General features: G+C 51.4%; 51 protein-coding genes and 7 pseudogenes. 38 read left to right on the plus strand and 20 right to left on the minus strand.

Features of this window, described 5'->3' with window-relative positions; genetic code table 11:
• Positions 1-21 precede the first annotated feature (21 nt).
• From D9A02_RS01680 to D9A02_RS01690, 3 genes and pseudogenes are all read left to right on the plus strand, one after another.
• Positions 22-732: an IS6 family transposase gene (locus D9A02_RS01680; RefSeq protein WP_120499114.1), complete on the plus strand. Its 711-nt coding sequence runs from the start codon at positions 22-24 to the stop codon at positions 730-732.
• 52 nt (positions 733-784) lie between these two features.
• Positions 785-856 (plus strand): annotated as a pseudogene (locus D9A02_RS19370) (SMC-Scp complex subunit ScpB); the annotation flags it as partial.
• Positions 855-1,121, plus strand: a pseudogene (locus D9A02_RS01690) (DDE-type integrase/transposase/recombinase); the annotation flags it as partial. The pseudogenes D9A02_RS19370 and D9A02_RS01690, both read left to right, overlap by 2 nt.
• An 89-nt stretch (positions 1,122-1,210) precedes the next feature.
• Here the strand turns inward: D9A02_RS01690 and D9A02_RS01695 are convergent.
• Entirely contained in the window at positions 1,211-2,773 is a 1,563-nt protein-coding gene (locus D9A02_RS01695) for an arylsulfatase (RefSeq protein WP_120499258.1), read from the minus strand.
• A 730-nt stretch (positions 2,774-3,503) separates the two neighbouring features.
• Here D9A02_RS01695 and D9A02_RS01700 point away from each other — a divergent pair.
• The 3 genes from D9A02_RS01700 (at position 3,504) to D9A02_RS01725 (ending at position 6,857) form a co-directional block, all read left to right on the plus strand.
• Entirely contained in the window at positions 3,504-3,935 is a 432-nt protein-coding gene (locus D9A02_RS01700; RefSeq protein ID WP_120499259.1) for a proline racemase family protein, read from the plus strand.
• Positions 3,936-4,581: 646 nt separating this feature from the next.
• A complete protein-coding gene (locus tag D9A02_RS01710) occupies positions 4,582-5,556 on the plus strand; it encodes a DoxX family membrane protein (protein ID WP_120499261.1) in 975 nt (324 codons plus the stop codon).
• 1,019 nt (positions 5,557-6,575) lie between these two features.
• Entirely contained in the window at positions 6,576-6,857 is a 282-nt protein-coding gene (locus tag D9A02_RS01725) for a GFA family protein (RefSeq protein ID WP_301951079.1), read from the plus strand.
• 737 nt (positions 6,858-7,594) lie between these two features.
• On the opposite strand, the gene D9A02_RS01730 is transcribed toward D9A02_RS01725, so the two are convergent.
• On the minus strand, positions 7,595-8,539 hold the full coding sequence (locus tag D9A02_RS01730; protein WP_120499264.1) for a DMT family transporter: 945 nt from the start codon (positions 8,537-8,539) through the stop codon (positions 7,595-7,597).
• Positions 8,540-8,636: 97 nt separating this feature from the next.
• Here D9A02_RS01730 and D9A02_RS01735 point away from each other — a divergent pair, with 97 nt between their 5' ends.
• From D9A02_RS01735 to D9A02_RS01745, 3 genes are all read left to right on the plus strand, one after another.
• Positions 8,637-9,536 carry a LysR family transcriptional regulator gene (locus tag D9A02_RS01735; protein ID WP_120499265.1) on the plus strand — a complete coding sequence of 300 codons (900 nt, stop codon included), beginning with the start codon at positions 8,637-8,639 and terminating at the stop codon, positions 9,534-9,536.
• A 93-nt stretch (positions 9,537-9,629) separates the two neighbouring features.
• On the plus strand, positions 9,630-9,800 hold the full coding sequence (locus tag D9A02_RS01740) for a hypothetical protein (RefSeq protein WP_216824932.1): 171 nt from the start codon (positions 9,630-9,632) through the stop codon (positions 9,798-9,800).
• Positions 9,797-10,480, plus strand: a complete 684-nt coding sequence (locus tag D9A02_RS01745) for an IS6 family transposase (RefSeq protein ID WP_120499266.1) — start codon at positions 9,797-9,799, stop codon at positions 10,478-10,480. The genes D9A02_RS01740 and D9A02_RS01745 overlap by 4 nt, the downstream gene beginning before the upstream one ends.
• A gap of 116 nt (positions 10,481-10,596) precedes the next feature.
• On the opposite strand, the gene D9A02_RS01750 is transcribed toward D9A02_RS01745, so the two are convergent.
• Both D9A02_RS01750 and D9A02_RS19105 read right to left on the minus strand, forming a co-directional pair.
• A complete protein-coding gene (locus D9A02_RS01750; protein ID WP_162932924.1) occupies positions 10,597-10,947 on the minus strand; it encodes a hypothetical protein in 351 nt (116 codons plus the stop codon).
• A complete protein-coding gene (locus tag D9A02_RS19105; protein WP_162932925.1) occupies positions 10,917-11,084 on the minus strand; it encodes a hypothetical protein in 168 nt (55 codons plus the stop codon). Before D9A02_RS19105 ends, D9A02_RS01750 begins: the two co-directional genes overlap by 31 nt.
• 314 nt (positions 11,085-11,398) lie before the next feature.
• On the opposite strand from D9A02_RS19105, the gene D9A02_RS01755 reads away from it, so the two are divergent.
• The 4 genes from D9A02_RS01755 (at position 11,399) to D9A02_RS01770 (ending at position 15,878) form a co-directional block, all read left to right on the plus strand.
• Positions 11,399-12,955, plus strand: coding sequence for a HAMP domain-containing sensor histidine kinase (locus tag D9A02_RS01755; RefSeq protein WP_120499268.1), 1,557 nt, complete (start codon positions 11,399-11,401; stop codon positions 12,953-12,955).
• Entirely contained in the window at positions 12,955-13,626 is a 672-nt protein-coding gene (locus D9A02_RS01760) for a response regulator transcription factor (RefSeq protein ID WP_120499269.1), read from the plus strand. Before D9A02_RS01755 ends, D9A02_RS01760 begins: the two co-directional genes overlap by 1 nt.
• 190 nt (positions 13,627-13,816) lie before the next feature.
• Entirely contained in the window at positions 13,817-14,701 is an 885-nt protein-coding gene (locus D9A02_RS01765; RefSeq protein ID WP_162932926.1) for a LysR family transcriptional regulator, read from the plus strand.
• A 772-nt stretch (positions 14,702-15,473) separates the two neighbouring features.
• Positions 15,474-15,878, plus strand: a complete 405-nt coding sequence (locus tag D9A02_RS01770; protein WP_120499271.1) for a hypothetical protein — start codon at positions 15,474-15,476, stop codon at positions 15,876-15,878.
• Positions 15,879-16,378: 500 nt separating this feature from the next.
• On the opposite strand, the gene D9A02_RS01775 is transcribed toward D9A02_RS01770, so the two are convergent.
• Positions 16,379-17,956, minus strand: a complete 1,578-nt coding sequence (locus D9A02_RS01775) for an ATP-binding protein (protein ID WP_120499272.1) — start codon at positions 17,954-17,956, stop codon at positions 16,379-16,381.
• A 146-nt stretch (positions 17,957-18,102) separates the two neighbouring features.
• Between D9A02_RS01775 and D9A02_RS01780 the strand changes: the two genes are divergently transcribed.
• On the plus strand, positions 18,103-18,714 hold the full coding sequence (locus D9A02_RS01780; protein WP_162932927.1) for a DUF6778 family protein: 612 nt from the start codon (positions 18,103-18,105) through the stop codon (positions 18,712-18,714).
• A 559-nt stretch (positions 18,715-19,273) separates the two neighbouring features.
• Here D9A02_RS01780 and D9A02_RS01785 read toward each other — a convergent pair.
• From D9A02_RS01785 to D9A02_RS01805, 5 genes are all read right to left on the minus strand, one after another.
• Positions 19,274-19,957: a response regulator transcription factor gene (locus D9A02_RS01785; RefSeq protein WP_120499274.1), complete on the minus strand. Its 684-nt coding sequence runs from the start codon at positions 19,955-19,957 to the stop codon at positions 19,274-19,276.
• Between the two features lie 72 nt (positions 19,958-20,029).
• Entirely contained in the window at positions 20,030-20,710 is a 681-nt protein-coding gene (locus tag D9A02_RS01790) for a hypothetical protein (protein ID WP_120499275.1), read from the minus strand.
• A gap of 292 nt (positions 20,711-21,002) precedes the next feature.
• The gene (locus D9A02_RS01795) at positions 21,003-21,509 is read right to left on the minus strand and encodes a hypothetical protein (protein ID WP_120499276.1); all 507 of its coding nucleotides are present in this window, start codon (positions 21,507-21,509) and stop codon (positions 21,003-21,005) included.
• 137 nt (positions 21,510-21,646) lie between these two features.
• Entirely contained in the window at positions 21,647-22,780 is a 1,134-nt protein-coding gene (locus tag D9A02_RS01800) for a Hint domain-containing protein (protein ID WP_120499277.1), read from the minus strand.
• Positions 22,781-22,925: 145 nt separating this feature from the next.
• Entirely contained in the window at positions 22,926-23,789 is an 864-nt protein-coding gene (locus D9A02_RS01805; protein ID WP_120499278.1) for a hypothetical protein, read from the minus strand.
• 704 nt (positions 23,790-24,493) lie between these two features.
• Here D9A02_RS01805 and D9A02_RS19375 point away from each other — a divergent pair.
• Positions 24,494-25,768 (plus strand): Hint domain-containing protein, encoded by a 1,275-nt coding sequence (locus tag D9A02_RS19375; RefSeq protein ID WP_254054508.1) that lies wholly within the window; start codon positions 24,494-24,496, stop codon positions 25,766-25,768.
• A 121-nt stretch (positions 25,769-25,889) separates the two neighbouring features.
• On the opposite strand, the gene D9A02_RS01815 is transcribed toward D9A02_RS19375, so the two are convergent.
• Complete coding sequence (locus D9A02_RS01815; protein WP_120499279.1) at positions 25,890-26,927, minus strand: Hint domain-containing protein; 1,038 nt, start codon at positions 26,925-26,927, stop codon at positions 25,890-25,892.
• 610 nt (positions 26,928-27,537) lie between these two features.
• Between D9A02_RS01815 and D9A02_RS01820 the strand changes: the two genes are divergently transcribed.
• The 7 genes and pseudogenes from D9A02_RS01820 (at position 27,538) to D9A02_RS01845 (ending at position 36,972) form a co-directional block, all read left to right on the plus strand.
• Positions 27,538-28,452: a LysR family transcriptional regulator gene (locus D9A02_RS01820; protein ID WP_120499280.1), complete on the plus strand. Its 915-nt coding sequence runs from the start codon at positions 27,538-27,540 to the stop codon at positions 28,450-28,452.
• A gap of 115 nt (positions 28,453-28,567) precedes the next feature.
• Complete coding sequence (locus D9A02_RS01825; protein ID WP_162932928.1) at positions 28,568-28,942, plus strand: putative quinol monooxygenase; 375 nt, start codon at positions 28,568-28,570, stop codon at positions 28,940-28,942.
• Positions 28,943-29,039: 97 nt separating this feature from the next.
• A complete protein-coding gene (locus tag D9A02_RS19110; RefSeq protein WP_162932929.1) occupies positions 29,040-29,306 on the plus strand; it encodes a hypothetical protein in 267 nt (88 codons plus the stop codon).
• Between the two features lie 71 nt (positions 29,307-29,377).
• Positions 29,378-33,676 carry a calcium-binding protein gene (locus D9A02_RS01830; RefSeq protein ID WP_120499282.1) on the plus strand — a complete coding sequence of 1,433 codons (4,299 nt, stop codon included), beginning with the start codon at positions 29,378-29,380 and terminating at the stop codon, positions 33,674-33,676.
• An 88-nt stretch (positions 33,677-33,764) separates the two neighbouring features.
• Positions 33,765-33,842 (plus strand): annotated as a pseudogene (locus tag D9A02_RS19545) (hypothetical protein); the annotation flags it as partial.
• A 74-nt stretch (positions 33,843-33,916) separates the two neighbouring features.
• Positions 33,917-35,656: a type I secretion system permease/ATPase gene (locus D9A02_RS01840; protein WP_254054509.1), complete on the plus strand. Its 1,740-nt coding sequence runs from the start codon at positions 33,917-33,919 to the stop codon at positions 35,654-35,656.
• Positions 35,653-36,972: an HlyD family type I secretion periplasmic adaptor subunit gene (locus tag D9A02_RS01845; protein ID WP_120499283.1), complete on the plus strand. Its 1,320-nt coding sequence runs from the start codon at positions 35,653-35,655 to the stop codon at positions 36,970-36,972. The genes D9A02_RS01840 and D9A02_RS01845 overlap by 4 nt, the downstream gene beginning before the upstream one ends.
• A gap of 113 nt (positions 36,973-37,085) precedes the next feature.
• On the opposite strand, the gene D9A02_RS19380 is transcribed toward D9A02_RS01845, so the two are convergent.
• Entirely contained in the window at positions 37,086-37,340 is a 255-nt protein-coding gene (locus tag D9A02_RS19380) for a hypothetical protein (RefSeq protein ID WP_254054517.1), read from the minus strand.
• Here D9A02_RS19380 and D9A02_RS01850 point away from each other — a divergent pair.
• Positions 37,245-37,890: pseudogene (locus D9A02_RS01850) on the plus strand (IS6 family transposase). The gene D9A02_RS19380 and the pseudogene D9A02_RS01850 sit on opposite strands and share 96 nt — an antisense overlap.
• Positions 37,891-37,913: 23 nt before the next feature.
• Here D9A02_RS01850 and D9A02_RS01855 read toward each other — a convergent pair.
• Positions 37,914-38,621 carry a TetR/AcrR family transcriptional regulator gene (locus D9A02_RS01855; RefSeq protein WP_216824933.1) on the minus strand — a complete coding sequence of 236 codons (708 nt, stop codon included), beginning with the start codon at positions 38,619-38,621 and terminating at the stop codon, positions 37,914-37,916.
• A gap of 46 nt (positions 38,622-38,667) precedes the next feature.
• Here D9A02_RS01855 and D9A02_RS01860 point away from each other — a divergent pair, with 46 nt between their 5' ends.
• From D9A02_RS01860 to D9A02_RS19395, 8 genes and pseudogenes are all read left to right on the plus strand, one after another.
• Positions 38,668-39,519 carry a hypothetical protein gene (locus D9A02_RS01860; protein WP_120499284.1) on the plus strand — a complete coding sequence of 284 codons (852 nt, stop codon included), beginning with the start codon at positions 38,668-38,670 and terminating at the stop codon, positions 39,517-39,519.
• A gap of 477 nt (positions 39,520-39,996) precedes the next feature.
• Positions 39,997-41,106: a DDE-type integrase/transposase/recombinase gene (locus tag D9A02_RS01870; protein ID WP_120499286.1), complete on the plus strand. Its 1,110-nt coding sequence runs from the start codon at positions 39,997-39,999 to the stop codon at positions 41,104-41,106.
• Positions 41,066-41,479 (plus strand): Mu transposase C-terminal domain-containing protein, encoded by a 414-nt coding sequence (locus D9A02_RS01875; protein ID WP_162932930.1) that lies wholly within the window; start codon positions 41,066-41,068, stop codon positions 41,477-41,479. Before D9A02_RS01870 ends, D9A02_RS01875 begins: the two co-directional genes overlap by 41 nt.
• Entirely contained in the window at positions 41,457-42,038 is a 582-nt protein-coding gene (locus tag D9A02_RS01880; protein WP_254054511.1) for a TniB family NTP-binding protein, read from the plus strand. Before D9A02_RS01875 ends, D9A02_RS01880 begins: the two co-directional genes overlap by 23 nt.
• 48 nt (positions 42,039-42,086) lie before the next feature.
• Positions 42,087-42,314, plus strand: coding sequence for a hypothetical protein (locus D9A02_RS19385; protein ID WP_254054512.1), 228 nt, complete (start codon positions 42,087-42,089; stop codon positions 42,312-42,314).
• Positions 42,248-42,658, plus strand: a pseudogene (locus D9A02_RS19550) (TniQ family protein); the annotation flags it as partial. The gene D9A02_RS19385 and the pseudogene D9A02_RS19550, both read left to right, overlap by 67 nt.
• A gap of 168 nt (positions 42,659-42,826) precedes the next feature.
• A complete protein-coding gene (locus D9A02_RS19390; RefSeq protein WP_254054513.1) occupies positions 42,827-43,309 on the plus strand; it encodes a hypothetical protein in 483 nt (160 codons plus the stop codon).
• Between the two features lie 21 nt (positions 43,310-43,330).
• Positions 43,331-43,661, plus strand: a pseudogene (locus D9A02_RS19395) (IS6 family transposase); the annotation flags it as partial.
• 402 nt (positions 43,662-44,063) lie between these two features.
• Here the strand turns inward: D9A02_RS19395 and D9A02_RS01895 are convergent.
• Together D9A02_RS01895 and D9A02_RS01900 are read right to left on the minus strand one after the other, a co-directional pair.
• Positions 44,064-44,348, minus strand: a complete 285-nt coding sequence (locus D9A02_RS01895; protein WP_120499289.1) for a hypothetical protein — start codon at positions 44,346-44,348, stop codon at positions 44,064-44,066.
• Positions 44,349-44,359: 11 nt separating this feature from the next.
• A complete protein-coding gene (locus D9A02_RS01900; protein ID WP_120499304.1) occupies positions 44,360-44,698 on the minus strand; it encodes a type II toxin-antitoxin system Phd/YefM family antitoxin in 339 nt (112 codons plus the stop codon).
• A gap of 246 nt (positions 44,699-44,944) precedes the next feature.
• Between D9A02_RS01900 and D9A02_RS01905 the strand changes: the two genes are divergently transcribed.
• Positions 44,945-46,324, plus strand: coding sequence for an ISNCY family transposase (locus D9A02_RS01905; protein WP_120499290.1), 1,380 nt, complete (start codon positions 44,945-44,947; stop codon positions 46,322-46,324).
• Positions 46,325-46,527: 203 nt separating this feature from the next.
• Here D9A02_RS01905 and D9A02_RS01910 read toward each other — a convergent pair whose 3' ends face one another.
• From D9A02_RS01910 to D9A02_RS01920, 3 genes are all read right to left on the minus strand, one after another.
• Positions 46,528-47,439 carry an NAD(P)-dependent oxidoreductase gene (locus tag D9A02_RS01910; RefSeq protein ID WP_120499291.1) on the minus strand — a complete coding sequence of 304 codons (912 nt, stop codon included), beginning with the start codon at positions 47,437-47,439 and terminating at the stop codon, positions 46,528-46,530.
• Positions 47,440-47,974: 535 nt separating this feature from the next.
• Complete coding sequence (locus tag D9A02_RS01915; RefSeq protein ID WP_120499292.1) at positions 47,975-48,310, minus strand: hypothetical protein; 336 nt, start codon at positions 48,308-48,310, stop codon at positions 47,975-47,977.
• On the minus strand, positions 48,307-49,236 hold the full coding sequence (locus tag D9A02_RS01920) for a LysR family transcriptional regulator (protein WP_120499293.1): 930 nt from the start codon (positions 49,234-49,236) through the stop codon (positions 48,307-48,309). The genes D9A02_RS01915 and D9A02_RS01920 overlap by 4 nt, the downstream gene beginning before the upstream one ends.
• 108 nt (positions 49,237-49,344) lie before the next feature.
• On the opposite strand from D9A02_RS01920, the gene D9A02_RS01925 reads away from it, so the two are divergent.
• From D9A02_RS01925 to D9A02_RS01945, 5 genes and pseudogenes are all read left to right on the plus strand, one after another.
• The gene (locus D9A02_RS01925; protein ID WP_120499294.1) at positions 49,345-50,343 is read left to right on the plus strand and encodes a TRAP transporter substrate-binding protein; all 999 of its coding nucleotides are present in this window, start codon (positions 49,345-49,347) and stop codon (positions 50,341-50,343) included.
• Between the two features lie 89 nt (positions 50,344-50,432).
• A complete protein-coding gene (locus D9A02_RS01930) occupies positions 50,433-50,915 on the plus strand; it encodes a TRAP transporter small permease (RefSeq protein ID WP_120499295.1) in 483 nt (160 codons plus the stop codon).
• A complete protein-coding gene (locus D9A02_RS01935) occupies positions 50,912-52,306 on the plus strand; it encodes a TRAP transporter large permease (RefSeq protein WP_254054514.1) in 1,395 nt (464 codons plus the stop codon). The genes D9A02_RS01930 and D9A02_RS01935 overlap by 4 nt, the downstream gene beginning before the upstream one ends.
• A gap of 30 nt (positions 52,307-52,336) precedes the next feature.
• Positions 52,337-53,941 carry an amidohydrolase family protein gene (locus tag D9A02_RS01940; protein ID WP_120499296.1) on the plus strand — a complete coding sequence of 535 codons (1,605 nt, stop codon included), beginning with the start codon at positions 52,337-52,339 and terminating at the stop codon, positions 53,939-53,941.
• 83 nt (positions 53,942-54,024) lie between these two features.
• Positions 54,025-54,138 (plus strand): annotated as a pseudogene (locus tag D9A02_RS01945) (D-cysteine desulfhydrase); the annotation flags it as partial.
• Positions 54,139-54,297: 159 nt separating this feature from the next.
• Here D9A02_RS01945 and D9A02_RS01950 read toward each other — a convergent pair.
• Positions 54,298-55,386, minus strand: coding sequence for a Hint domain-containing protein (locus D9A02_RS01950; RefSeq protein WP_254054515.1), 1,089 nt, complete (start codon positions 55,384-55,386; stop codon positions 54,298-54,300).
• Positions 55,379-55,960 (minus strand): recombinase family protein, encoded by a 582-nt coding sequence (locus D9A02_RS01955; RefSeq protein ID WP_120499298.1) that lies wholly within the window; start codon positions 55,958-55,960, stop codon positions 55,379-55,381. The genes D9A02_RS01950 and D9A02_RS01955 overlap by 8 nt, the downstream gene beginning before the upstream one ends.
• Before the next feature lie 175 nt (positions 55,961-56,135).
• Here D9A02_RS01955 and D9A02_RS01960 point away from each other — a divergent pair.
• On the plus strand, positions 56,136-56,781 hold a 646-nt coding region (locus D9A02_RS01960; RefSeq protein WP_120499299.1), incomplete at its 3' end, for an IS6 family transposase.

A 56,781-nucleotide genomic window follows, 5' to 3' on the forward strand; every position in this document is an offset into this window, starting at 1 on the left:
ACACATACGTAGCCCACTCCGATGATTTGTACGATCTCCCCATCCCGCCTGAAGGGTCACCGCTTCCCAACTTCTATCATTTCCTACGCGGTCTGGGCCTACCATCGCTTTGCTCTCAGCTTGCAGGATGTTGAGGATCTGCTCGCTGAACGAGGTATTACCGTCAGCTACGAAACGATCCGCGCGTGGGTTAAAAAACTCGGTCCTGGAATCGCGAAACGGATCCGCGCAAGCCGCAATCGGTCCAGCGATAAATGGCATCTCGACGAAGTAGTCATCATGATCCGGGGTGTGAAACACTGGCTTTGGCGTGCAGTGGACAGCAACGGTCAAACCCTTGATATTCTGGTCCAAACTCGGCGCAATACACGGGCTGCTAAACGGTTCATCTCCAGATTAATGGCCCGCTGGGGCGAGCCCCGCGTTATTGTGACAGACAAACTCCGCAGCTACGGTGCGGCTCTACGCAAGCTTGAGTTGGATGTGGAGCATCGGGCGCACAAGGGATTGAACAATCGTATAGAAGGGTCGCACAGACCGACGCGGAAACGAGAAAAGATACAGGGCAGGTTCAAGTCAGCTCGTCAGGCCCAGAGATTCCTCTCCGTCCATGATGAAACCGCTAACCTGTTCCGTCCATACCGCCACAAGATGACTGCCTCAACCTATCGCCAGAAACGGGCCACCGCTTTCGAACATTGGAACGGCTGCGCCAAAGAACTGGCAGCCTGATACTATTTTCATGCATTGGTTGTTCTTCAGAAAATTAACCTGACAATGCCGGCGCGACGGGTTGAAAGACATCTTTGGCAAAGACATCAGCCGCGACCTGATCGGACGTCTGCATGCCCGTGGCCAAGCGCGAGATTGCTCCGGGTGTCGAACACCGATCGCATAAGGGTTTGAACAACCTCGCCGAAAACAGCCACTTGCCATTTCGAAAGCGGGACAGGGCGATGCAGGGTTATCGTTCACGGGGAAGTCTGCAACAGTTTGTATCAATTCACTCAGCCATACGGAATTGCTTCTTTGCGCCCTCCCGCCGTCGCTCTACCTTAACAATCCGCTATCACCGTATCGAGGCATTTGACGCCCGGAATGCCGCCACGCGAGTAGCTTGAAATCCGGGTATCAGGATTCTCTTTGGGCACGCAGTTAATGTGACAACACCTGCCTTATTGAGGAAGGCGTGGGCTTCGCCCCACATTGCTTACTGAGAGATGCCACCTTCGGTTGATGTCTGCTCTTCAACGTGGCCCTTGTTTGCGACCGGTTTGCCACGCGGAGGGAACTTCTCGAAGGTGGCAAGATGTGCCTGTACCAATCGGGCGGCTGGGCCGAAGGCCCACATCTTTTCACCCATCCAACGCACATACATACCACTTTCGTCCGCAGCTTTTTCATATGGGTCACGACGCAGATTGTAGAGCAACGGGGCAACCAATTCTTCCTTAGGGCCCGACCAGCCATGGTTTTGTACGACAAAGTGTGCTTTCCAATCATTGTAGCGCACTGCCTGTAGGTCCGTCCCCTGATAGTAGATCAGCTCGCGGCGACTGCTCTCTTCATCCTCGCCAGTCAGATAAGACAGTTGGTTGTAGCCATCGAGATGTACATTGTAGCCTTCATAGCCCTCTAGCAGTTTCTCCCTCATGTCTGCGGGGCCTCCGGCGGCTGCCACAAAGGTCGGCATCCAGTCCATTCCGCTGAAAATACCATTTAAGACCTGACCTTCCGGAATTTTACCGGGCCAGCGTATGATAGCAGGCACTCTGAAGCCACCTTCCCAGGTCGTACCTTTTTCCCCATGGAACGGTGTGGTTCCGCCATCGGGCCAAGTCAGTGTTTCGGGACCATTATCAGCTGTGAACATTACTATGGTGTTGTCGGCAACTCCAAGGTCTTCGAGGTGGCTGAGAACATCGCCAACGTTGTCGTCCAACTCCTTCATGACCACATCCTGAAGACCGCGACCATTGCCCAGCATTTCCTCGTACTCCGGGCTGAGGTGGGTCCACACATGTGCTCGAGCTGGAGCCATCCAGACGAAGAACGGGGAGTCTGCCTCGACCGCACGCGAAATGAAATCTTTCGTATGAGCCGTTACTTCGTTGTCCAACGTCTTTTGACGTTCCGGCGGAGCCGGACCATCGTCAATGATACGCTGCTTTCCGACTTTACCGAAACGCGGATCCACTGTTTCATCCTCTTCCTCTGTAGCGAAGGAATGAATAATGTTGCGCGGAGAGAATTGCGCGTTGAATTCCGGATCGTCCGGCCAGTCGGGGTCAGACGTGTATTCCATGGCGTTCAGGTGATAGAGCCAACCCCAGTATTCATCGAAACCCTTCGTCGTAGGCAGGAACTCGTTCAGATCACCAAGGTGGTTTTTACCGAACTGTCCTGTCGTATATCCCAGTTTTTTCAGGAACATCGGGAGAGTTGGATCACTTGGATTCAAACCTATTGGGTCACCCGGCAGTCCAACTGTATGCATACCAGTCCTAATTGGCATCTGCCCTGTCATGAATGCTGATCGTCCAGCAGTGCAACTTGGCTCCGCGTAGTAATCTGTAAGACGCACACCTTCCAAGGAAAGCTTATCTAAGTTGGGTGTCTCAATGCTTTTAATACCGCCATGATAAACGCCAACGCTGGCCCAACCTACGTCGTCTGCCATAATGACAAGAATATTAGGAGGCCCATCCTCGTCGGCCCAAGCACTAGAAACCATAGTGCAAAGCGCACCGGCCAAAGAGATAAACTTTTTCATTTGAACTCCACTTGCATATGCTCTTCTAAAAGATAGAAGAAATCGAAGGTTTTGTTAACATGCTAAGTTTAAAATTTTGTTAACATGCTAAGTTTTAAGTTTTTATAGATGCCGCCATTGATCATGCGGGTTATCAAAACGGCAGGAAGGTCCGCGTCTCGTTTGTCCGAACTGGCTGCGGCGAAAGGGCGGTATGAGCTCCGCTGATTTTCGCTGGCCCGAATGACCGCAAACGGGTAGTTCGCCGCGCTGCCAAAAAGTTTCGGGCTGCGGGAGCGATGGTTTTCTGCATCAGCAATAGCTGCACGAGCAAAATGTAGGCTTGTCCCGCTCTCCGGTCATTGCATCGCCAAAATAGCTGTACCGACGACCAACGTCCGCTTCGAGGAAGCTGCAACACGGCCTGGCAAATAAACGGTGCTGCGATGCTCTATCTAGCGGGGCTGGCCAAATTCTGCAGTTCTGACACGAGCGACTGTGGTGGTATTGCCATCCCTCGTTTGGTTACAGACGTAGCCGCCGATCTGTTCCAATCTGACATCAACTTGATGGGCAAGTGTGCTGAGGCTGCACGAAGCCTGGAACGAGAAACTGAAGACCCAACGCTTGGCGGGCTATGTAAGCGAATTGGCGAGGATTGCGATAGCATTGCACGGACACAGCGCGGCACATCTATCGAGGCCGGCTTCGGGAACAGTGAAGTGTTCAGAGAATTCGCCCGCGCGCGTAGTTGCAAGAACAGGTCAGCATTCATCATCGCTATGACGAGGCGATCAACAAGATTGATTTGGGAGCTTTCCCTTTCCTTGTTCTCGATGCAGAGAAGGGGTCAAATGTGCACCGCTTCGCCAATATGATGCCCGGTGGTCGGATCGACCGATCCCCCTGTGGCACCGGCGCCGCCGCACGTGCCGCCGTTCTACATGCACGTGGAAAGATGGATATCGGCGAAGAACATACGGCACTGTCAATTACGGATGGCGAATTCAAGATGCGCCTTCGTGAAAAGACCACTATCAGCGGAACCGAGGTTGTCATGCCCGAGATTACCAGGCGCGCCTTTATTTATGGCACCAGCCAATTGTTCGTAAATCCCGAAGATCCCTATCAGATGGGGATAAGCCTTTCTGACATGTGGGGCAAAGCCGCACGTGGGTGTTAGTTTCGCCTACCACACTGCACATGGAACATATCATGCTCAACATCACACCCAAGATACTTGCTGCACATCTTCCTTGGATGCTTAAAATGCGACGGGACTTTCATCAAAATCCCGAACTGGGTTTTGACGAAAGTCGGACTGTTTGACGTCAGCGCCTATGTACGTACTGATTGTGCCGCCCTAGCATTCAAGTTATAAATCAGTAACGTCGTCGGACTTGTAGGGAAAACGCACTCTATGTTTGCTAAAGTCAAATCCAGTTTTCGGGACGTGATCCTTTGGACAACATTGATATGTGTGTTTTGTCTGGGCTATCTACAGACAACAGAAAGCCTGTTTGCTGGCTTTGTAGTGCAAGAACTTTCTGCTTTTGAGCACGGCGCATTCGACGGTGCCGAGCCGTATTGTAGTACAGGTCAATGTGCGGGCGGCAGCATCTCTTGTAGCAGCAACTGCGATTTCTTGATACATTCCACCAACTCACCCCTGGCCCGCAACCACAGGTTTGAAAACTGGCCCGTGATTATGCTTGTGCTCATCGGACGATCAGTCGGTTTTGACCCCAGGCCTCCCAAATAAAGTTGAATGAAACCGGCAACCACTCTGGTTGCTGTTACTCTCATATTCAACTTTTTGGAGTGTCCAAATGACACAATCTATATCGCCCATAGCGGGCGTAACTCAACTATGGCACAAACTGACCCGTTCTGAGACAGGCCAGCTCACGGAGCAAAACATCAACCACATCGCACTGATTCTGAGGTTTGGAATCGGATCGGTGTTTGTCATCGGCGGCTGGTGGAAACTCTCACGAGCGATTGATCCCACTCGAGCCGATGCATTGGTCAGCAAGTATCTGGCGCCGAACGGCTATATAAATGGGTTCTTTCAGGAATATCTGTTCACAAATGATTTGCTGACGCCATGGGCGTTCATGACAGCCCTATCCACCTTCGAACTCTTTGCCGGATTGGCTCTGTTACTCGGCATTTTTGTACGCCCGCTGTCGATTATCTTTGGGCTGCTCATGTGGTCTTTTGTGGCGGCACTTCCTGTGGTCACAACGCCGGATCTCATCCCAACTGATTCAACCTTCCTAACCCCAGCGTTGATCGTCCAAATTCGCGATGTTGGGCTGTCTGGATTCTGTTTTGCTTTGGCCATCGTCGGCTCTGGAGCGTACAGTCTTGATGCCAGATTATTGGGAAGAGGGCGCGCCCTGGGGTTAGTCGAATGGGCAACACTCGGTCTTTTAGTCCGCATATCAATAGCTGTGGTATTCCTCACGGGCGGATTTTTCTTTGGCCTCGATCACGTAAAATCCTGGACAGGCATTCCATTGCTTTCCATCGGAATTGGGATCACCATGCTATCAGGACATGGGGTGCGTGTTGCAGCCGTCGCCGCACTCGTTGTCTTACTTTTCTATTGCGTCGGTAAGCTTGATGCCGCCAAACCCTTGTGGGACAACCTCAACGCTATAAAACGCGAGTTTGCGTTTTGTGCCGCAGCGAGCCTCCTGCTTTGCTTTTCCGGGGGGCAGGCATTTCAGGTTGGTTATCTGATCCGTCATCCCAAAACTGCGCTGTTCGGGTCCGAACAGCAAACGCATCAATCATAAAAACAGAAACGCGCCAACCGCTTGATAAAAGGTGGTTGGCCCGCACCCCGGCCAGGCAGGCGGGGTGCTGACTGTATCAGTCAATAGTGAACAAAAGCGCGGGAATTCGTAATTATGTTCCGGACCCCATGGGTATGATCTTCGTCAAAGACACTGTCATCCAGCCATAGCTCCTTGAACCGGTCCGTTCAGGTGTGGAATCCGTTCCTGCTTCTTTCTGTTGAATTGGTTGCGATCAAGGCCTGCTCACAGCGGGGTAACCCGAAGATCGGACACCTCTGGTCCGACCGCTTCGACCACCCTGGTTGCCTCACATCCTGGAATGCCCTGCAGAGCTAAGGTTTTGTAGAGCCCGGAGCGGACATAGACATCGTGGTAGTTCACCCTGATCCTGGTTTGTCAGATACGAAGTTCGCCGGAATCAGGCTCGGCAACCTCGACATCTTCTCAAACCAGAAGCGTCTACGCGGCATTCTGATCGAAGCGGCTTGGCAATGGACGTGGCGCGATCCAGAAACCAAGGAGCTCTACAATCGACATTTGCGAAGCATGGGATCGGACAGAAAGCTATTGCCGCCGTCGCCCGCAAGCTCGCAATCAAGCTTTGGCGCTTGGCGATGGAACCACCGCCCGCGCCAATGGGGGATGCTGCGAGCGGGGCTCGGTCGGCATAGCCGACAGTAAAATAGGGCAGCACGCCTATCAACCGGCGCGTACCGAAAACGGTACTCGGGGACCTTACATCATCCTGTCAGGCACGAATAAGAAAAGGCTTACGCTAGGTCGGTGAACAGATTTGATTTGGCTTGCAAACCGGCGATGCAAATTAACTGTCGGTACGAGGAAGTGTTGAACGAAGCCGACTTGCGCATGTCGCGTCCAATGCAGATGTTAAACCCAAAATGCTATAACCTCGCTAGGGAGAAAAAATATTAGGTGCACAGATGATTAAATACACCGGAAGCTGCCACTGTGGTGCTGTGAAGTTCACATTCTCCGCTCCGGAAATAGAGCAGGTTATGCGATGCGACTGCTCCATTTGCGCCCGTAAGGGCATATCTATGTCGATGACGACGATTGCACCGGAAGACATTGAAATCTCAGCGGAAGAAGGTGCTCTTTCAACATACCAATTCGGCTCGATGACAGCTCGCCATCACTTTTGCAGCCGTTGCGGTATTCAGACGTTCGTCGAAACCCGACTGAATCCGGGCCACTACAGAATTAACGTTGGCTGCGTCGATGGTATCAACGCGCTGCGCCTTCCAGAGATTATTTACGATGGGCAATCCCTCGACTGAGAACAGTCGAAGTTATCATTCTCGCCATTGACTATTGTCCACATAAGAAAAACCCCGTCGCAAGAAGCGAGCGGGGCCAAGCCCGACCCACGGGCCTGGAATGTTGTTGAATGTCATACGAACCTGACCCAAGTGTCATAACGTGACCCAATCCCCGTTTTTGCCCGCGTGGTCTGTTGCGATTGATCTGACTTCCCCTTCTGGAAAATCAGGGCTGATTTGCAGGTCAGACGGCGAAGCCGCCTGTTCCTGCTGATCTGCCACGTGGCGAACGCGGGAGGGGGCAAGGCAATGCTATTCGACAGTGGTGGTGCGGGCAGGAGGCGGAGCAGACAACACGGTCCTGTTTAATAGGGCTGCCCGAGGGGGAGGGCAGCGCCCTCACCCTTACGGCCAGGAGCGTTTGACTTGCCCAAATCCCGCTGGCCCAGAAAACAAGAGCGGCGGGGCCAATAGCCCCGCCACCGTTGCGATCATTCGATTTTGGTGATGGAATTTACACAGTGCGCAGCTATTCCGTCATTCGTTTTTCACTCTTTGCTGATGCAGCATTTGTTCGCAATCGCGGCCCATCTGTTGTTGCAACGTAGCGCGTATCGCTAATCCGGTCATTCATTGGCATTGTTATAGCTGGAACCGAGACCGCACTTTCGCTGCATGCCGTTCAGACAAACAAGACGCGGGACAAGGCGCTCTCTCGCTGCATAATTGCCAACGCCCGCTATTGATCGGCTGTCTCAAATTCCGCATGCTGGTAGCTTGTCTAACTTTGCCCTCACCACGTCTTTACCAGCGATCACAACGAGGACACCTGCAACAATGATCAACGCTATCCCGATCATCGTCCAGAGTTGCGGCTTCTCTCCGAAGAACACGAAACCCCAAAAGGCGGCGAAAATCAAATAGGCATAATCGAACGTGGCAATCACTTGTGGGCGCGGCGACTGGTAGGCTTTTGCCAAACCAATGCTTACACCGACGATCAGAATTGCCATGACGACCAGGATACCGAGTGTTTGGACGCTGAAGCTGGACCATTGGGCGAACAAAAACGGATATCTTTCCACGTAGCCTGAAGGTGAGATGCGCAGCCAAAAGCTCACCAGTGCGCCAACTACGACAAGGGAGATGTTCAAACTGATCGCAAGTGCCGCAGGTCTTTCATCCTGACATTTGGCACGCGTCAGCACAGCGGCCACAGCATAGAGGAATGCTGCGATTACTGGGATCAGTGAAAGCATTGTGAAATCCGCACCATTTGGGCGCACAACAAACAGCACCCCAATAAATCCGAGCACCACGGCGATCCATTGCATCGGTGTGATCGGTTCTCGTAATAAAATCGCGGATAGGATCACGATGAAAAGTGGGCCGGTGTAAAGCGCCGCCGCGACCACAGACAGGTCCAGCAATGGAATGGCAGCATAGATCGCGAGATACATCGCCACCAGAACGAAACTTCTCAGCGTGACCCAACCGACTGCTTTGGGCCAGAAGTGCCCGTTTGCCAAAAGCACCAGAACTGGCAGTGCCAAAACAGATCGACACACGTAGATTTGCCAAAGCGTCATGTCGGCACTGGAAAATTTCACAAAGGCATCGGTCAGCGCCATCGCAAAGACCGTCAGCAGAATTGTAAAGATGCCTGTGATCAGGGATTGGTTTTTTTCTGAAGTGGTCATTGTTCGCCTCCGTTAACTGATGAACGTAGATCATATCGGGCTTGGATTGTGTGGAAATGGAGTATAATCTAATTAGTATGGTTAGAGTTTCTACATAATGAGCCGCGTTGATCTAAACGGCTTACGCACTTTCTTGGCGATTGCTGACAGCGGCACGTTGCGGTCTGCCAGTGACGTCCTCGGTGTCAATCCGTCGGCGGTGTCCCAACAACTCAAGGCGTTTGAGGACAGCGTTGGGACGGCATTGTTTGTACGCAATACTAGATCAGTGGCGTTCACGGATGCTGGAAAAACTCTGTATAATCGAACACACAACATCTTCACCGAAATTGACGCTGCATTGAGCGCGACCCGTCGCACTGCAAGTGTCGCGTCTGGCCAGCTACGTATAACTATGCCTTATCGCGCATGGCAGTTGGCCATCGCCCCTCGTATCGCGGCGTTCAATACGGCGTTCCCTGACATTGACCTGGACATCAGCGTCGATGAAGACCTGACAGATATTGTAAAAGGCAGGTTTCACGCGGGTATCAGGTTGGGTGATTATTTGGCTGACGAAATGATAGCTGTCGCGCTGACCAAGCCGCAGACGGCCACCTATGTAGCAACAAAAGGCTACCTTGATCTAAACGGCACACCGCAGACCCCAGCGGACCTGTCGCAGCACGACTGCATCCGATATCGCCAAATCAGCACAGGACAGATTGCGCCTTGGCGGTTTATCGAGGGTAGCGCTGAAACACACATCGATGTGACCGGCAATCTAGTTTTCAATGATCTTAGATCAGTTGTGGACGCAGCCGCGCATGGGCTTGGGATCGGCTGGACTCTTCGTGACGGTGTCGAGGCGCAGATTGCGTCGGGTGAGTTGGTCGAGGTTATGCCCGATTGCACCCCTGACAGGCCGCGCTTCTATCTGTATTATCCAAAACAACTCAAAAGCCTGAGCCGCTTGAGGGCGTTCATTGATCACTTCGCGGTCGGAAGCGGACGTTAGCGACATTGCAGAAAAACGGTAATAAATGGGATGTACCGGCTGCTTCACCCAGCAGTTTAGGCTTGGCCTATTTCTGCAACATGGAGAAGTAGCATGGCGAAGAGCGAATTTGATGAGCTGATGTCCGTTGGCGCCGACATTGGCAAAGTTGTGTTCCACTTGGTTGGCTTTGACACCGATGGCCAGCTTGTGCTGCGCAAGAAGATCAAGCGGATGGCACTAGTGGCGGCTCTGTCGCAAAGTTTTTGTGTTATTTCACGGTGATCGAATTCAGGGGCAGCCATTATCCGAAATCTGTGGTTATGTTCGCAATGACATTCTATTTACGCTACCCTGTTTCGTATCGGGATCTGGAAGAAATCATGTCTGAACGTGGAGTGGATGTTGACCATGCCAGCCTGAACCGTTGGGTGGTCAGATATTCGCCTTTGCTGGCCGAGCAAGCCCGGTTGCGGAAACGGCCAACAGATTCATCTTGGCGGATGGATGAAACCTATATGAAGGTTAAAGGCCAGTGGACGTATCTCTACCGGGGGGTCACAAAATCCGGCGAAACCCTCGATTTTATGCTGCCTGGGAAGCATGGCGGCATATCTGCACGGAGATTTTTCAGACAAGCCATTGCCACAAGCAGCACACCGGAAAAGATCGTGATCGATAAAAGTGGCTCCAATCTCACAGCCCTGCGGTGGACGAACGTGTTGCCGAAATTCACGCGTAACAACCCTCTGGTCCAGATCCTGCAGGTCAAATACCTCAACAACATCATTGAACAGGATCATCGGTTCATCAAGAAGATCATCCGGCCCATGCTCGGCTTTAAAGCCTCCCATTCCGCCAATGCAACGCTTCAAGGAATCGAGGTGGCGCACATGATCCGGAAGCGGCAGATTGGATCAAAGGGACAATCCGTTTTCCAGATTATCGCAGGGCTCGCGGCATAAGTGTGTCCAGAGATAAGTTCATCTCAACCCTGACAAAAATTTGCGACAGAGCCCGTCGAACCCGGCGCGGTGCAGGCCATGCGCCAGTCTGACAGCGGCCGTGGTCTTGCCCGAATTCATCGAGTTTCTAACACGCCGATGACGGTGACATCGTTGTAGGGCGCTCTGACCGGCAGGGCATAGTCCGCGACGTTCATAACTTTGCCATCCGATTTGGCACGCAGTCCCCGCGGCTCGGCCGAGGTAGGCAGGCCCATCTTCTCGTGGGTCGCAACCACGGTCCCGACAATGCCACCGCCCGCGGCCAGTTGCATCAGCGCATCTTCAAGTTCGGCCATGCAGTGGAATTGGCCGGGGGGATAGCGATCGCCTAGGCATAGCACCACCAGGTCGCAGGGATAGCTTGTCGAGCTGCGGCGGTCAGACAGTTGAATGTTCATGTGCTGACCCAGTTCCAAATTTTGCACAGGGCCATGTCGCCTGCGATGGCGATCTTGTAGTCCTTGTTGAGATAGACGGCATCCTTCTTGTTGGCGCGGCGGGTGGTGAAGGCCCATTTCGCGTTCGACAGGATTTGCATGGCGTGAATGGATTGAAGCGTCATAGTGGGGTCTCCCGATTGCTGATTACTACACCTTTCAATCTGGTCACTTCTGTTGACCAGGCCTCTACGGCACGTTAAATTTGTCGCACATTCAGGTGAACGAATTCCAACAGAGACATGAAGGTTTGCAACTCGGGAAACGGGTTCATCTGATGTTCATCATATGAACAGGACGTGGTCATGAATTGCGCATTAAAACCTTTTCAGGCAGCCCGGTTATTGACATGCTTGGTACGTTTCACTGTTCCCCAGCCTTTACCAGTGGCAAAACGCTCTAATACTCGAACGATCACTCAAGGAAAGCACGACGAATAATGAAGATAACACATATCGTCAATATTTTCGCGTGTGTCGTGCTGCTGGTCGCTTCGGCCAGCCTTTCAGTAGTGATCTGGGCCACCAAGCAAAGCGGCTTTCACAATCACAGGATTGCACTTGCCCATACCTCATATCATCAGCACCTGATACTTACAGCGGATACACATCTGTTGTTCAAGCGATTTAGGGACATACTCTTGGCTGGCAATATCGGGTGTTCACAGGACGTGAATGCAATCATCGAACGTCTGCGCAGCTACGTCCCTGATATTCGTGGCACTATCCAAGCCGATATAAAACTTGTCGGCAATGAAGAGTTGGAAGGGCTTGACCTGCTGGACCAAGTCGAAAGCGTCATCAAAGAACTCTCGGCTCTCTTTCAGCAAAACCTTGCAAGGGATGATATTGGCGACATCCGGTCGAATTGGCGCGAACTGTCCCTGGTGCTGAATGAAAATTTCGAGAAAGACTTTCGCGAGCTGTTTGCTGTTGTCCTGAACGAAAAGCGGGAAGAGGTCGACGAAACTGAGGCCGAAGCCCGCGCCCAAATGGAAATGGTGCGCGTGATTTCGCTCGCGCTGACAGCTGTTTTAATGGTGATAACGGTTAGCGCCCTCATGTTGTTTCGCCGCGAATTCACTTATCCATTCGAGGGGTTATTGAGTGGTGTGCGTAAGTTTGCGGATGGAGACTTTTCAAAGCCGATCAATCTCATGGGCGGTAGCGAGTTGTCGGAAATAGCCTCGGTTCTGGATGAAATGTCCGAGGTTGTTGCTGCGCGCACGAAAACACTGACCACTCAAAACGAGGAGCTCGAACAAGCAGTCAAGCAACGAACGGAAAAGCTTGAACAGCTTTTGACCGAGGCGCGTAAATCCGAAGAAAACCGCCGCCAGCTTCAGGCGGATGTCAGCCACGAGCTGCGCACTCCGCTGACCGTTATTCAGGGCGAATGCGATATCGCCCTGCGTGGGGGCGACAAGAGTATCGAGGATTATAAAGAGGCGCTGACCAAGACACGGAGGGCGGCCAGCCACACTGCAAATCTAATCAGCGATCTGCTTTTCATCTCGCGCAAGGAAACCGGGTCGCTGCGCCTGGCCCTTAAAACGATCGACCTGTCCGCACTGATTGGCGATGCTATCACTTTGTCCGGCCTCAATGCCGACTTCACGCCGATCGGTAGCACACAGATACACGCCGATTATCAGAGGCTCAGACAGGCGGTGCTGGCGCTGTTGGAAAATGCAAAGCGGCATGGAGGCAACAATATCAAAGTGACGCTCGAGGCTTTCTCGGACGTGGCGACCATTGCTGTATCCGATGACGGGCCGGGAATGAGCGACGAAGAGAGAGAGCACGCCTTTGAACGGTTTTTCCGCGGCTCCAACGCAACAACTCGGTACACCGAAGGGCTTGGGCTGGGCCTGCCTATCGTGCGCTCGATCGCTGAAGCACATGACGGCACTGCCGAGATCATAGACAGAGGCACGAAGGGAACGACCATCTTGATCACTATTCCGAAATACGCTTCAGGGTTAGGAGTGCATTGATGAACATTTTGCTTGTTGAAGACGAAGAACGGGTAGCTGGTTTCGTGCGTCGTGGTCTGAAGGCTGAAGGATACTGCGTCGAACATGCCAATGGCGGTGAACTGGCGCTGGAATTCATGCGGGCGCGCGATTTTGATGTAGTGTTGCTGGATCTGATGTTGCCGGGGATTTCAGGCAGCGAAGTCTGTCAGAAGATGCGCGCGCGCGGAAACACGACACCCATCTTGATGTTGACAGCGTTGGATTCCACGGTCGAGCGCGTGGCCGGCTTGCGTATGGGCGCCGATGACTACCTGTCCAAGCCCTTTGACTTTGAAGAACTCGTTGCCCGCATCGAGGCTCTGCACCGGCGCAAGATCGGGTATGGGATCGAGGATGACACCAAAATGATCGCCCATAACGGGTTGGTCTTCAATCCGTATGCACTGGAATTTTATGTCGATGGCGTCCCGGTCGCGCTTTCGAGCAAAGAACGGGAACTGGCGGTTCTACTACTGAAGAATGTCGGCCGCGCGCTCAGCCGCGAACGCATTCTGAACGCGGTATGGGGCAGTCAGGAAGACCCGATGACCAATGTCGTAGATGTCTACATTGGTCGGTTGCGTAAAAAATTCGGTCCACATGGTGAAGCTATCGTCACTTTGAGAGGTGCAGGTTACCGACTCGACTGAACTGACCGCTCCTATCCGATGCCGGCGAGAGAGGGGCAAAGATAAGAGAAACTGCCTTGTTTGCCTGCGTATCCCATGCGCCCGTCAGGGTCATGGCGTGTCCGATTTTTGCTGCTCTGCTTCGATCAACCCCTTGCAAGAACTCACAATACGGGAACAACATCAAATGCTGGTTAGGAAATGCAAAACAATGGATGTGCTTAGGCCTCAGGCGCGAGCATTCGTCGCCGTTGTACAACATGGATCCGTCACTTCGGCTGCTGAACAACTTGGGGTTTCCAAGTCGACTGTCAGTCAGGCGCTCAAGGATATGGAAGAAAATTTCGGCATCCGACTGCTGAATCGAACGACCCGCCAGCAATCACTCACCCCGATAGGCGAGCGCCTGTATCACAGGTGCTGTGAAATATTGCGCTCTGCAACTGCACTGGAAAGTGATGTGCATGAGTATCTGGCCGAACCGTCTGGAAAGTTTACCATCGCCGCACCGCAAATCGCGATCACCGCCAAGATTGCATCGACGCTTTCTATATTGTGTGGAAAGTATCCGCAACTCAGACCGAACCTGATTCTGGAAGAGAAGCAGTCTGATCTTGTTGAGCACAAGATAGATGTCGCCATTCGGTTGGGCCAACTGTGCGACAGTGAACTCAAAGCGATCAAGCTTGGCGATATTCGCGAAATTTATTGCGCATCTCCCGAACTGTTAGCCGGGCATGGCCTAACGCGCAGAGATGCCGGGTGCGCGGAGAGTGTTGCGAAGCTGCCGTTCATTGCCAATTCTTGGCAAAGCTCCCGAATAGAGCTGTTTCGCGGAATCGAAATATCTCCGACCATTGTTTGCAGCTGCTCCGTGGCCGCGTATGAATGCACCCTGCGAGGCGCGGGATTTTCCCGACTTCCCGAGGCTATGGCCGATAAAGCGATCGCAGATGGTAGGCTTTGTCAGCTTCTGCCAGGCAGTTTTGAATTGGTGTCGCCACTTTATGCACTTCATCCGTTTGGCAACTTGCCGCCTCTGGCCGTCCGATCCTTTGTTGAAGGCCTGCGGTCTGCTTTGAAAAGCTCAACTTAGGGCAACCAAGCTTCCATTGGGTTCACGTGTGCGTCGCGGTTCTGATCCGAGGCTTTGCGCGTTGCCCCATGCGGTTCCGGCTCATGCTCAAGGGAATCGTGAACAACTTTTCGATACCTGAGCGGTGTCGCAGTTGAATCGGACAAAGCTGATGTGTCTCAACGTAAATGCAGATCGCTGTTGATGGTTGAAAATTTGGTCAGCATCTCCAAGCGCCGACATCGAAAACAGCGTGATCGAATTTCGATGTTTCCAACGCCGTAGCCCCGTGAAGAACTGGGCACAGCTTGCACCGCCGTCACCATTGGCGGCGGCTCCATCACTTACGAAGCCTAAACTGGACATTTCGAATCCCCCTAAAAAACGCCTCCACCGGGGGCAAGATATGCCAACGAGGTGTCAGACTTGCCGCCACTTGAGGGGTTGCCTGTGGCGATGAAGGACGAGGTGGATCTCATTGGAGGGCTCGGGGGCATCACTTCGTTAATTTCGCTTAGTGAAATAAGATGCACTTAAGGCAGTGGAATCTATTTAACATATTGAAGATTTGGTAAAATTTCGTGTCACGGCGATTTCGTTTCACTTAACGAAACGCTTGATTTGAATTCACGTTTCATACGGTCAATTAATAACACATTGGACATCGACCTAATTCGAACCCAGTGCAATGCAGCGGATACGACATTTATTCGGCTGTCACCTGCAAAAATGCACTCGGATAGAGCCGAGGTCAATGCATCCAAACAACCAAAATATCTAAATGGGGAATGCCATGATGGATCAATCTATACAATCATGGGTAGTCGAAAGTGAGGTTGCCGAAAAGCCTTCTCAGGATTTAAAATCAGGAGCACCAGACGCATCAAGTTGGGTTTGGAAAATGCCCCATTATGAGGAGGCTTTCGGCCCAAAGCGCTTATATGATCTTGGCAGAACCATTACAAAAGAGTCATGTGAGGGAGATTTCGTTCATGGCGAGGTTAGGGGGGACATTATTAGAGGTGCCAGTTTTGTTATTTTTTTTCTCGCAAGTATTGTCGGTTTTCTGGTCGCAGTCGGTTTCTTTGTGTTTGTGGGTTTCACTTTTTGGCAATCGGTATTGGTGTATTTTGGGGCAGCACCATTAGTATTCGTGATCTTACTAACGTACCTTTATCGCCCAAAGCTGTTTCGGTAACCTTTGTACTTAGATTTTGCACAGGTATCGTTGATTAGCGCCGCTCAAATGGCCCAGTTTGAATGTTAGCGTATGATCGGTCTGGGTGCCATCAGAACGATGACCTTGGGGGCCGGTATGCACGTTGATCGGGGAATTCGGAAATGCTTTTTGAGACCCGTGACAGATATCTAGCTGAGCTTGAAGATCTGTTTTGCAGTTAGCATCACGTCGGAACACGATGCGCCCTTATAAGAAGCATCATCACGGACAAGCTGCGATCCTACGGCGCGGCTATGTGATCCAAAAATTAGACCCACTGAGAAACCACAGCTATCAATGTATTCACAGCAGTGTAATGGATCGAAGCGATGCTTTTGAGTTCAAGGGTTGACGTGTTTTGCGTTCGTTTCCGACGTAGCTCAAAGGCTATCCGCTGTTTGGAGACTCAAACCCAAAAGCCTCTAACAATCACTGACGTCAGGCGCTAGGCAGTATGAACTAAGAAAATATGACATACCTTAGTTATTCTCATAACTACTAAAACTTACTCGAACAGCCGTTCCTTCATCAAATTCGGTATCAACCCAGATCTGAGCCTTATGCGATCGGACGATCGATTTCGCAATTGCCATGCCTAAACCCGAAGATATTTTATCTCCACCGCCTACGGTTGGTTGCTTGTAGTACCGATCAAAGACCAACAGCGCATCTTCAGGCGAGATTCCTGGGCCATTATCTTCCACACTCAGTGTGTATAAATCCTGGCTAGCCTTGATGGATACTTCAATCTGTGTGCCCGGAGGGCAATGAGATAAAGAGTTTGATATTAGTATTTTAACAAGCTGAACTATTTTGCCATCATCGCCGAAAATGAAGGCATCGTCCCGGTCACATTCGAAACCAATTTGCCCATCTGCTGCATTCACCATTGTTTGGGATTGAAGTATGGTATTCTTTACGATTTTCTTCAGATCACAGGCTTCATGAGCAATATCATTAATGCCAGCTTCTTCACGAGCAAGCTGAAACACATCTGCAACAAACCTGCTCACTTGGATGGAGGTATCATGAATACGTTGTAGCGACTGTTTCATTTCCAAAACATCTGGTTTTCCTCGAAGAGTAACCTCAGATTCGCCTCGAATTGCAGTAATTGGAGATCGCAACTCGTGACCAATATCAACAAAAAACTGCACGCGAGATCTATCACGCCTGGCGAGCTCTTCGTTTAATTCATGAAGCTCTTTCGTACGCTCCACAACCTTACTTTCAAGATCAACTTTAGCTTCCTCCAACGAAAGTTGCTTAGATTTCACTTGCCGCGCTAGTCTGTTTAGTTGTGCGCCGACATAGGCGAACTCATCCTGGCCACTGTCATCAATTGAATGATCTAGGTTTCCCTTCGCAAATTCAGTAACACCATTTTCCAACTCCTTCAGCTTGCATCGCAACCTAAATACTACAAAATAAATTGCAGAAACAGAAACCAAAAGCGCCATAATAGCTGAGGTCACTGCTATCGTATATGTTGAACGATTGACTTGTTCTATTTCACTGAGCGCCACTTGTAGTTCGTCGTTTTCATCGGCCAACCCTTCTTCGATAAGCTCACCAACAATCCGGTCTATGCGGTCCTTCAAACTGTCGTTCAAGAGCAGATGGGCTTCAGACACATTCCCTTCGCTTAATATACGGCGAGCACGCCGAACTTCTTCAAACGCCAAGTGGATTTGCCGATCAATCTCGTTAATTCGCTTTACGTCTCCAGGGTTCTCCGCGGGCCGCAACCCAAATGCGATTTCTGAAGCTTCGTAGCGTCGTATTTTCGATACTATATCCTGTATTTGAATTTCTGCTTCATCAAGTGAAAAAGTAAGTTCAAGATCACCGCTGGTCAGATCGCGTCGAGACAGTTTGAATACTCGGAACACCTCGCCTGACAATTCGAGATAACTTGCGAGTTCGTTGTATGCCATGTTGTTTCGAACTTGATTGTATTTGGATCGCCCAACGCTCCAAAAGTTGAACGCTGTGAATGCATAGAGCAGCCCTGCAAGGAGCAAAATATGTATCGTGAATCTTAGTTTTTCGCTCATCGGTTACATTTCTGCCAGATCTCACCTAGAGATTCCCATAAGGTTTCTGAAACTGATTTCACCTGTTGAAACGCTGGTTTTGAATGTCACATTGTCCCTCGTTAACAGATAGCCACGAGATTAACTAATAATGACAGGCAAGAACAGTGGCACTAGGAAAAACCGCAATCGGCGCAGCAACAGTTTTATTGTTAGCAAGCTGCTCCACGTCGTTCAAGACTGACTATGAGGCAGGCCTTTCAACCAATGATACTCGGAACTGGCGTGTTGAAACAGTAAGGGTGGTCGTTCCAGATAACCTTACCGTATCAGAACAAAACATCCTCGCTCCAAGTGCCGACATCGTATGGCGAGGCGACCTTCCGGGAGATCGCAAATATCAGGTAAAGAGCATCATTGAAGATGCCGCTGAGGAGGCTGTCCTGGGTTTGAGCGGCCCAAAGGAAGTTGGTTTGTTCATCAACCTACACCGGTTTCATGCGTTGTCTGACAGAGCTAGAGAGAAACTCAGCGTTTCAGGCGTACATAACATCAGATTCTCCATCCACGCATTCGACTTAGCATCTGGTAAAGCTCTAACTTCTGTTAGTGAAGTAGAGGCAAGTTTACCCGCGTACACAGGAATTCAAGCTATTGAAGCAGAGCGAATTGGAGAGACGCAAAAAGTCCGAATATCCCGGCACATCCGGCAGGTGATCCAATCTTGGATGGGGGTTGGCCCAGACATAAGGGGTGAGTTTTCACGTTTGGGGATTTGATAAAGTTACATCAGTAAAGGCTAAAGTATGTTGGAACATTGTGTGCGAGTAAGCTCCATTGGTTTTGTTTCGGAGCTCTCAGTTTTTACCGGAGGTATTGAGTTCGAACTGCGGTCTGTTTTCTTTCAAGAACCTCAGATAGTCGGTGTTGCAACTCAAGTTCGTCGGCGAGCACGAAGGCCTTTCCACCTAGTTGAGTAGGAATTAGCCTCGGAGGCTAGGGCCGTCATACGCACTTTGATTGGGGAGGGAATTGAGGAACAAGCGAAACTGTTTTCAGATCCGATTATGGAAAAACTAGACGAACGAACAGAGGACCCAGACCAACTTGACCGTTCGGCGGAACACGGTGGGTCGGGGACGTTAGATTCAGATCAGACTGCAGCTTGAAAGAGTTTAGTCGGCCGTATCAAGATTGAACTTCCCATTTATAAATTGAGATCTTCAAACTAGAGCCATTTTAGCTGCTGCAAAAACTCAGCCACTTCCTCTTACGGGTGGGGTGAAACGTCTATTATTGACAGGGCAATGACAACATGCGTTTTCGGCAATTCAATAACTAACGAATTCCCAACAAATAACCACGTCCACGGATATTGTGGACAAGCTTCTTTTCAGGCTCCATATCGATTTTTTTTCGCAATCTACTCATGTAGACCTCCACAACATTTGTCAGTGGATCAACTGAAGTCACCCAAACGTTTTGCAGAATTTTTGCGCGACTTAAGACATTGCCCGCTTCTCTCATGAGGTATTCAAGAAGAGCATATTCTAGAGATGTAAGCTCAATAAATCGATCGCCGCGGCTTACGGTGAGTTTATCAAGGTCGAACCTTAAATCTTCCACCTGTAGCGATTTTTGTAGTGATGTCGGTTGCTGTCCTGATCTGCGGCTGATTACATTGTTAATTCGTGCGAGTAGCTCTTCAAATGAAAAAGGCTTGGTCATATAGTCATCGGCACCCATTTTAAGGCCTGTAACTATATCCTCAGACGAGTCTAAAGCTGTCAACATGACAATCGGTGTCTGAATGCCCTGCGCCCGAAGTTCATAGCATATCTGGCGACCATCCATTTCTGGTAGCATCAGATCAAGAATGATAGCATGCCATTCATCATTGCGGGCTCTTTCGAATCCGCTTTTCCCATCCCGACAAAGATCAACCACGTAACCCTCTGCGCGGAGACCTCGCACTAGAAACTCCGCAATCTGTTCATTGTCTTCAACAACAATCAGGCGCATGTCTCTCCTCAACTTTAAAACCAAGGGGTATATAACATACGACGGTTTTGAATGACTAGGTGGTACAGAGGTTTACTCTTGAATTGTCCTCTTTGATGCGGCAACTGACTTCTTCATAACGTCGTTGATCCTTCGACAAATCCGAACGAGATCCGTTCGTTTACCTGCGGAACATCGACCATTATCGCGAACGCAGATCGCTCCGATGACACTCTGGTTAGAGAACTCGAAAAATGGAACTGATACAGCATTCGTATGCTTTTCATCCGCGAAGCCCTTGCGGCGAACCAGAAGTAGTTTTTCCAGAAATTCTGGACTTTTAATCTCTGTTTTTTCAAGTTGTGAGGCGCTTTGTAAGTAAGCTTCCAATTGGCGCCTCCTCTGATTTGTTGTGAGATTTGACAGAGCGGAAAATGCCATACAAGACCACGCAAAACTAACCGGTTCTCTTTGATTTTCTGGATTTTTATCCGTGGTCTCCACCACACGTAACTTCCCGGGCACCTCAAAAAGAGCAACGTCTATGTGAACTTGCTCCTCTCGTGACAACTTCTCGAAGAATGGCAACAAAACATCAATTTCTCTTATCGGAATATTTGCATTTGCAAACAATAAGTCAGCTGAAGAAGAAACCCGATACTGTGTTTTACAAAGTGTCGGCCGAATCCAACCTAGAGTTATCAACGTATGCAAGCTACGGTGAATTGCCACTTTGTTTTGCCCGGTTGCTTGTTCTAATTTGTCTCGTGACATTGGGCCCTCGCCAAGGAGAGCATGCAGAACCGAAAAGCAACGAACTGCGGATCCTTTTTTGTCAGCATCCAGTGCAGATCGACCAATGCTTGGGATTTTGTGTTCCAATTTTTACCTCACTAGCAAACGTTGTATACTCACTGAAACGATACTTTTCGCTTCGTACACGTACATGTGAAATTGGTTTTTTGAAGTGTGTCTAGAGTGTTAGTTAAGCGTTAACCTATTGCTGATGCTCTGTTAATTCTCTGCTTATTTTTTGTTAATACTTATGCGATCATAAGAGAGACTGCTAATCATTGAACAACAAAGACACTGTTTCGTGTGTTTCGAACCAAGTGTACAAACTTCCTAATGCGCTTTTATTTTGTCTATTGTTGCTAGCATTTGCCGAGGTTACACACAGAGCACCGTTTGCACAAAGCAGACTCCCTCTATTTAGGGAAATTGAATAGTAAGCTTCATATTCGCCATTGTTGCATTTTTCGATCAGTTCCTTTTCCAAGAGCTGATTGGCTTTATGTTCTTGAATCACAGTATACTTTTGTGATTCTGTTTTTTCGCACGTAATCACAATTTGATTCGTGCAAATCTTTAAATCTTCAAAGAGACCAGCCAAACTTGGGTGGCCAGGGGCGATGGTTATAGATGGGATCAATAGCGTTTGAACCTTGATGTCAACAATATCAACATCCCCCCCCGTGATCGGATTAATCAGGATGTCGCCGATACTCAGCTCCTCGACCGGAACATAGTGATCGGGTTCGTGTACTAATATCTTAGTTCCTTTTGCAAACATGTGCTGTCCAACCATTCTTGAATGAAGCTTGCTGAAACCAGCTTCGTGGTAGCCGAGAGGTGTTTTTAAACGTTGGTGTCTAGAGGTGTTTTTAAACGTTGGTGTCTAGAGATTGCTCTTGAAATCAGGCATTCCAACTAGCCGACCCCGTCAGATTGGCCCGTATTCGAAGATGCGAGCCAATTTGCATCCAAAAATCTGGTTTGGTTTTTCGCATTTCTGCGGATCAGATTTTGTGCCGATTTAGTTTTCATAAATCTTCGCGCCATCAGGTAACCACGGACTGGTCGGATTTCATTTGAGTTGACCTGCTTGAGCTTTCGCTGCCGATCCACGTGCCCATTCATGTTTTCGACTGACATGGATTCAATAGGCACGCCATCTGCAAATAAGATGCAATGTGTGCTCAAACGAATACTGTAACGTGTCAAGTTATCCGGCTGGCACGTTTGAGTGCTAATTCCTTCAGCGTCCGAAAGGTGTTCAGCATTGATTAAAATTTCATCGATTTTCTGACCAGACCTACCGACGAGATTGTGGATTAACACCTTATGTTTTGGAGCCAAAAATAGATCATCGTTCGGTGTGAATTTACCCAAGGACCCTTTAGCAAGCCGAATGATGCTCCTATCTATTCCTTCATGTTCAACCAGTTCGATTAATGGTTGATAGTCACTATCAAGCGTAAGAACGAGATCACCCGGTTTCAGGTTTTCCACTTTTACTTTCCCACGACGTGTTTGAACCTTGGTCCCCGCGACCATTCCTGAGTGGTGAAGCAATTGTCGCTTTGGAACAGATTGCTTGGCCCCAAGGACATCTATCGCGTGAATCTCAACTTCGTCGGAACCGTTTGAAATAAAATCAAACTCAAAAATGTGCCCGTTGAGATCGGGTTGAACAAGTGCTTTTTCAGTGTGGCCTACTGGTGTCACTTCGTGACCGTTGATAACCACACGAAAGGTGCTTTGACCAAGGCTCCCAGCTTTGGCAAAAATGGAAAACCTTAGCGCCTTATCGCGAAACGCGAGTTCCATTAGGTTGGTTTTCAGTATTCCCGCACGCGTGCAACTCCCACTGAGCTCGAATACAGATTCGCACCTATCATCGGCCCCCTGCACGCTCTCAAATTCTTGCGGCTGCTCAAGAAGCCTTCCAGAGACAAGTTGCCATTTCTTTAAATTCAAGGGAGCCCTGTCTTTGGAAACAGCTTCTGGATGTGGGCGATCACTATATGTAACTGTCAACTGCGCGCCTACTAGGAAAACCATCACTTAATACTCCTCCACGGTTTACTGCCCCACCGCATCGCCATGCTATCGAATAATAGGCGAGTTAATCCAATCGGGTGTTTCGATAGTTGAAACGCCTGCGATTGCTCGCATTCTGTAACTTCGCTCCGGTGTTGAGCTGGGTTCAGGGCCCACTTGCTGTGATTTTGCAATGCGGTGAGTGCTGCTGAATTGTGTTTCGACAATGAATGCAAAGTGCATCTTTGAAGTGACAATTTTCCAAAGCTGATTTTAGATCTACAACTCGCGGCAAACATTCCGAAAGACGAACCAGCGCTTGCTTTTGTCTTTGTGTATATGTCTTCAAGGAGAACTCTAAAGATCCATAAGCACCAAAACTCGATTCGAATGGCGCACTGAAACTCTCTCCGTTCGCTGACCAAACTCGATAGGTATCCTTGTGTTCTTCGAGGGCTGCGAATACGTCGATCTGTTCTGCCGTGTTTCTTTCTTCCTTTGTCGATCTGTTCAAGTAGGCTTGAAGGTGTTTCTCGCTCTCTGTTGGTGGCAACGGTATTAGTGCGGCTATTGCAGGGGCATCATTGATGAGCGAAAGTTCGGAATTAACTTCCAGATCATTCCTGGAGCTGTCTAAAATCTTGTAAGTCCCTACTGCGGTGAAGAACCCAAGATTGACATGAAAGAAGTCTTGGAAGAAGCTGAGGCACTTACGCGCTTCCTCAACTTCGACAGGTGTAAAAAATGCCTTGGCTGCAAAACTCTCGAGAGTTGATGAAAGCTCAAAAGCGTGATCACTTAGGCGCGTGTTTACCCAGCCACATTTACGCAGCACAGCCGCCGCTCGCCAGACTGCCGCTCGAGATATTCCCGTTTCACTGGTCAGATCACGCAATGTGATCGGCCCTAGGCGACCGATGGTTTCCAAAACAACAACCAGTCTCATGGTTGGGGATTTTGAATCCTCAACAAATGCCCGAGCAGCAAAAGGAATCGGGTTGGGTATCGGGACATTCTTGTGCGAGTTCATCAGGGCCGCTCCATTGTCGGACTTAACACGAACCTCCAAGGGGGGTCATGCATAACAAAGGCAATCGATACATGGATCAATGAGCTCCACGCGGCTCTGGGGGCAAGCGCCCCGTTTCGATAGGTGAAATCGCGGATTTGAAAAATACCGCACCGCCGACATAAGGAAAGACGGCTTCAAATGCACGATCCGCAGCCACCACTGCGGTGCTCTGTGTGTGAAACTAAAATTTGATGCCCAAAGTGAATAACTGAATTCACTTTAAGGAGAAGGGTGCACAATTGGCTCAGGACATCAATGCGATGGCAAAGCTGATACAGCTGCTATCACGATTCCACTCACGGAGCGTCCCAATATTTGCGCTATCCCCCAGAAGCGTGGGCTGAATTTGCCCCTTCTCCAAACCACTGCCGAGAATCTGCAGCACATTGGATAATCGTCCGGGCCAAAAGTTTTAATTCACCCGATCAACGGGATGCGGTGTGTTGATACTGACGCCCCCTTCCGTTTCGATAAATGAAATCGCAAATTTGGCGATGCGATAAGTGCTGAGTTAGTTTTACAGGCGGGGGCTCAGAGGGTTTGCATGCATTTTACAACCTGAACTACGGATTTGGTGCACGCACTGAAACAACGCGTGGTCATTGAAGAAATCAAGCAGGCCCTGGCCAAATGTATAAACTCGTAAACGGGAGAACAATGTTATGCCTATAACGACCCATGTGAGTGCTATCTACCTGGGAAACCTGAGCACTGCAATTGACCCGACTGAGGGCAACGTTGATATGGAGGGGGCAGATACTTCGCGTGGACCTAACTCTATTTTCCAAAATCAAAAATTTGGAAGCGATACAGATCCTCTGCATCAAAAACTGGTTACCATTAGTGCCACAAGCACAGACCCTACTGGCAAAGAAAATGACCAAAGTCTGCATGTTGACGGTGACCAGCACACAGATACTCTCGAATACAACTTGAATGATGGCAATGGGGTGGTGGAAAGCGAGTTTGACGCCTATCTGCAGTGGACTAACCCTTCGACGGGCCCTTTGGTGAACCAAGTTCTGGTCACCTATGCCGACGGCACTATAGTGTCGCGCGAGATTGATATCATTCAAGATGATCTGGGAAATTTGTTTCTTGTATTTGACGGAGATAGACCAAGTGCAAATGATCAACTGAATTCAGGCGAGATTGTTAGCATTCAGTTTTCTGGGCGCGCGTCGGCTTATGATGGTACGTCGAGTTGGAGACGCGAAGATTGGACCCCTACCAGTACTGAGTTTCACGGCACCACAATGCCGTGTTTTGTGCGAGGCACAAAAATCCTGACCATCCGTGGCCCGGTCGAAATTGAAAATCTGAAAGCTGGGGATTTGGTCTGGACAGCTGATCGTGGATATCAGCCTATTCGTTGGATAGGTTCGCGGCGGCTCAAAGAAATAGGTTCGCACAACGCAGACAAAGTGGCTCCTGTTCTGGTGTCGTCAGGAAGTATTGGGCAAGACATGCCAGACAGTGATCTGCTGGTTTCTCCTCAACATCGCATGCTGGTTTCTGGAATGATCGCAGAACGGATGTTCGGGGCAACAGAGAATTTAGCCTCGGCGAAGCACCTGACGGACCGAGAAGGTATCAACACTCAGACCCATCTGCAGCAAGTTGAGTACTTTCACATGCTTTTCGAAAATCACGAAATCATCTCGGCGAATGGCGCTCTTTGTGAAAGCTTGTTTCTCGGACCCGAGGCGCTGAAATCACTGAGCGAAGCGAACAGGCAAGAGATATTCGCGCTGTTTCCCGACTGGGATCATACCAAAGATGAACTGCCTCCAAATTTCTCAAAGGCACGTCGATTTCTGGGCGGGTCACAAACACGAAAGCTGGTTATGAGGTCGGAAAAAAACTGTAAGCCTCTGGTTGCTCGAGGCAATGCCGCAGAAAACCGACGGAATGCAGCAGGTCGGCTAAGTGTGTAACCGAGTTCGTGACGCCTTTGTGTTGATGAACCGCCATTGACCCAAAGGCCCGAGCGTGCAAAAGTGATAAAAATTCAGAAGCTTAGAGAATTAAGGGTTACAAAAGTTCGTAACAAAACCATTAAATGTTTGCGACCAAAGGCTTCTTGTTTTTGACGTGACGCATTAGTAGGTGTTGAACGTCTTTGGATCTGTGGACAATACGACAGGCTGGAATTGGCTTGAATTCCGGATTCGCAATTTCAGGGAAACGCGTTGTCATTTCAATGCGGGCTTCAGGTGAAATGGCTTTTAGTGCCTCTGGTCCAGTGAACAGGCTTTCAGTCAGGGCACCGTTGGAATAGATGATTTGATGTTGATCGAATAAAATGTGAAAGTACTCAATTTCCTGGATATCATCCGCAATTTTGATGCCTTCCACATTAATGAGTTTGACTGCAGGTATCAGCACTTCATTAGTGCCAAATATACGCTCCGCTATTGCGGACCGCACCAATATGCGGTGCTGGCGGGAGACAACAAGATCTATGGTGGGAAGGTTGCACCCAAGTGCACCAGATTTGATGCAAATTGGTCGTAGTTTGGGATTTACCATCATGTCGTAGGAGGTAACTTTTTTAGATCCGATCCAGCGCAACGTTTGCGCAGAACCATCCTGTGTAAGGATGTGGTCTCCGGTTTTCAGATTTTCAACTGGAACATCATATCCAGTACCTTTCTTGATCAAAGTGCCCGAGCTAAAACACACAATAGATGTGTATGGCAGTGTTCCGTCATGGTTGAGACCTGAAAACGAACGGCTGGTCCCGTCGAAGAGCCAATCCGGCGCTGAGGAAGTAAAGACAAACAACTGTCCGGTAGGGTTACCCGCTGTCGCCGAGTAGATCTCAGTAACATCGTAGGTTTCTCCGGTCTCATTATTTGTAAACCGGTTAATGCCGCGCGCGCGTATGGTATCTCCGGCCTCCAGCTCGTTAACCGCAGACGTTATGATCTCCTGATCGCCATTTGTTTCACTGGGTGGTGCTTGTTCGATGTCATCAAGAATAGTATCCCGGAAACCGTCATCATCCCGGACCGTGACGGAGCCCCCAAATTCCAACCCAACTGTGCCACCAATATCAGTAATGCGATAGACATTGAAGGTGTAGTCCGGCATTTGCAAAGCTCTCAATAGTTACAGGTTGATTTTCTACCGGTAAACCCGTCGTGAGTTTCCCAGTTCTTAAATTGCCATTATCCCGCTCACACAATGCCTTCAGGCGGAGGGTGCCATTGGATTGCAGTACCACGATCTGCCGTAACGTCTCAGACGATTACACCTTAGCGTTGAGCTATTGCTTGTAACCGTCAAATCCAGCGTTTCACCTATCGAAACATCCAGGGCATCAGAGTGGGAATGCTTTGTTTCGCTTCCTGCTTGAAGTTGAGGTGGCGAATCGAAAATCAAAGTTGATACCATGAGGCGAGGGCTCACAATTTGGTGCGATAAGCGCAGCAATTTCCGCTCGTAATAGACATCAACTAATCGTGTCTAATGGTATGGCCAATGGAATAAAATTATACCAGCCAAGTTTTCACTTAACGAAACGCTTGATTTGAACTCAAGTTCCCTACGGTCCATCTATAGCTCATTGGACATTAATCAAATGCGAACCTAGAGCAATGCTGCGGACTCACCTTTTGCCCGCCAATCACTTGATCAACGTGATGCGTTATGGTTCGATTACTATTGCCAAATAGAGCAATGCGGTATCTATGATTGAACGATGAAGAGCCTAGTTTCTAACCAAGTTCGCATCTTTCTAGCAATTGTAGATGCAGGTTCAATCACCAAAGCCGCTGACGCTTTGGACATGGGCAAGTCTGGCGTTAGTGATGCGCTCAAACAGCTTGAGACGTCACTCGGGACACAACTTCTGATCCGGACCACCCGTCGGCAGAGTCTGACAGCGATGGGCCAAAAATTCTACCGCCGGTGTCGGGAAATGAAGGACCGCTCGAATGCTGCATTGGAAGAAGTCAGCGAGCATCTTGCCGAACCCATGGGTGCGCTCCGCATTACTGGGCCACATGCAATGGTCGAATGCACGATAGCGCCCGCTTTGAGCGACTTGGTTGCGCGCTACCCGCGTATTGAACCCGAGTTGATCGTGGACGATCAGCGTCTGAATCTCATCAAAAGAAACATCGACCTTGCTTTTTCGATCGGTGAACTTCCCGATAGCGAGTTCAAAGCGCAACGGATAGGCGTGGCCAAGGACATCCTTTGTGCATCACCTGAATTTTGTAAAAAGCATGGGTTGGAGCCTGAAAAAGGGCTTCTTCCCGACATGATAAATACCCTTCCCTATGTCGCCCATCATTGGGAAACGACGGAAGCCGTACATCATCTCGCTCCGCTTGGCGGCGGAAAGCCTCTGGTTTTCAATTTTCGCAAAGTTGCTACCGTCAATTCCGTCAATGCCGTTCAAGCATTGATCAAGGATGGAACGGGCATCGGGATATTGCCTCACTTTTTACTGCGAAACCGTCTTGGAACAGGTGAATTTGTCGTGCTCCTGCCTCAATTCGAGCCCCGCGCCACAGGAATCTATGCAATCCACCCGTTTGGAATTGTACCACCTTTGAGCGTGCGGGCCATGATTGACTTTATGAAGCAGAAGCTGAGCGAAGTGGCGTAATGGTGCAACTATCATCCGAAATTGTCCGATATTTACGAGCAATCAGTCCGCTCAGCCTGGGTTTTTCGGATGGGCAGACCTGCGTATCTCTCTCTCATCAATAATGGAGATTGAAATGCACAACACATTCAAAACCCCTCTCGCCCTGGCCGCTGCAACGACTTTTGCATTCGCCGCTGTTCCATCCGATGCGGAAGACATTTCACCCGTCGTCCTAGCCCAGTTCCAACTCGACGGAGCAGAAGCGTCCGGTCAACCATTGACGGATTTTTTTGATCGGATCTTGTCCGGCACGCATTCCTACGAAGGTAACATGAGCGCAGTCTACTTTGTTTCCCAAGACGACCCTAGCAAAATTCTCTTACTCGAAGAATGGGAAAGCAAAGCTGACTTCGATTCCTATCTGAACTGGCGGATCGAACGTGGCGACTTCGCAGAACTAACCTCACTTTTGGAATCAGACCCCGTTCTGACGTTCTACGAACGCTAATCACCACTTTCTCACTGAATGCACCGCGGCCTTTGAGTTGGATGCGCCCAAAATACCAATCGGCGCTTTGCCGTTTAAAGTTCTCAAGGAAAATACAGTGAAAACTTCTGTCAAAATACTCACCGCTGCCGGTATTGTAATGACTTCAATATTGCCGATGTTAACCGCATGGATTCGTGATGTGAATCCATGCGGTCAGAGTTCTGCAACAACGCCGCATGCGAATAAGGCTAGGATTGTTCGCAAACTCCGAACTCTCCATTCGGTATTTTTCTGTTGCCCGAACACGCATACACTGCGCATCGTTTTAGGTGAGAGTGTTGGGCTTCAAGCGATCAAGAAAAAGATGACACTGAAAGATTAACAACTTTCCTAACCCGTGATGGTGGGCTTTGCCAACCTGAATGATCTATTCAAAAATATGAGGACAATGTAGTGCTAGCTAATGTATTTGACTATAATCAAACAACCGAAGCACGAGTTGCTGCGTTGGAAAATTATATACGCGGGGAAGGAAACGCAGGCTTCTTGGAGCACCTGCAGCAAATCAACGAAGAGTGGAATGCCGACAACCTAGAAGTGTTGTATTCTGATCCGGAGACGTTTGAACTCGCCGCCTATACATATCTTTATGATCAAAATCTACATTTGGACTATTTGAGTTCGTTTCCCCAAGAGATTCAAACGCAATTGGCGCAAATTTCTGCACAAGCCGCCGCTGATGGTTCAAGTGGAGGATTTGATGCGTACGGTGGGTTCTTCAAAGCGGCAGCCGGAGGAGCAATTCTAACAGCAGCGGGGGCTGTGGAACGCGGGCCTTTGTATGGTGGCGACGAATGGTCCGCTACGGGAAAAGTTCTGGGCGTAATCTACGGCGCAAATTACATTACAGAGGCGATTGCTGCCAGAAACTCAGGTAATGATGTTGATCATTTGAACTACGTCGCTTTCTCGCTGTTTTCATTGGGTGAGGGGTTGGGGCTATCAAACCTCTTCAACTCAACTGATGCGCGAGCAACCTCTATTTCAGCCAAAGGAGTTGGGCTTGCGTACTTGGCGGGGTCGGTTGTTGGCCTCGCAGCTTCAGTCGTACAATTGCACGGTGCTGAAGATGATGCTGCAGAAACAGCAGCTGCTATTGCCGTCTTTAACAATTCGGCATTAACGATTGGGTCATTTTTGACTGTCTTAGGCACGTTTTCCAAGTTTGCAGGCGTAGCTGGCCCACTTGGTCAAGCCGCTACGATTGCTTTTACGGTCGCGACAGTGGTGTCTCACAGTAATGGGCTATTTGACGTATTGCATAGCACAGAAACCAGCGATGAGCAAAAAATTGCCGCTGCTGCTGACTTCATAATTCAACTAACTCCATTGGGCGTTACTGGTTTCAACGCTGCAGCAATTGTAGAGGCGGTCCAGGCAAATGAATATCGAAAAGAGCTGTTGAAGTATCAGAAGCATGAACACACCGACCCCGATGGACTAGAATACAGGGGTGATGAACTTGTTGGAGACTACATTCACGGCCAAGCAGTCCTGAATGCAGTCCCACTTGTTAACATCGTTGTCCCGTTCATACACACGTTTGGTGGACGCAGTGCTAACCAGTGGACCGACCAAGAAGTTCGGCAGGAATACGGCAGTTATGAAAATCTTGCCATACAGGGTTTGGAAGCTCGAAACAGATATCAAGCATACGAAAGCCTAGATCAGGTAAAGGAATTTCTAACCGACACCGATTTTGATGAGTATGTCACAATAGGTACATATGGATGGGACGCTCTGGGAAGAGATACCGCTAGATTTTTTCATGCGCAAGAGCAAACTGAAGCGTTGGAATACAATCGTGGTTTTGTCAACCGATTTACTGAAACGTCAGATGATGTTCAAATAAGCGATAGATATATCAATTACCCGGGGGTTGACTTTGTATACGATGATCATCTTTACCAAATCTCTTCACCCAACGATACGTCCGATAAATCTCAGTACGTGACCATAGCGAACACCCTCTACGCTTACTCTGGAAGACTAAGAGAGACAAGAGACTCTGATGGTGACTACAGAACGAATTTTGACGTTTATAACGACGTATGGAGCGACATTCATATTTATGACAAAGATGCGAACACAGTACTTAACATTCAAAACGTTGGATTTAGGGTTGAGACAGCGAACAGAAATGAATGGTTTCATGACACACAACCAAGCTACGGAAACGATGTTATAACTTCGACAAATAAAGTTTATGTTTCGATGGGAGCCGGCGATGATTATGTTATATTGCCTCTTGTTAGTTCAACCGTAGACGGCGGTGATGGGATAGATACAGTCTCCTATCATGTCTATGATGATGGGCTAATACCAGGTTATTACGGCACGAGAGAATCGGATCTGTCAATCTCAGTCTACGGCACCTCAGGAAGTGGTTACGTTGTCAACAAACATGGATATGTAACAGTTCCTCAGATTGCTTACCTTTATGCGGATCCAGTCACCGATAGCGGCGACAAAAACTCAATACAGTACATTGGTATCGTAAACGGAGGTCTGGGCATTGGCTACGATATCCAAAGCATAGACCGCCTCGATAATGTTGAAATCATAAGAGGAACGCAAAATAATGACATTTTCTATGGCCGCTCTCGTGACGATATTTTTTTAGGGGATGGCGGGCGCGACTTGATGTACGGTGGTAAGGGCAACGATGTACTACGAGGCGGGGATGAAGCAGATACAATTTACGGTGGGGACGGAGACGACGTATTAATCGGCGGTGATTCCGGAGAACGGAACAATGATCCATCGAGTAACCGATATCAAGGTGATCGGCTTTATGGCGAGAGAGGTAATGACTTATTCATAGTTAATGGCATTACGGATATCTACTCCCATTCCAACAACGGTGGTAATTCAAGGCTGCCGTTTTCATATATTACTGGAGGAACAGGTTCTGATACTGTCGATTTTTCTAACTTCGATCACTCGCTTCATATTGCGCTCGGCGACTCAACAACCGAGCGATATGCGAGCTACGGGAACGCAGCGATTGTCAGAGATTCGATCTTCGAATTATATGATGGCAGCTATGGATCACGAGTAAACACAAAAGGTCGTGTGACGTTTGAGGACGATCTCGAAGGTGCTGTCGGGACCGAATTCGATGATTTCATTTCTGGGAATACTCTCGATAACTATCTAAGCGGAAGAGCCGGGGACGACCAGATCTACGGTGGTGCAGGTGACGATCTTCTTGACGGTGGCTTAGGCTCAGACACTATTTTTGGAGAGGCAGGAGATGACCGTTTCAAACAGAATACTGTCGGAGAATCTGATGAACTGAATGGCGGAGACGGTCGAGACACAGTTGATTATTCAGATCTCTTTGATACAAACGCTGAATCTGGACAAACCAACCATCTTGGTGTGACAGTTGATCTGCTCACTGGGTTAGCATCCCAGAGCAGTCAGACAACAGCGACAGACTCTCTTATAAATATTGAAGCCGTGATTGGATCGCGACTAAACGATCATATCACCGGCAGTAACGAGGACAACTTGCTCGAAGGGGGAGAAGGTAACGACACTCTCTATGGCAAGCAAGGAGATGATACCCTGCTCGGTGGTGACGGCGACGATAATCTTTACGGTGGTAAAGGAAAAGATTGGCTCTCTGGAGGACAAGGCAGTGATATTCTTAACGGCCGCGAGAACGATGACGTCTTTCTCTTGGAGCTAAATCAAGGTTCTCAAATTCGCGACTATATCTATGGTGGTAGCGGTTTCGACTATGTAGACTACGGGGCAGACAGCTATCATTCCGATAGCGGTGACAGTTCTGGCCTGCAGCAAGGTGTTGACCTCACCCTAAACAACAATGGATCTGCAATAGCTACACGACCTGATGGCGGTACAGATGTCATAAACGGTGTGGAAGGTATTCTCGGAAGTCAGTACAACGATAGTTTCACCGGGGACAATAATAACAACTTCTTAAATGGCCGCGATGGAGATGACGCTCTTGCGGGGGGAGCGGGGAGCGACACGCTCATCGGCGGTAACGGCGCAGATACGCTTCACGGCAATGATGGAAATGATGTTCTCGCTGGCGGCAAAGGCTCCGATGGCCTTGTAGGCCACGAGGGGGATGACGTTTTCTTGATGGAAGTGTATCAGAACACGACAACGCGTGACTATGTCTATGGTGGGGATGGATTTGATGTCGTCGACTATGGGGCCTTTGATACTAGGCCTATTGGGTTTTCCACCTCAACTGGAAACCTTGATCAAGGCATTAGTCTAACCCTTAACGATAATGGTTCCGCTATAGCGACACGGGCTGATGGCGGTACAGATGTTATCAATGGCGTAGAAGGCATACTTGGCAGCAGGCATGATGACCAATTTGAAGGCGACGCGGGCGATAATTACATTGATGGGCGTTCTGGTGATGATACGCTCTCTGGAGGCCAGGGGAACGATACGCTGATTGGTGGAGAGGGAAGCGACGTATTCCTCTTTGAGGGCCATCTGGGCAAAGATGTGATCAATGATTTCGAAGATGGACTCGATACACTTACGTTCCAAAGTTCTGTATTCGCCGACGTCACGAGTGTTTTGAGAATGGCGGCGCAAATTGGAGATGACTTTGTTTTTGATTTTGGAAACGGGTCGGAACTAACTGTTCTGAATACCAACTATCTCGAAATATATAACGATATCACGCTGGTATAGAAAGAAGCTATCTGCATCGCATAGCACATGTAACTAGCAGACAGTTGAGCCTCCCCCACTTAAATAGGGGAGGCTCAGCGGAGTAGGCAAATCAACGTCAGCTTTGGTGCTGGCTCAGGTGTTCGCTCAGCACAATTCCAGTGTCACGCTTGTTGATTGTCACTGAGAACTGACCCATCTCATTTATGCGCCGTGGTCTATGACGCGGTCAACATTACGACTAAAGAGGTAAAGTTCAACATGACAGGCCCCGAAGCCCGAATGATACAGGCCGGTGAGGCCGAATTGCGCAAAGCTCGCAAAAACAGTCGTGGCTTGTTCTGGTTTGTCGGTGTTTTCAGTTTTTTCGCCAACCTGCTGATGCTGACCGGCCCGCTTTACATGCTACAAGTCTATGACCGCGTGTTGGGCAGCCGCTCGGTGGAAACGTTGGTTGCTCTCTCGGCTCTGGTTGTCTTTCTGTATGGGATGATGGGCCTGCTGGATTATGCGCGGGGGCGTATTCTGGGCCGGATCGGCGCACGGTTTCAATCCGACCTGGACCCGCGCGTATTCGACGCTTCCTTGCGGCGTGCGGCATTGCCGGGCAACACCAACCCCGCAGGGCCTGCAGATCTGGTGTCCATCTCACGCCTGCTCTCTTCGCCAGTCTTTGGCGCGCTGTTTGACCTGCCCTGGACCCCGATCTTTTTGATCGGCATCTGGATTTTCCACCCTTGGCTGGGAATCCTTGCTCTGATCGGCGGCGCAATCCTGATTGCGGTTACAGTTATAAATCAGGCGGTCACACGCGAACCCACATTGTCGGCCAGCCGCGCCTCCTCGCAGGCACAGGCCATTTCCGATCAAATGCGCAACGAGGCCGAGATGGTTCAGGCTCTGGGCATGCGTGATGCCGCCTTTGTTCGCTGGCATCAGGTCCGCGACAACGCGCTCGAAGAACAGATGAAGTCCACCGATCTTGGCGGCACCTTCACCACAACCACCAAAACCTTCCGCCTGTTCCTGCAGTCCGCCATGCTAGGCCTCGGGGCGCTATTGGTCCTGCGCGGGGAACTGACCCCCGGCGCGATGATCGCCGGGTCCATCCTGATGGGTCGCGCGCTGGCCCCGATCGAGCAGATCGTCGGGCAATGGGCCATGGTTCAGGGTGCGATGCGGGGGTGGGGCAATCTAGCCGAGCTTTTGGGCACTGTTCCACCCGAACAACCCAAAACGCCTCTGCCAGCGCCAAAGGCAAAAATCGACGTCAAAAACCTGACCATCGCACCCCCCGGGGAAAACCATGCCGTGCTCAAATCTGTCAACTTTTCCATCCCACCAGGTCAGGCCGTTGGTGTCATTGGCCCCTCTGGTGCGGGCAAGTCTACCCTGGCCCGCGCCCTGACAGGTGTTTGGCGTCCTGCTGGCGGCAGTATCCGCCTGGACAGCGCAACGCTGGATCAGTACCCACCGCAAATGTTGGGTCAGCACATTGGTTATTTGCCACAAAAGGTCTCTCTCTTTGATGGCACTATTGCTGAAAACATTTCCCGCCTCGCCCCCGAACCCGACGCCGACAAAGTGGTCCAGGCTGCGCGCAAGGCCGACGCGCACGAAATGATCCTCAAGCTTCCCCAAGGCTATGATACGCGTGTCGCCGCAAATGGTGGTCGTCTCTCTGGCGGGCAAATCCAGCGTATCGGTCTGGCCCGAGCCATGTATGGCGATCCCGTCTTTCTGGTATTGGATGAGCCGAATTCCAACCTCGATAACGAGGGCAGCGAAGCGGTCAACCGCGCGATCAAGGCTTTCAAATCCAGCGATCGCTCGCTTCTGATCATCGCCCACCGCCCTGCCGCCATAGCCGAATGTGACCTGCTCTTGATGCTCGATGCTGGCGTTGTTCGCGCCTTTGGCCCGCGGGACGAGGTGCTGCAACAAGTGGTCAAAAACCGCACCGAAATTGCCAAAACCGCAGCGCAGGGGGGTGTACAATGACCGGCCCAGAACAGAACAAAACGAACCGCTGGTCTGCCCGCAAACCGCTCACCATTGGCTTGCTCTCCCTTCTCATTCTTGTAGGTGGCTTTGGCACCTGGGCCGTGATGGCCAATATCTCGGGTGCGATCATCGCCAGTGGCCGGATCGAAGTGGATCAGAACCGCCAGATTGTCCAACACCCCGATGGCGGTGTGGTCGAGGAAATCCTGGTGGACGAGGGTGATGTGGTCGCGATAGGCGAAATTCTTGTTCGCCTTGACCCCAATGAACTGCAATCAGAGCTCTCGATCACCGAAAGCCAACTGTTTGAGCTGATCGCCCGTCGCGGGCGGCTCGAGGCCGAGCGAGACGGCAATGAGGCCATCGAGTTTGACACGCTGATCACCACCATCGCTGAAAATAATCCCGACGCCGCAGATCTTATTGCAGGGCAAAAGCGGCTGCTGGCCGCGCGGGCCGAATCGATCAAGAACGAGATTGATCAGCTGGAAAAACGCAGCGGGCAGATCGGCAATCAAATCGAAGGCCTCAAAGCCCAACAAACTGCCCTTGGCCGCCAACATGAATTGATCACCAAGGAACTTGCCGACCAACAGCAACTGCTGGATCGCGGACTGGCACAAGCCACCCGCGTGCTGGCCCTGCAACGCGAAGAAGCCGGGCTTTTGGGTCAGATGGGCGACCTTGAGGCACAAAAAGCCCAAGCCGAAGGCCGCATCACCGAGATTGACATCGAAGTTCTCAAACTCGACACCACCCGCCGGGAAGAGGCGATCTCGCAATTGCGCGACCTGCAATATCGCGAGCTGGAGCTGCACGAACAACGTCGCGCCCTGATCGAACGCCTGTCCCGGCTGGACATCAAAGCCCCGGTTTCTGGCGTGGTCTACAGCCTGCAGGTCTTTGCCCTGCGCTCAGTTATCCGCCCGGCGGATCCGGTGCTCTATCTGATTCCACAAGACCGCCCCTTGGTGATCAATGCAGAGGTCGAAACCATCCACATCGACAAGCTCAACATCAATCAAGACGTGACCCTGCGCTTCTCCGCCCTTGATCAACGCGAAACCCCCGAACTGGTGGGCAAGGTCGTCACCATCTCAGCCGATGCTTTTGAGAATGAAAACACCGGGCAAAGTCATTACCGGGCCGAGATCATCCTGAACGAAGGTGAGATCAAACGCCTGCCTGAAGGCACGGTGCTGATCCCCGGCATGCCGGTCGAGACCTTCATCAAAACCGCCGACCGCAGCCCGATCGCCTATCTCGTGAAACCGCTATCAGATTACTTCACCAAGGCCTTCCGGGAAGAATGAGCCTCCCCATTTGAACGGGTCCACCGTTATGTTTAGGAAACGGAGGATACAGAATGGCAAACCCAAAGCAGCCATTCGTGCGGTGCGTAGTGATGGGCAGGAAGCGGCCCCCACTAGACCTTGATGAATAACAAGGCAGCTTTTCCGGTTCTGTCGCAAAGTTTTGGCGGTTGGTCGGACAGGTTCGAGCGTGGTAGGTGTGGGGTTTTGAGTTTGAACGCGAGCAACCAACCGTGACGATTGATTTCAAAGGGAGCCATTTCCCCAAAAGCGTGATCTTGTACGCTGTGTTTTTCTACGTGCGCTACGGCGTCTCTTATCGCGACCTGGAAGAAATCATGGCCGAACGTGGCGTTGAAATCGATCATTCAACCTTGAACCGCTGGGTGGTGAAGTTCTCACCACTGATTGCTGCCAATGCTCAGTCCAGAAAGAAGTCAACAGCCGTCTCTTGGCGGATGGATAGACCTATGTTAAAGTTCGGGGCAAGTGGACCTATTTGTACCGCGCTGTTGATCGTGACGGGCAAACTCTTGATTTCATGCTGTCAGAGCACCGCGATACTGCCGCTGCGCGAAGGTTCTTCAAGCGGGCGGTTGACACAAACGGTGTTCCAGGTCGTATTGTGATCGGCAAGAGTGGCGCCAATTTGGCCGGCCTGCAAAGTCTCAATGTCATCCTCAAATTCACAGGAGTTGGTCGGATCATCGGTATCGTTCAATCCAAGTACCTCAACAATATCGTTGAGCAGGATCATCGCTTGATCAAACGGATTACACGGCCAATGCTCGGTTTCAAGGCGTTCCATTCTGCGGCGGCAACGATAGCCGGGTCGAAGTTGCCCACATGATCCGAAAAGGCCAGTTGGCCCAAACAGGCACCTCGGCATTCAAGCAGTTCGCCACCCTCGCGGGATAATTGTGCCCGCCGCCAACATCTCTTTAACCTGACGAAATATTTGCGACAGATCCAACTTCAGTGAAGCATGCAGAAAGGGCATCCGTGATTTCTTGATCACTAGGACGTCCCTGAAAAACCGTTTCATATATGGGGTCCGACGCTACTAACGCCAAGCCAGCCGTTTGGGCCGTCAGGTGCAGAAAGACTGCGCGGGTAGCCCCGTCACGTCGCCAACCATCTGCTTGGGCCTTTGCTATGGTTTGCTCATGCAGTTGAGCATATGAATTGAGCTGACTTCGAAGAGAGTCGTCGGCGTGACGCATCACATCTTGATTTCTAATAAGCATATGATGCGCAGGGTTTAGCGTTGCCCAAGTCACATATCCTTTCGCCATTTCCTGCAACTTCTCCAGATTGGTCAAATCGCTGCGACCTACGTGCTTCGAAGCCGAACCCAAAAGAGAATCAACGCCGTGCTGAGCGATGGCTGTCAAAAGCGCGGATCGTGATGGAAAGTGCCTCATTGGGGCACTATGACTGACCCCTATTTCCCGGGCCAGACCTCGTAGGCTAAGCGCTTCGACGCCTTTTTTCTCGATGGTTGCAATTGCTTTTTTTATCAACTCTTCGCGCAAATTTCCATGATGGTAGCCTGAAGATGAATTTGGTTTACCGCCCATGTTGACACCGCCCATACTGATTTCTATGTTGTCAGTGTAAACATAATTCAACACCTCTTCAGTGTCCATCTGAGCTGAAACCAATCGTAAGCACAGACAAAAGAAAGTTTGTCATATGACCTCATTGCAAATGCCCTTGGCGCGTGAATTTGGCTGGGATCTAAAGCCGACCACTTCGTCTGCGTTTGAGATTCACAAACGTGACAATGGACAGTTCTGTGTTGTTCTAAATCACTCACTATTAAGGGGCGTTCGCGCAGAGATGGTCCACTGGTGGTTCTTGAACTTTCCCAATTTGCGCGTGCGGTTGCTCGACATCACAGCATACGAAGACCAAGTAGTACCGGGATACCATCTATGGCATCCCATTGATCATCTCAGCGCCACGCTAACCGGTGATCTGGGGCCGGGCCAAACCGCAAAAACCGGGTGTTCGATACATATTCAGGAAGCTATGCAGTACGATGTCTACGGTTGGAAGTATCCCGTGGATACACAGCTTAGGGTCTTTTATGTGGGCGACGATGGCTGGGCCATGGGCAAAGTGTTGCCGTTTGTCGGTCCGATCACGATGCTGCGGGTACATTTTAAGGATGTTTTTGAGGGATCAGAGCATCTGGGCGTTCACTATCATTATGAAGTTGTGATCGGAGCGGGTGGCAGTGGGCTTGTTTCGAAGCTGATCAACAAAAAGATAGCAGACACGGCCGGACCAGATTTTTTTGATGCTTGGCAACGCCACAATGTGATTGAGGTAGGAACTTTCGAGAACTTTCTACCGGTACTCTACGCCCAGAGGGAGAACCTACAGAATTTAGAGTACGCCAAAGACATGAATCCAATGGCCAACATCACTACGTCGCAAAACGCTTTTGACAACGATCTCTTCAAACAGCGACTTGAAGGTTATAGGCAAGCTGATCGGGCAAGCAGCTATCAACAGTTCAACAAAGCAAGTTTCATTTGACTTGTGTACGAATGCTTGCGGCTGAATTACGGTGATGCCCATTGTTATCCAATGCCAAGTCGGGTGCGCGATCCGATAGCATCTTCTGCTGTCGTGGTCACCTTATTCATAAGACTCTCGGTTGATTTTTGCGTTTGATTTCAGGCCTTCGCACTGCGACCCTTGCTTGCAAGTTGCTGACTATTGCGCGTGGGCAATCCAACGAAAGTGGGAGAAAGATGACAGTAGATCGTATGATCTGATAAGCCACATGATCACCAGAGAATACGATCTCTGGAGCCATGGGTCTAAACTTTACTATTAGTTTGCAGCCCGCCATGTCGGCGATCTTGGCTATCACGAGGAGGCCCAGGGGCCGATCACCAAGCAAGGACTGCTAGGACAGTATATATCATCAAGTTGCTAATGATTCAAGAATCCTTCTTGATGGCTAGTTAAGTATATAGGCCCCTTTCTAAGAGTACCGCATGGCGCCTATTGAGCCTTTTGCGTGAGAACGACGGTCGCGCAAGTGCATTGCTGCCCAATCGCAGCGGACCGAAGCGTGGGTCGCTTCGTCTTTCCCAACAAGTAGAGGATTTGATCGACCGTGTTTTGCGCGATCGGTATCTTGTGCTGGAAAGACCGAGCTTCAGACGGATCGTCGGAGAGATACGCGCTGAATGTAGCGCTAAAGGATTTCAACCTCCATCCCGACCGACCATCAAAGCCCGGCTTGATGCGATGGATCAGCGTGAGGTGCTGCGGAAACGGAAGGGCGCGAAAGCAGCGAGGCAGGTATTCGAGGCGAGGGCAGGGGGCTTGGATGTGGAGCGCCCTTTGGGGATTGTCCAGATCGACCACACCTTGGCCGATATCATTCTTGTAGACCAGACGGACCGCAAACCGTTAGCACGTCCCTGGTTGACGCTTGCGGTTGATATCGCAACCCGGGTCGTACTGGGTGTTTACGTCAGTTTTGACGCACCATCGGTTCTATCCATTGGTCTGTGTTTAGATCATTGCGTACGGCCGAAGTCGACCCGCACGCCAGAGTCGCTGGAACCGTTGTATTGGTCGGCATCGGGTATCCCGCAGGCCATTCACGTTGACAATGGGCGAGACTTTCGTAGCGCCGCCTTCCAGTCTGCTTGCGCTGATTGGGGTATCTTGGTCGAGTACAGACCACCTGGTCGCGTGCATTATGGTGGCCATATTGAGCGCCTAATTGGGACGACCATGGGTGCGGTTCATGTGCTTCCGGGAACAACTCAGTCCTCGCCAAAAGACAAAGGCGAATATGACAGCACCGGCAAAGCTGTAATGACGCTTGAGGAATTCGAGGACTGGCTGCATCTGGAGATATGCCGCTATCACAATACCCGGCACGGTGGGTTGGGGCGGACGCCGTTAGCCGCCTGGGCCGATCTCGGCGGTGATGACGCTGGCAGACAAGTCGTGGACACGGATGCGTTTCGGATCAGTTTCCTTCCCTCCGAACGTCGGCAGTTGGCGCGAACCGGGGTCAGTTTTTTCGGTAGGCTATTGGAGCGACGCATTCGGGCCGATGATCGGTCGCGGGGCAGGGAAGGTTACTGTCAAGTATGACCCCCGAGATATGTCGCAAATTTGGGTTGCCACAGATGACAGGCGCGCCATTGCTGCGCGCTATAAAGACTTGTCACGGCCCCGGATTTCTCTTTGGGAATCGCGGCGCGCCAGAGCAATTTTTCACGAGCTGCATGGCGGAACAATCCCGGAGGCGATGCTGTTTCGGATTGTTGAAGAACAACGCCGTATCGCGCACGCGGCCCGGCAACAAACGTTGACTGCCCGGCTGGAAGGTGAACGCAAAGCAAGGCTACCGAGCGATAAGCCAAAGCGTGATCCCGCCCGCGAGATGTTCGCGATCGATACCAGAAACCCCGACCTTCCCACTTACCCAATAGATGATTTTGATGGATATAAACCAAAGAATTGACCTCATCCGCAGTGATCGTTGGATCGCATTCGACCGCGCAGCTATTGTTCTCAACAGATTGATTTCCCTGATGGAAATGCCTCGGCAATCCCGGATGCCAGGGCTCATGGTCTATGGCAGTTCCGGAATCGGCAAGACCATGGTCGCAAAGCGAATGGAGAGCCTGTACCCGTCTCAATATGCATCTGACATTTGTGTCACACGAACGCCAATCTTATTGCTGCAGGCACCGCCCGCACCAGATGAACGACGGTTCTATCAGCACATTCTCGCGTCGATTGGTGCGCCGATGTGGGGCAGACACACTGTGTCCGAACTGGAGGTTCGCGCCCTAAGCCATCTGCGCGACATGGACCTCAAGATGATCATGATTGACGAGGTTCATAACTTGCTGGCAGGCAGCTATCGGGAACAGCGGCGCTTCCTGAACATGCTCCGTTTCCTCGCCAACGATCTGTGCGCATCGCTTGTTGTGTTCGGCGTCAACGAGGCCGTTGATGCCATTCGCGGTGACGAGCAGCTCGCTCAGCGATTGGATGAACATTTCCTGCCGCTCTAGGAAGACGACGTTGAGTTTTCACGTCTTGTCCAGACTCTGATCTCAGCCATGCAGTTGGAACGCGGATCAGGTCTCAACGTCCAATCACTCCGAACGATCCTGGGTGTGACAGGCGGCATCACGTCACGCGTGTTCACGATGATCAAGGCGTTGGCCATCGAGGCGATCGAGACAGGTGAGGAACGGATTACTGATGAGGCCGTCCAAGCATGGCAGCCTGTCTGGGCCAAGCACAGTTGGAACATCCGGCGCAAACCATTGCCGGCGTTTCAGTGAATCTGCGACCGCTGCCGAAGCGCCCGGCTCCGCTTCGAGATGAATTGCTATCGAGTTGGACCGCCCGTCTCGCTAGAGCCAATCATTGTTCGGTGCCAGAGCTCTGCGGGTATCTGGGATTTGGTAGTGAACATCCGCCGGAAACTTCGGTTGAACTGGCAGGTGCAAATATCGAACGTTTTGGTGCGATAACACAGCTTTCATCGCGTGATCTAGACAACATGCTGCTAGCACGCGTGCAATTCCCCTTCGAATGTATGTCTTGGTCAGATTTTCAATATTGTCCGACTTGTACCAATAAGACGCCTGGAATTGCATTGCGTCATTGGCGCTTCGCGTGGTCACTAAACTGCGAGATATGTGGTTCAGAATTGCGGCCTGTCCGAAGGGAACGAAGCACTGGCAGCGTCGTGTCTTCGCGTCAGAGGGTCCGGGCCTTTGAGGGTGTCCAATATCTGAAGCAAGTATATCATTTTGGGAACCGTCGTGATTTTCGGCGAGTGCGCAGGACTATGCAGGTTGCCGAGGTCCTTGAACCAAGGCTTCGCCGCGGTGCGCTCTTTTCTCAAAATCACCAAGACCGATATGCAATGCTCGCAGCTTTGGGGCTGGGAAAGTCGCGACCAATGCTTGCGACGGCACTCATCATGCGTAGCGATACGAAGGTCGTGAACAGGCTGCGTTCTGCTTTCCCCTTTCAACGAAAACTGCTGGAGCGACTTGTTTGTTTCGCTGCCAGCATACCTAATCAACAAGTTGAAGTTAGTAATAAACGGTCCGGTCGGCTCCTATGGCAAACATCCATTAACCCGGTCAAAGCGGGGCCCGAATATCTGGCGGCGGCAAGACAAGCGATCATTCAGCTCGGTGAAGCTGCGGAGCGTGGTGAACTACTTCGATGTGCTGAAAGCATACTTAGGAATGCACGCCAGCAACCTGAGGATATCTCACGAATAGCATTACCAAACATGGAAAATATTCCACCAACCCAGTAGAGTCCGAAGAATAGCGTTACCACGACACGTGATCTCGAAGAGATTATGGCCAAACGTGGCGTGGATTTGGATCATGCGACGCTCAATCGCTGGGTCGAGAAATATGTCGGCGCGATTGCCGAAGAAGCACACCGTCGGAAAACACCAACTGGCCATTCATGGCGCATGGATGAAACATATGTGAAGGTAAAAGGCCGCTAAACATACCTGTATTGCGCAATCGACAAGGAAGGGAAAACCCTTGATTTCATGCTGTCGGAGTCCAAACTCGGCGGAACACACGGGCTGCCAAACGGTTCATATACAGATTGGCGGCCGTTGGGGCAAGCCGCGCGTCATAGTGACAGATAAATTCCGCAGCTACGGCGCGGCAATTCGCAAGCTTGAGATGGGTGTGGATCGCCGCGCACAAGGGATTGAACAATCGTATCGAAGGGTCACACAGGCTGACGCGGAAACGAGAAAAGATACAGGGGAGGTTCAAATCGGCCCGTCAGATGCAAAGGCTCCTCACAGTTCACGACGAAACTGCCAACCTTTTCCGCCCCTGTCGCCACAAACTCACCACCTCAGACTACCGACATACACGAGCCGCGGCTTTCGAACATTGGAATGGCTGCGCCAAAGAACTGGCTGCCTGATGCGACTTTAATGCCCCGTTTGTTGCACAGAATATAAACCTGACAATGCCCTCAAGAGCATTGCGTAAACGTTAGGTGAATCGAGAATCGCTAACCCTGTTAGCAAATATTTATTAACGCCAGTCTTGTCCTGGGGCGATCATTTCCAGCACGTGCACCTCATTTTTAGAGGCGTGATACTCGTAGAGAAAAGTGTATTTATCAACAACCATCATACGCACATTCCCTTGAAACCTGCTTCCACCTTCGGGAAGGGTAGAAAGAGTCTGAACAAGGCGCATCTGAATTCTCTCGAGAAACCTGATCACCGTCGGGATATCGCTAGGATCTACGTAGTCAATCAGCAGCGTAATTGCAGCATCAACGTCCGGGCCAAATATAACGCTTGCAGATTTCATATTTGATCGCGTCAGGAAATACGGGCCATTGCACGTTCGCGCAAACGATCAAAATAATCATCATCCGCGACAGCGCCACGACCTTCAGAAATCGCTTGCCGGCTGACCTCAAGGCGTTTATTCAGATCAATCTGCGCCATCACAGCTTCAATCACATTCAAACGTCCGGCCTCCACGTCATCCTTCAATGAATCAGCTAAAACTCCATTCGCCAGCGCGTGGATATCCTCCATGGAAAACATCGCTGCAATCTCGCGGTTATTTTTTGTAACAGCGACTGGTTCACGGTGAGCTGCTTCGAGAAAGCGGCCAAAGGAGTTCTTCGCCTCTACGGCAGTCATCGTTTTCATCACCATCAGTCCATTGCTAGAAGTTTACATTAGCCATTATAGCTTTTTCAGTTAGTATTGCAACTTTACATGAAAACCGTTTCCGGAGAGACAATACCAACCGATTCTAAAGGTAGAGTTAGAAAAATTTAACATAATAAATCTTATGCGACGCAAACTTGTGTAGCCGCAAAGCTAAAATGTCACCCATCTGCAATTCAGGAATGTCACTCTCGCACTCAACGATAACAGGCAGAGAGATTGGGCATGGGATGGGTGATTATGAGCGAGCGCGAGCTGAACCGCGTGGAAGTGTTGGCACAGGTCGGTGATGATCGGTTGAGCGTCGACAATGCAGCAAATATGCTGGAGTTGACGCGTCGACAGATTTTCAGGCTATTAAAGCGATACCGCCAAGATGGTGCATCGGCGATCCGGCACAAAGCACGCGGCAAACCTCCAAACAACCGCATTCATCATGCCAGGCGAGATTATGCGCTGAGCCTGATTAAAGAGAACTATGCGGATTTCGGGCCGACCTTGGCAGCAGAGATGCTGGCTGAGCATCACGGCTTCAAAGTCTCACGCGAGACCGTCCGCAAATGGATGCAGGCAGACGGTCTCTGGCTATCACGTAAACAACGCCGGACATTTCATCAGCCGCGCTTGCGCCGGGAATGCTATGGCGAGTTGATCCAGATCGACGGATCAGATCATCGTTGGTTTGAGGATCGCGCTGATCCATGCACCCTTCTCGTCTTCATCGATGATGCAACCAGTACGTTAATGGAACTGCGGTTCGTAGAATCGGAGAGCACATTTACCTATTTTGAGGCTTTGGAAAGCTACCTGCTGAAGCATGGCCGCCCAGTTGCATTTTATAGCGACAAACACTCAGTGTTCAGAGTCTCCAAACCGAGCGAACACATGTCGGGCATGACGCAGTTCGGGCGAGCTCTAACCGAACTGAACATCGAGATCATCTGCGCCAATTCCTCCCAGGCGAAAGGCCGTGTCGAACGCGCGAATCGCACATTGCAAGACCGCTTGGTGAAAGAGCTACGCATCGCAGGCATTTCCAACATGGAAGATGGCAATGCGTTTCTTGGTGGGTTCGTCGAACGCTACAACGCTAAGTTTGCAAAGGCTCCGGCCAAACCAGACAATCTATACCGGGCCTTGAATATCGAGCCGGACCGGCTTGCGGAAGTCTTCTGCCTACGCGACAAACGCTATGTCAGCAAGGATTTGACGTTGAAGTACGACCGCAAGCGCATCCGGTTGGAAGTCAACGAACTGACGCGCAGTTTGGTCGGCAAATATGTCGATGTCTATGAGATGCCGGATGGGCGCATCCAGGTCCATGCAAAGGGCGTCGCCCTGCCCTGCAGCATATTCGATCCGCATCAACAGCGCGTGACGCACGCAGCAATCACTGAGAACAAGCGTCTCAGTGCGGTTCTGGCGCATATCAAAGAAGAACAGGAGAAGGCAGCGCCACCGCCAAAGGTTAAACCTGTCAGTGCAAAGAACGGCTACAAAAAGACCGGGCGCCGCCCCCCAGGACGACCTTCAAAGATGGAAGCCTACTACGAGAGACGGCTCGCTGAGCGAGCGGCCGAGGCAGCTGCAGCCGGTAAAAGCTGACTGTCGCGTGATGCTGACCAATGGCGGGATTGCGGGCAAAGTGAGCATTTGCGCCAATGTCCGTCTTCATGTTTGCCTGACCGTTCGTCCTGTGGAACTCAACATCACAAGATCTTCTCAGTAGTAATAACGGCAAGTGGAAGAACGACCTGTTGCAGTGCAAGCCATGTAGCACCGTTCAAAGCACTTCCTTTGCATTCGTCTTACTTTTCCCAGTGTGGCACCCAATTCCTCTCCAGGCGCAGCGAGACACCGGCTGCGTCTTCCTCAAGCTTTACAACGTGAAGTTCACCCTTGTCGTCGCCATATGTCTTTCTGGCTTTTTCGAACTGTTCACAGACCAGCCGGGTTGCTGGTGCCAAAGTGCCCGCATCGTCGCAGGCTTCGACAATCAGCCCAAGATCCTTCTGGCAAAGATCCAGCGTGAAGGACGGGTCATAATGCCCTGCAAAAACCGAGGGCGCATCATGGTGCATACACCAGCTTTCGCTTGCGCCGATCTTCAGGGCCTCCCAGGCGCGTGACAGATCAACGCCGGATTTCACCGCCATCACCAAAGCTTCACCCATTGCCGTGGCATGGATGGCCCAAAGCTGATTGCTGGCCAGCTTGGTGACCTGCCCGTTGCCGTTGGGGCCCATGTAATGCAGCGGACCCATCAACTCCATAACAGGGCGAATGCGTTCAACAGTATCTGCATCGCCACCGGCAAATTGCGGCATGTTGCCCGTGCGGGCACCATCCACAGCCCCCGAGACGGGTGCATCGACCACCTGCGCGCCCGTCTGCATGATCTCATCTGCCAATGCTCGGGCCAGAGCCGGTTGGTTGGTCGTCATATCAACCCAGACCTGTCCTTCCCCCATGACTGAGGCCAAACCGTTAGCTCCGCGGACAATCGCTTCGATTTGCTTTGGCCCAAAAACCATGGTGAACACAATGCCCGCACCCTGAACGGCATCGCGTGGTGTCTCGGCCCAGGTGGCCCCGAGTTCCAGATGTTCCTTGGCGCGGGCCTTATCGAGATCACAAACCTGCAGATCATGACCACCTCTGATCAAATTCAGCGCGGCTGCGCCACCCATAGTCCCAAGTCCGATAAAGCCGATGCGCATCTGAGTTTCCTTGTGTCAATTTCAAGCTGTGTGTTTTGAATCGGCTATAAGGGTAAATGTGATGAGTGCAACCACTGCACGCAATTGGGCGCGAACTAACTTGCCAACTTCGGATGAGTTGCCGTTCATGCCAGGCGCAGCATCCCGAACTAAGGGCTCCATTGCTGGTCTTCTCTACATTTCACACGAGCGTCTGCCTCCCTAACCCCCGCAAAGCCAGCCAGGGCTGCGATAGTTGAGGTCTCCGCCCTGTCAGGCTTTGCTACCGTTAGCGCTTTCGGTGACATTCCTGCTTTGCACAACCAGTGACATTTCTACTTGGTTGCAACAAGCTCACACGAGAGACCGGTGTCCCGCCGAGCCAATGGAGGCAAGGCATGCAGCCACCGTCGAATGTAACTTGGATTTCCGAAGCGAGCAAAGGTGGTTGATCTGCCACGCATCTGGACAAAGACCCTTGGCGACGCTCAGTAGATTTTGTCATGTTTCTGGTGAAAGCCCGAGGAGCAGACATTCGCGTGTGGCGCGGCATTGGTCAAAGTGGGCTCAGAGCCGCCCAATGCTCGCGCGGCAACGCCGTTGCAATAGGCCGCTCAGGATCGGTCATCCGGTGATCGGGCCAAGTCTTTGATCTTGTGTCATGTTGCTCAGCGCGCGGTCGTTGGCAAATCAGAAGCCACAGTTTGTGCTTCAGGCAGCGAAATTTGACTGCGAGCCCAATCTGACCGGTGCTGTAAGATGTACGAAGTGACAAGAAGGCACAAAAGCCGACATTGGCGTCTTCGCTATCGGCCCGTTTCCGACCTAGATCTGCTGGTTCGACGCTATCAGGCGGCTCTCGCAATATCTGTCCTTGCAAGCCTTGGTTCAATCATTATTGTCCAAATGGTCGGTCGGACCCGCCGACGCTTCCAATTCGTGTCGTAGCAGGAATTCTGAAAACACCCCCATAGCGCCCTCGACGGAACCGGATTTCCAGAACGCGACTGTCTGAAGCTCTTCGGCAGCGTCTTCGATTGGAATAACAACCAATCCGGGACCCATTGAATTTCGAACGCTGTCTGTCAGGATCGTGACACCCATGCCGGCTGATACCAGGCCTAAGATTCCTGAGGTATTGAAAGCCTCTTGTACGATTCGCGGCGCAAAACCCGATCGTCGACAAAGCGGCAACAGGTAGGAATAGAACTGCTCCCAGTCCCTTGACGAGCCGTGGACGAAATCTTCCTTGGAGAGCTCCTCAAGCCGAACCGCCTCACGCCTAGCCAGAGGGTGGCTTTCGTAGAACACGCAAACGAAACGCTCGGAAGACACCAGGCATTGTTCGTAGCCCGAACGGTTGATGGGGCCGGTGACGAAGCCTACATCCAGCGCACCAGCGTCCAGTTTTTGCAGTTGAGAAACTGTGACGTCATGATGCGGCTGCAATATGATGTTGGGCTGTTCATCCTGAAACTTCTTAAGCAGGGCTGGCAGTTTGCCTGCGATAGCCACGTCGGTGTAGCCAATGCGAAGCAATCCGAGCTTGCCCTGGTGCACCAGCTGCGTTTTTTCAATCGCGGTTTCAACTGAATTGATAACTTCCCTGCAACTGGCAAGAAATGTCTCACCGGCGGGGGTGATCTGAACGCTACGGTTGGTACGGGAAAAAAGCACGACACCAAGTTCATTTTCAAGGTGCTGAATCGCCCTGCTCAGTGCAGGCTGCGCAATCCCGAGCCGCTCGGCCGCGCGGCGGAAATGAAGCTCCTCTGCGACGGCAATCAGGTAGCGGATATGTCTAAGGCCTATTCGCATGATGCTCCTTCGGCATCAATTGGTACCTAAATAATATTGGATGGGCAACTACATCTTCGACATAGTGAGAGAAAACAAGCCCACCCCGCCACCAACCTGGAGATCCCAATGAAACTTCTGAAAACACTTGCGGGCGCTGCATCCTGCGCTGCATTCGCTTTGACCGCGCAGTCCGCATTTGCGGGCGACGTTGTCATCAACCTCGGCTACGCTACCGCTGAAACCAGTTCGTACGGCCCAATTGCCACAAAGTTCGAAGAGCTTGTTGAAGAATACACCGACGGCAGCGTCGATGTGAAAATCCGGTGCTGCGCGCAGCTGACTAGCGAGGACGAAGCCTTCAAGGCTATGCAGCTCGGCACTGTCGATATGTACATCATCACGATGAACAACGTGTCACCTCACTTCCCACTGATGGATGCGTTTGTGCTGCCATATATTTTCCAGAGCAAGGATCACGCCTACAAGGTGCTGGAAGGCGAAGTGGGTCAGGGTTTTGCCAATCAGTTGCAGGAAGCAACTGGCGTGCACCTTCTGACCTATGGTGTGGTTGGCGACCGGGACTTCTTTAACTCTCGCAACCCGATCACGTCGATGTCCGACATGGAAGGCATGAAAATCCGTGTTCCCAAGAACCAGGTCATGCTGGACACGTTCACCGCCTTCGGGGCCGCTCCTATCCCGCTACCATGGGCAGATACGCCAACAGCCCTGCAGACCCGCACCGTTGATGGCGGCGATGCAGGTACGCCATTTGTAAAATCGCAGAAGTTCTATGAATTCATGCCACATTTCACGGCACTTGAGCACTTCAGCTTTTTCTCGCCTCTCTTTGCCAGCGACCGGATCATGAACAAGCTGGACGATGCACAACGCGAAGCAGTGCTGCGGGCGGCTGCCGAAGCAGGCGTTTATCAGAAAGAGATTGTTTCGGCTCAGGTTGAAGAAATCCGCACTTTCCTGATCACCGAAGGCGGTATGGAAACGGCTGAAGTCGATAAAGCCGACTTTATCGCGGCCGGTCTGTCGGTTCAGGACCAATACGCGAAAGAAGGTAGCGACGAGTTCAACGCCCTGCTGGCCGCGATCCGCGCAGCTGCCGAATAAGGCTGATTGCGACGACCGAAAAGAGGCCCGTGGGCAGGTGTCTACAGGCCCCTTTTGTCAACAAGGTTTGGTGCCCGAAGGAGGCGGAAATGCTTTCCAAGATTGATGAACACTTTGAAGAAGTGCTCTGTGCAATATTTCTTTCCGTCATTGTCGGCTCAGTGCTGATGCAGGTGGTGTTGCGATTTGTATTCCACTCCGCCGCCGCATGGGCAGAAGAGACTGCCGTATATGGCATGATCTTTGCGGTCTACCTCGGCGCCACAATGGCGACGCGGGAGCGTGCGCATATCCGCATAACGCTTTTGCTCAATCGTCTACCCAAATCACTGCAGGTAACCTGTGTGGTGGTTGCCGACGCGCTATGGCTGGGTTTCGTGATTTTCATGATCGTACAGACGCTGAACTACACGCAACTTTTGTTCAACGTCACCTACCAAACCCCCGGTTTGGGAATTGAACAACGGTGGGTTCAGATGTTCGTTCCAATGTTCTTTTGTCTGATGCTGTTCCGAATTCTCCAGGTCTACTGGCGCTGGGGCAAAGACAAATTCGAGGGGCTGCCGTTATGACAGAGCTAACTAAAAAACGTACTTCCGGAGGATTTCCGACGGCTGCTGTCGTTCTGGCGGCTCTGATCCTTGGCCTGATTATGGCTGTTGTAAGCGGGGCAAACGGTCCGATCATCATGGCCGTGGTCTTTGTCCTTGCAATGGCGATCGGAGTGCCGATCCCGTTTGCCGCCGGGCTTGCCACTGTCGCCGGGCTTTATATCGCGGACATTCCCATGACCTTGATGGCGCAGGCCGCGTGGACAGCGTTTGAGCCTTTCCCGCTTGTGACCATTCCGCTTTTCGTTCTGGCCGGTCAGTTGATGGAACAGGGCGGGATGTCGGAAAAGCTGGTCAACATCGCGCAGAAACTTGTCGGGGCTTATAAAGGCGGTATCGGGCTTGTGACGGTTGTGGCCTGTATGTTTTTTGCCGCCCTGTCGGGCTCGGGCCCTGCGACCACAGCGGCCATTGGATCGATCACCATCCCTGCTATGCAGGAAGAAGGCTATCCCTCACGATTTGCCGGGGCAATTGCCGCCGCAGCTGGCGCTCTAGGAAGCATGATCCCACCGTCCAACCTTTTGATCATCTTTGCACTTGTGACGGATGTGTCGATTCCGCGCTTGTTCCTTGCCGGTATTGTGCCGGGAATCGTGCTGGGCGTAATGCTGATGGCCGTGGTCTTCGTGATCTCGGTGAAAAACGGCTATGGCGGCACTGGCGAACGCTTCCGTTGGAGGCCGCTACTCGAGGCCTTCTGGGAAGGTAAATGGGCTGTGATGGCACCGGTGATCATTTTGGGCGGCATCTATGCCGGGATCTTCACCCCATCCGAGGCAGCAGGCGTCGCCGTGGCCTATGGTCTGTTCGTGGGCATGTTCATCTACAAGGGACTGACCCGGGCTAAACTGTTCCACGCATTCAAGTTCACCGCCATTGTGATCGGCACTGTTTTATTCATTCTGGGATCAACCAAGGCCTTTGGTCAGCTTGTGACGCTTTTCGACATTCCCGAAGCCGTGCTTGGCCTGTTTCAGGGGCTGGTTGAATTCCCGTGGTTGGTGCTGCTGCTGATCGGGATTTTCTACATCATCGTCGGCATGTGGCTGGAGAGCATCCCTCAGATTATCATCTTTACCGCAGTGTTCTTTCCACTAGTCACCAACCTGGGCGTGGACCCGGTGGTGTTCGGAATCTTCACGGTGATGACCTGCGAGATAGGCTTCCTGACACCCCCGGTCGGGGTGAACCTTTTTGTCGCCGCACGGATCAGCAAAATTTCAATCGAAGAGATATCAGTAGGCGTTTTGCCACTGCTCATACCCTATGTGGCGATGATCCTGCTGCTGGTCTTCTTCACCGGCTGGGTCACCTTCTTACCAGACCTTGTTTACGGTCCGATGAGGTAATCCGCTTCGGCGAAACAGGAAAGATGTAAGATGTTTGACATGATCCTAAAGGGTGGCGACGTACATGACGGCACCGGAGCTGAGAGTTTTGTCGGAGACGTAGCGATACGGGATGGCATGATTGTTGAGATCGCGCCCGAAATCCCGACCGATGGGGCGGCCGAGGTGATCGACGTTTCTGGCCTTGTTGTCGCGCCCGGTTTTGTCGATATGCACACGCATTCCGATTTCACCCTGATCGCGGATGGGCGCGCCGAAAGCCAGGTGCATCAGGGCGTAACCACCGAGGTGATCGGCCAGTGCGGGATAAGCTGTGCACCGGTGGTGTCGCATGGCGCAATCCGCGACGTGTCACCATGGTATGTTGACGAGGCGGAACACCCGAACTGGCTGGGTTTCGGGGAATACCTTGATGCACTTGATGAAAGTGCCTTGGGCGTCAACGTGATGGCCTTTGTCGGCCACGGCACCATTCACCGCGCGATCCTAGGCGATGAGCTGCACGCAGGCGAACCTGATGAGGTTGCAGCAATGGCCAGGCTGGTCGATCAATGCATGGAGGAAGGTGCCGGCGGATTTTCGTCGGGTTTGGAATACTTCCCCGGAAGCCTCTCCGCACCGGAACACCTGGTGCCGATGGTTGAGGTCGCACAGAAACACGGTCGGCTCTATGCCACCCATGTGCGCAACCGCGACACCCATTACGATCTGGGCTTTGCCGAAGCGATCTCGACCGCCCGACAGGCTGGTGCGCGGCTGCAGATCAGCCATATCCAACCGAAATTTGGCGCGCCGGATTATGCGACCGAGCATACGCTGGAGATGATCGAGACGGCCCGACATTTCGACATGGACATCTCTTTTGACGTGATCCCGCATGACTGGAACAACACGCTGATGGTGGCGATCCTGCCGAAATGGGCGCAGGCCGGCGGCGTGGACGACATTTTGAAACGGCTCGCCAATCCCAGGGATCGCGAGCGGATCAAGGCCAATCCACAGCCGATGTGGCTGATTGTGAAAGCAGAGAAATGGGACGACATCGTTCTGCTTAACGCCAAGGTGAACAACGATATCGTCGGCGCGGATTTCGCCGAGATTGGCCGCATGCGCAATTGCCACCCCTATGACGCGGTGCTCGACATTCTGCTTGAGGAAGGTGAACACATGTTGTCTTGCATGTGGGCATCAAAAAGCTTTCGTAACAACGATATCGACCTGTGCCTGCACCAACCCGAATGCGCCGTGATCTCGGACACTGTGGCGATTGCCAATGATGGTGTGCTGAAAGACCAGCTTGGTTCGCTTTCCGGCTACGGTTGGGCGGCGCGGTTTTTACAGCATTACGTGCGTGACCGTGGTGTGCTGACCCTGGCCCAGGCACTCGCGAAGATCACCTCGATCCCCGCCGCGCGGCTTGGACTGAAGAAACGCGGGCAGCTGAAACCGGGCTATCACGCAGATATCTGCGTTTTCGATCAGGCCAACATCGCCTCCAACGCCACTGCCCGCAACCCGCGCCGCTATGCCAGCGGTATCGCGCATGTATTGGTGAACGGTCAGCTGTCTATGTGCGACGGTCGGCGCACCCCGGTCAATGGCGGGCGGGTCCTGCGAGAGTTCCATTCAGGATAGGCGTTCCGCCACAGCAGCAGCGACACCTCCTCAAAGCGGACCTAAGCCGCACCTCCACGAACACTCAAAACAAGGATTCCGAAATGCATCTCTCCCGCTTCCCCCGCCTGCACCTGGCGCATTTGCCCACCCCGCTTGAACCGATGGAACGGCTTTCGAGAGAGCTTGGCATCGAGATCTGGATCAAGCGCGACGATTGGCATTGTCCGCAAACTGGCCCAACCGCCCCGAACGTGCACAGGTGGGGGTTATGAGGAACACAAAGAGAACGCGCTAATTTTCACCCCTTCGTTGCTCGCTGTTTGAACTGAAAAGATGCGGACAAAGCCAGCTTTCGCTGCAATAGTGGCCAAAATTCAGAACATTTGTGAACACTTGTTTTTCTGGCTTATGCAGGGCCTGCAGTTCTTCAAATGCCTAGCGATGAGCTGTTTTTGGCCTTTCCCAGACGGGATGAACCGGGCCGATTTGGGTCGGTAGTCCAGCTTTTTAACTTCAGGGAAGATGGAGAGAATTTCCTGACAGGCTTCCGGGCTGATTGATTTCAATGCTTCCGGGCCGGTGAACAAGCTTTCGGTTGGGGTTCCTTCGGCATAGATGATTTCATGTTGGTCAAAGAGTAGGTGAATGTACTCGACGCTTTGGACAATTTCGTCCACGAAAATACCAGGCAGTTCCGTTAGTTTTATTGCTGGAATTAGAACTTCAAACTTGCCGAACATGCGCTTTGCGATTTTGGATTGGAGCAACATGCGATGTTGGCGTGAAACCAGCACATCACGTTCTGGAAGCCCTTGTCCTAAAGCTCCTGCCATGATCCGGACAGGTCGAAGCTTTGGGTTGCTATCCAGCTGTTCTGCTGTGTATTTGCGTCGCCCAATCCAGCGGATTGGCTGGAGTGCCCTGTCTTTCGTCAAGACAACGTCACCGTGTGTCAGTTGGCCGATTTCCTGAGTTCCGCCAGGTACGGCAATCATAGTTCCACTTGTGAAGCAAGGTACCGATCCCGGCGTTGGGTTAGTCTGAAGCGTGTAGGAGGAACCATCTGTGGATTCTAGTGACGAGCCACTTCCGGCGCCGCCGATTTCTGTCGACGTCAGACCATTAGCCGGGCCTTCGGTAGCAGTTACGGCAGCGGCAGTATCGGTAAATGATACGAACGAAAACACGGTCCCGTCACTGCTGTCTGAAAGAGATACCGCGTTGGAAAGGGCGAGACCATTGAAGGTTCCAGAAGAAGATGTATCGATGACATATACGTCTTTTCCGGCGATTGTCGTAGGCGTGATACCGACGAGCGTGTTCGTGGAGCGAATAGTTCCATCAGAAAAATAGATGGTAATTTCGAGATCGGATATGTCGGTACCGGCGTCGACGGCCACTTCTATGAAATCCAGAGACGCACCGCCTAAATATTTCAGCTCTGAAAAGTATGGGTCAGGCATTGGCTGCTTCCTCATTACAGTTGGCGGAAGCGGAGTTATTTAGCGCCCGATATACGGTCATCCTTGAAACGCCGAGATCGCGCGCAACCTGGGCTTTTGGAACCCCGAGTTCGACACGTCTTTGGATTTCCGCATCGTCGACCGTTTTTTGCCTCCCCTTGTAGACGCCCTTACCTTTGGCCGCCTCAATCCCGGCACGCTGTCTGTCACGAATGAACTTGAGTTCCATGTCGGCGACCATGCCGAGAACGGTGATGACCATCCGGCCCATGTCCCCGGCGGTGGTGACTTCAGGTTCGAGCATTAGGAGCGATGCGCCTTTGGCATCCAGTTCATGGACCAGGTTCAGCACATCGCGGGTGGATCGGCCGAGACGATCCAGACGATGCACGACCAGTTCGTCACCGTCACGCAAGAACTCCATCACTGTCGCCAATTCAGAGCGATCATCACGGGAAGCACCAGAAACGGTTTCTGAGCGGATGACTTCACAGCCAGCCGCCTTCAGCTTGGCTTTCTGAATGTCGAGGTCCTGGCTTGATGAGCTGACGCGGGCATATCCAATCTTGGCCATAGGTTCCTGTCACATTTGAGTGGGGTTATTGCCTGATTTGTATCAATATCCGTATTGCACCCTTTTGTGACAGAATTAGGGCGACGTTTGTGTCACATTAAATCGTCAGATTGGTGTGCACCCTTGGCATCGTCAACTTGTTGACCTGTGGCCGACACATACGTAGCCCACTCCGATGATTTGTACGATCTCCCCATCCCGCCTGAAGGGTCACCGCTTCCCAACTTCTATCATTTCCTACGCGGTCTGGGCCTACCATCGCTTTGCTCTCAGCTTGCGGGATGTTGAGGATCTGCTCGCTGAACGAGGTATTACCGTCAGCTACGAAACGATCCGCGCGTGGGTTAAAAAACTCGGYCCTGGAATCGCGAAACGGATCCGCGCAAGCCGCAATCGGTCCAGCGATAAATGGCATCTCGACGAAGTAGTCATCATGATCCGGGGTGTGAAACACTGGCTTTGGCGTGCAGTGGACAGCAACGGTCAAACCCTTGATATTCTGGTCCAAACTCGGCGCAATACACGGGCTGCTAAACGGTTCATCTCCAGATTAATGGCCCGCTGGGGCGAGCCCCGCGTTATTGTGACAGACAAACTCCGCAGCTACGGTGCGGCTCTACGCAAGCTTGAGTTGGATGTGGAGCATCGGGCGCACAAGGGATTGAACAATCGTATAGAAGGGTCGCACAGACCGACGCGGAAACGAGAAAAGATACAGGGCAGGTTCAAGTCAGCTCGTCAGGCCCAGAGATTCCTCTCCGTCCATGATGAAACCGCTAACCTGTTCCGTCCATACCGCCACAAGATGACTGCCTCAACCT

Origin of the sequence: Roseovarius sp. EL26 (genome assembly GCF_900327775.1) — a bacterium.
Taxonomy (GTDB): domain Bacteria; phylum Pseudomonadota; class Alphaproteobacteria; order Rhodobacterales; family Rhodobacteraceae; genus Roseovarius.

Coding starts and splice junctions, on each gene's coding strand:
- D9A02_RS01680 (WP_120499114.1), top strand. CDS start 22: ATGATTTGTACGATCTCCCCATCCCGCCTGAAGGGTCACCGCTTCCCA.
- D9A02_RS01695 (WP_120499258.1), bottom strand. CDS start 2,773: ATGAAAAAGTTTATCTCTTTGGCCGGTGCGCTTTGCACTATGGTTTCT.
- D9A02_RS01710 (WP_120499261.1), top strand. CDS start 4,582: ATGACACAATCTATATCGCCCATAGCGGGCGTAACTCAACTATGGCAC.
- D9A02_RS01725 (WP_301951079.1), top strand. CDS start 6,576: ATGCGATGCGACTGCTCCATTTGCGCCCGTAAGGGCATATCTATGTCG.
- D9A02_RS01730 (WP_120499264.1), bottom strand. CDS start 8,539: ATGACCACTTCAGAAAAAAACCAATCCCTGATCACAGGCATCTTTACA.
- D9A02_RS01735 (WP_120499265.1), top strand. CDS start 8,637: ATGAGCCGCGTTGATCTAAACGGCTTACGCACTTTCTTGGCGATTGCT.
- D9A02_RS01740 (WP_216824932.1), top strand. CDS start 9,630: ATGGCGAAGAGCGAATTTGATGAGCTGATGTCCGTTGGCGCCGACATT.
- D9A02_RS19105 (WP_162932925.1), bottom strand. CDS start 11,084: ATGACGCTTCAATCCATTCACGCCATGCAAATCCTGTCGAACGCGAAA.
- D9A02_RS01755 (WP_120499268.1), top strand. CDS start 11,399: ATGAAGATAACACATATCGTCAATATTTTCGCGTGTGTCGTGCTGCTG.
- D9A02_RS01760 (WP_120499269.1), top strand. CDS start 12,955: ATGAACATTTTGCTTGTTGAAGACGAAGAACGGGTAGCTGGTTTCGTG.
- D9A02_RS01765 (WP_162932926.1), top strand. CDS start 13,817: ATGGATGTGCTTAGGCCTCAGGCGCGAGCATTCGTCGCCGTTGTACAA.
- D9A02_RS01770 (WP_120499271.1), top strand. CDS start 15,474: ATGATGGATCAATCTATACAATCATGGGTAGTCGAAAGTGAGGTTGCC.
- D9A02_RS01775 (WP_120499272.1), bottom strand. CDS start 17,956: ATGAGCGAAAAACTAAGATTCACGATACATATTTTGCTCCTTGCAGGG.
- D9A02_RS01785 (WP_120499274.1), bottom strand. CDS start 19,957: ATGCGCCTGATTGTTGTTGAAGACAATGAACAGATTGCGGAGTTTCTA.
- D9A02_RS01790 (WP_120499275.1), bottom strand. CDS start 20,710: ATGTCACGAGACAAATTAGAACAAGCAACCGGGCAAAACAAAGTGGCA.
- D9A02_RS01795 (WP_120499276.1), bottom strand. CDS start 21,509: ATGTTTGCAAAAGGAACTAAGATATTAGTACACGAACCCGATCACTAT.
- D9A02_RS01800 (WP_120499277.1), bottom strand. CDS start 22,780: ATGGTTTTCCTAGTAGGCGCGCAGTTGACAGTTACATATAGTGATCGC.
- D9A02_RS01805 (WP_120499278.1), bottom strand. CDS start 23,789: ATGAACTCGCACAAGAATGTCCCGATACCCAACCCGATTCCTTTTGCT.
- D9A02_RS19375 (WP_254054508.1), top strand. CDS start 24,494: ATGCCTATAACGACCCATGTGAGTGCTATCTACCTGGGAAACCTGAGC.
- D9A02_RS01815 (WP_120499279.1), bottom strand. CDS start 26,927: ATGCCGGACTACACCTTCAATGTCTATCGCATTACTGATATTGGTGGC.
- D9A02_RS01820 (WP_120499280.1), top strand. CDS start 27,538: ATGAAGAGCCTAGTTTCTAACCAAGTTCGCATCTTTCTAGCAATTGTA.
- D9A02_RS01825 (WP_162932928.1), top strand. CDS start 28,568: ATGCACAACACATTCAAAACCCCTCTCGCCCTGGCCGCTGCAACGACT.
- D9A02_RS01840 (WP_254054509.1), top strand. CDS start 33,917: ATGACAGGCCCCGAAGCCCGAATGATACAGGCCGGTGAGGCCGAATTG.
- D9A02_RS01845 (WP_120499283.1), top strand. CDS start 35,653: ATGACCGGCCCAGAACAGAACAAAACGAACCGCTGGTCTGCCCGCAAA.
- D9A02_RS19380 (WP_254054517.1), bottom strand. CDS start 37,340: ATGATCGATTTCAACGCCACGTTCGGCCATGATTTCTTCCAGGTCGCG.
- D9A02_RS01855 (WP_216824933.1), bottom strand. CDS start 38,621: ATGGACACTGAAGAGGTGTTGAATTATGTTTACACTGACAACATAGAA.
- D9A02_RS01860 (WP_120499284.1), top strand. CDS start 38,668: ATGACCTCATTGCAAATGCCCTTGGCGCGTGAATTTGGCTGGGATCTA.
- D9A02_RS01875 (WP_162932930.1), top strand. CDS start 41,066: ATGATCGGTCGCGGGGCAGGGAAGGTTACTGTCAAGTATGACCCCCGA.
- D9A02_RS01880 (WP_254054511.1), top strand. CDS start 41,457: ATGGATATAAACCAAAGAATTGACCTCATCCGCAGTGATCGTTGGATC.
- D9A02_RS19385 (WP_254054512.1), top strand. CDS start 42,087: ATGCAGTTGGAACGCGGATCAGGTCTCAACGTCCAATCACTCCGAACG.
- D9A02_RS19390 (WP_254054513.1), top strand. CDS start 42,827: ATGCAGGTTGCCGAGGTCCTTGAACCAAGGCTTCGCCGCGGTGCGCTC.
- D9A02_RS01895 (WP_120499289.1), bottom strand. CDS start 44,348: ATGAAATCTGCAAGCGTTATATTTGGCCCGGACGTTGATGCTGCAATT.
- D9A02_RS01900 (WP_120499304.1), bottom strand. CDS start 44,698: ATGAAAACGATGACTGCCGTAGAGGCGAAGAACTCCTTTGGCCGCTTT.
- D9A02_RS01905 (WP_120499290.1), top strand. CDS start 44,945: ATGGGATGGGTGATTATGAGCGAGCGCGAGCTGAACCGCGTGGAAGTG.
- D9A02_RS01910 (WP_120499291.1), bottom strand. CDS start 47,439: ATGCGCATCGGCTTTATCGGACTTGGGACTATGGGTGGCGCAGCCGCG.
- D9A02_RS01920 (WP_120499293.1), bottom strand. CDS start 49,236: ATGCGAATAGGCCTTAGACATATCCGCTACCTGATTGCCGTCGCAGAG.
- D9A02_RS01925 (WP_120499294.1), top strand. CDS start 49,345: ATGAAACTTCTGAAAACACTTGCGGGCGCTGCATCCTGCGCTGCATTC.
- D9A02_RS01930 (WP_120499295.1), top strand. CDS start 50,433: ATGCTTTCCAAGATTGATGAACACTTTGAAGAAGTGCTCTGTGCAATA.
- D9A02_RS01935 (WP_254054514.1), top strand. CDS start 50,912: ATGACAGAGCTAACTAAAAAACGTACTTCCGGAGGATTTCCGACGGCT.
- D9A02_RS01940 (WP_120499296.1), top strand. CDS start 52,337: ATGTTTGACATGATCCTAAAGGGTGGCGACGTACATGACGGCACCGGA.
- D9A02_RS01950 (WP_254054515.1), bottom strand. CDS start 55,386: ATGCCTGACCCATACTTTTCAGAGCTGAAATATTTAGGCGGTGCGTCT.
- D9A02_RS01955 (WP_120499298.1), bottom strand. CDS start 55,960: ATGGCCAAGATTGGATATGCCCGCGTCAGCTCATCAAGCCAGGACCTC.